The 50,860-nt window shown below is 59.4% G+C and carries 33 protein-coding genes; all 33 read right to left on the bottom strand.

Annotated features, from left to right (window positions below):
* Positions 1–1,071: adenylate/guanylate cyclase domain-containing protein (locus tag RMO15_RS30975; RefSeq protein ID WP_309722385.1), on the bottom strand; the 1,071-nt coding region annotated here is incomplete at its 3' end.
* Positions 1,072–1,965: a dienelactone hydrolase family protein gene (locus tag RMO15_RS30970; RefSeq protein WP_309722382.1), complete on the bottom strand. Its 894-nt coding sequence runs from the start codon at positions 1,963–1,965 to the stop codon at positions 1,072–1,074.
* A 39-nt stretch (positions 1,966–2,004) separates the two neighbouring features.
* On the bottom strand, positions 2,005–3,306 hold the full coding sequence (locus RMO15_RS30965; protein ID WP_309722379.1) for a sulfatase-like hydrolase/transferase: 1,302 nt from the start codon (positions 3,304–3,306) through the stop codon (positions 2,005–2,007).
* Positions 3,306–4,673 (bottom strand): sulfatase, encoded by a 1,368-nt coding sequence (locus RMO15_RS30960; protein WP_309722376.1) that lies wholly within the window; start codon positions 4,671–4,673, stop codon positions 3,306–3,308. The genes RMO15_RS30965 and RMO15_RS30960 overlap by 1 nt, the downstream gene beginning before the upstream one ends.
* Before the next feature lie 4 nt (positions 4,674–4,677).
* Positions 4,678–6,087: a DUF1552 domain-containing protein gene (locus RMO15_RS30955; protein WP_309722375.1), complete on the bottom strand. Its 1,410-nt coding sequence runs from the start codon at positions 6,085–6,087 to the stop codon at positions 4,678–4,680.
* Positions 6,088–6,110: 23 nt separating this feature from the next.
* Positions 6,111–8,561, bottom strand: a complete 2,451-nt coding sequence (locus RMO15_RS30950) for a DUF1588 domain-containing protein (protein WP_309722373.1) — start codon at positions 8,559–8,561, stop codon at positions 6,111–6,113.
* The gene (locus tag RMO15_RS30945) at positions 8,558–9,790 is read right to left on the bottom strand and encodes a sialate O-acetylesterase (protein ID WP_309722371.1); all 1,233 of its coding nucleotides are present in this window, start codon (positions 9,788–9,790) and stop codon (positions 8,558–8,560) included. Before RMO15_RS30945 ends, RMO15_RS30950 begins: the two co-directional genes overlap by 4 nt.
* Positions 9,787–11,355 (bottom strand): DUF4038 domain-containing protein, encoded by a 1,569-nt coding sequence (locus tag RMO15_RS30940; protein WP_309722368.1) that lies wholly within the window; start codon positions 11,353–11,355, stop codon positions 9,787–9,789. Before RMO15_RS30940 ends, RMO15_RS30945 begins: the two co-directional genes overlap by 4 nt.
* A 5-nt stretch (positions 11,356–11,360) precedes the next feature.
* The gene (locus tag RMO15_RS30935) at positions 11,361–12,404 is read right to left on the bottom strand and encodes a sialate O-acetylesterase (protein ID WP_309722366.1); all 1,044 of its coding nucleotides are present in this window, start codon (positions 12,402–12,404) and stop codon (positions 11,361–11,363) included.
* A complete protein-coding gene (locus RMO15_RS30930; RefSeq protein ID WP_309722364.1) occupies positions 12,401–14,506 on the bottom strand; it encodes a hypothetical protein in 2,106 nt (701 codons plus the stop codon). Before RMO15_RS30930 ends, RMO15_RS30935 begins: the two co-directional genes overlap by 4 nt.
* On the bottom strand, positions 14,503–16,050 hold the full coding sequence (locus RMO15_RS30925) for an arylsulfatase (protein WP_309722362.1): 1,548 nt from the start codon (positions 16,048–16,050) through the stop codon (positions 14,503–14,505). The genes RMO15_RS30930 and RMO15_RS30925 overlap by 4 nt, the downstream gene beginning before the upstream one ends.
* Entirely contained in the window at positions 16,051–17,421 is a 1,371-nt protein-coding gene (locus RMO15_RS30920; RefSeq protein WP_309722360.1) for a sulfatase-like hydrolase/transferase, read from the bottom strand.
* Complete coding sequence (locus RMO15_RS30915; RefSeq protein WP_309722358.1) at positions 17,411–18,799, bottom strand: sulfatase; 1,389 nt, start codon at positions 18,797–18,799, stop codon at positions 17,411–17,413. Before RMO15_RS30915 ends, RMO15_RS30920 begins: the two co-directional genes overlap by 11 nt.
* On the bottom strand, positions 18,796–20,343 hold the full coding sequence (locus tag RMO15_RS30910) for an arylsulfatase (protein ID WP_309722355.1): 1,548 nt from the start codon (positions 20,341–20,343) through the stop codon (positions 18,796–18,798). The genes RMO15_RS30915 and RMO15_RS30910 overlap by 4 nt, the downstream gene beginning before the upstream one ends.
* Positions 20,344–20,361: 18 nt before the next feature.
* Positions 20,362–21,948: an arylsulfatase gene (locus tag RMO15_RS30905; RefSeq protein WP_309722354.1), complete on the bottom strand. Its 1,587-nt coding sequence runs from the start codon at positions 21,946–21,948 to the stop codon at positions 20,362–20,364.
* A gap of 56 nt (positions 21,949–22,004) precedes the next feature.
* A complete protein-coding gene (locus tag RMO15_RS30900) occupies positions 22,005–22,364 on the bottom strand; it encodes a hypothetical protein (RefSeq protein ID WP_309722352.1) in 360 nt (119 codons plus the stop codon).
* A 15-nt stretch (positions 22,365–22,379) separates the two neighbouring features.
* Complete coding sequence (locus RMO15_RS30895; RefSeq protein WP_309722350.1) at positions 22,380–24,149, bottom strand: sialate O-acetylesterase; 1,770 nt, start codon at positions 24,147–24,149, stop codon at positions 22,380–22,382.
* Between the two features lie 165 nt (positions 24,150–24,314).
* Positions 24,315–25,613 (bottom strand): sulfatase-like hydrolase/transferase, encoded by a 1,299-nt coding sequence (locus RMO15_RS30890; RefSeq protein WP_309722348.1) that lies wholly within the window; start codon positions 25,611–25,613, stop codon positions 24,315–24,317.
* A 56-nt stretch (positions 25,614–25,669) separates the two neighbouring features.
* Positions 25,670–27,148, bottom strand: coding sequence for a sulfatase (locus tag RMO15_RS30885; RefSeq protein ID WP_309722346.1), 1,479 nt, complete (start codon positions 27,146–27,148; stop codon positions 25,670–25,672).
* Between the two features lie 76 nt (positions 27,149–27,224).
* Positions 27,225–28,532 (bottom strand): sulfatase-like hydrolase/transferase, encoded by a 1,308-nt coding sequence (locus RMO15_RS30880; protein ID WP_309722344.1) that lies wholly within the window; start codon positions 28,530–28,532, stop codon positions 27,225–27,227.
* Positions 28,529–29,767 (bottom strand): right-handed parallel beta-helix repeat-containing protein, encoded by a 1,239-nt coding sequence (locus tag RMO15_RS30875; protein WP_309722341.1) that lies wholly within the window; start codon positions 29,765–29,767, stop codon positions 28,529–28,531. The genes RMO15_RS30880 and RMO15_RS30875 overlap by 4 nt, the downstream gene beginning before the upstream one ends.
* Positions 29,764–31,368 carry an FAD-dependent oxidoreductase gene (locus RMO15_RS30870; RefSeq protein ID WP_309722338.1) on the bottom strand — a complete coding sequence of 535 codons (1,605 nt, stop codon included), beginning with the start codon at positions 31,366–31,368 and terminating at the stop codon, positions 29,764–29,766. Before RMO15_RS30870 ends, RMO15_RS30875 begins: the two co-directional genes overlap by 4 nt.
* A complete protein-coding gene (locus RMO15_RS30865) occupies positions 31,365–32,915 on the bottom strand; it encodes an FAD-dependent oxidoreductase (RefSeq protein WP_309722336.1) in 1,551 nt (516 codons plus the stop codon). The genes RMO15_RS30870 and RMO15_RS30865 overlap by 4 nt, the downstream gene beginning before the upstream one ends.
* A 3-nt stretch (positions 32,916–32,918) precedes the next feature.
* Positions 32,919–35,324, bottom strand: a complete 2,406-nt coding sequence (locus RMO15_RS30860; protein ID WP_309722333.1) for a heparinase II/III family protein — start codon at positions 35,322–35,324, stop codon at positions 32,919–32,921.
* A gap of 131 nt (positions 35,325–35,455) precedes the next feature.
* Complete coding sequence (locus RMO15_RS30855) at positions 35,456–37,045, bottom strand: M66 family metalloprotease (protein WP_309722388.1); 1,590 nt, start codon at positions 37,043–37,045, stop codon at positions 35,456–35,458.
* Between the two features lie 48 nt (positions 37,046–37,093).
* A complete protein-coding gene (locus RMO15_RS30850; protein ID WP_309722329.1) occupies positions 37,094–40,288 on the bottom strand; it encodes a glycosyl hydrolase in 3,195 nt (1,064 codons plus the stop codon).
* Positions 40,285–42,423 carry a sulfatase-like hydrolase/transferase gene (locus tag RMO15_RS30845; protein ID WP_309722326.1) on the bottom strand — a complete coding sequence of 713 codons (2,139 nt, stop codon included), beginning with the start codon at positions 42,421–42,423 and terminating at the stop codon, positions 40,285–40,287. Before RMO15_RS30845 ends, RMO15_RS30850 begins: the two co-directional genes overlap by 4 nt.
* Positions 42,423–43,733 carry a sulfatase gene (locus tag RMO15_RS30840; protein WP_309722323.1) on the bottom strand — a complete coding sequence of 437 codons (1,311 nt, stop codon included), beginning with the start codon at positions 43,731–43,733 and terminating at the stop codon, positions 42,423–42,425. Before RMO15_RS30840 ends, RMO15_RS30845 begins: the two co-directional genes overlap by 1 nt.
* Positions 43,730–44,542, bottom strand: a complete 813-nt coding sequence (locus RMO15_RS30835) for a hypothetical protein (RefSeq protein ID WP_309722320.1) — start codon at positions 44,540–44,542, stop codon at positions 43,730–43,732. The genes RMO15_RS30840 and RMO15_RS30835 overlap by 4 nt, the downstream gene beginning before the upstream one ends.
* Complete coding sequence (locus RMO15_RS30830) at positions 44,539–44,694, bottom strand: hypothetical protein (RefSeq protein WP_309722318.1); 156 nt, start codon at positions 44,692–44,694, stop codon at positions 44,539–44,541. Before RMO15_RS30830 ends, RMO15_RS30835 begins: the two co-directional genes overlap by 4 nt.
* A gap of 11 nt (positions 44,695–44,705) precedes the next feature.
* Positions 44,706–48,131, bottom strand: coding sequence for a glycosyl hydrolase (locus RMO15_RS30825; protein ID WP_309722315.1), 3,426 nt, complete (start codon positions 48,129–48,131; stop codon positions 44,706–44,708).
* A gap of 10 nt (positions 48,132–48,141) precedes the next feature.
* Positions 48,142–49,152, bottom strand: coding sequence for a ThuA domain-containing protein (locus RMO15_RS30820; protein WP_309722312.1), 1,011 nt, complete (start codon positions 49,150–49,152; stop codon positions 48,142–48,144).
* Positions 49,153–49,187: 35 nt separating this feature from the next.
* Complete coding sequence (locus RMO15_RS30815) at positions 49,188–50,756, bottom strand: hypothetical protein (RefSeq protein WP_309722309.1); 1,569 nt, start codon at positions 50,754–50,756, stop codon at positions 49,188–49,190.
* Between the last annotated feature and the right edge of the window lie 104 nt (positions 50,757–50,860).

Below are 50,860 nucleotides of genomic sequence, written 5' to 3'. Positions count from 1 at the left end.
CAGACTCGCCGCCGTCTGGGTTTGCCTGGGATCGGGCAGGGAAAGCGAAGGAACGCGATAGGTGGACTCCCCGGCGATGCCCAGTCCTTCACGGCTTGTCGCCAGAATTTTCACGTCAGGACAAGAACGAATCAGCGCATCAGCGAGTTTCGCGCTGGCATCCAGAACGTGTTCGCAGTTGTCCAGAAGCAAGAGAAGCGTCTTCGTCTTGAGAGCTTCGGTGAGCGTGGCCAGGATCGGCTTTCCCACTTCTTCCTTGACGCCCAGAACGCTTGCCACCGTGGACACGACAAGATTCGGGTCGGCGAGCGGGGCCAGCTCGACCAAAAAGACGCCATCGGGGAAGCGCTCCAGCAGATCGGCGGCGGCTTGCAAACTCAAGCGACTCTTTCCACTTCCGCCTGCCCCCGTGAGCGTGAGCAGACGCGTTTGTGCGAGCCGCTCCTGAACCTCCACCAGCTCTTTCTCGCGTCCGATGAAGCTGGTGACTTGCTGAGGTAGGTTGTTAGGGTGTGTCGAGAGCGACTTGAGCGCAGGAAAACTCTCCGGGAGGCGGGGATACTGGAGCTGGTAGACCTGCTCCGGGCGTGCGAGGTCTTTGAGCTGGTGCACGCCCAGCTCCCGAAGTGTGGCGGTCGGCGGAAGACTATCGCGCACCAGCTCCTGGGCTGCCTGCGTGAGTAGTGTCTGCCCGCCGTGCCCGGTGGCGAGCAAGCGTGCGACTCGGTTGAGGGGCGGGCCGAAGTAGTCGCCCTCGCGGCTCTCGACCGCGCCCGTGTGGAGCGCCATCCGAACCTTGATCGGCACTTGCTCCGGCCACGGCTCCGCGGCTAAAGCAAGCTGAGCGGCAAGAGCTGCTGCGAGGCCGTTGGGGGCGGTGGCAAAGGCGGCACAGAACGCATCACCGATCGTCTTAAAGACAGTGCCCTCGGCTGCCGCAATTGCCTCGTGCAGCAAGGCATCGTGGCGAGCGAGGGCAAGGCGCATCGCTTCAGGATGTGCCTCCCAGAGCTTGGTACTCCCCTCGATATCCGTAAAAAGAAGTGTGACGGTGCCTTCGGGACGGTTCATCTAGCTCCGCGTGTACTTATTGAAGAACTCCAGAGTCCGCTTCCACGCCAGCTTAGCATTGGCGTCGTCGTAGCGTGGCGTCGTGTCATTGTGGAAGCCGTGGTTGGCGTTCTCGTAGACATGGGCGGTGAAGGGAACGTTACTAGCCTTAAGGATTGCTTCAAAAGCCGGAGCGCCATCAAGGATGCGCTTGTCGAGGCCGCCGTTCTGGATCAGTAAGGGCGACTTGATCTTCGCCGCATCCTCAGCAGAGGGCTGCGAGCCATAGAACGGCACGCCCGCCGCGAGCTCGGTGCCAAGCTTCACCGCCAGCATGTTGACGATGCCACCACCGAAGCAAAATCCCACGGCGCCGAGCTTGCCATTGCTCTCGGGACGTGCCTTCAGCCAGCGTGCCGCTGCGATAAAGTCCTCGCCCATCTTGGCCCGGTCTACGGTACGAAAGAGAGCCCCGCCTTTTTCATCGTCGCCGGGGTAGCCTCCCACCGAAGTCAGGCCATCCGGGGCGAAGGCGATAAAGTTCTCGGTCGCCAGCCGCCGCGCGACGTCCTCGATGTAGGGATTGAGCCCCCGGTTCTCGTGGATCACTAAGATCGCGGGCAGCTTGCCTTTTGCCTTGGCGGGCATGGCCAGATAGCCCTTAATGTTCGTATTGCCCTTGGGAGAGGGCACCGTGGCCGTCTCGGTCTTGATGCGCTTATCGTCCTTGGGGACTTGTTGTGCCCAGGCGTAGTTAGGCCGCAAGCTCTCCCAGAGCATGGTCGCCGTTACCGCTCCCGTGGCGAACTTCTGTGCTCCTTCGAGAAATGTCCGACGGTCAATGCCCCCATGCACATACCGGTCAAAGAGCTCCAGTAGCTCCTGCGGAAAGTCCGATGCTTTTTTGCGTTCCATAATGATAGACAGCTCCGTTCTTCAGTCAGTATACCAATTTCAGGGGAGCGTTTTGTTCCAGGCGAGAAGCTTCTCCGTGAGCTGGCGCACCCGCTCGGGCTGGTCTTGGGCGAGGTTTTTTGCCTCACCAGGATCGCTCTTGAGGTTGTAGAGCTGCGGCGCGGTGCCGTCGGTCATGCACAGGAGCTTCCAGTCGCCCTCACGCACCGCCAGATCGGGGAAGCGCTCGCTGGCACTGGGGCCGGGGCGATCCGGGGGGCGCTTCCAGAAGATCGGGCGGCGCCGGAGCGGCTGCTTCTTGCCTAGCAAGGCGGCGCTCAGGTCTTCCCCATCGTGTGCCTGGGACTTGCCTGCCAGCTTCAGGAGCGAGGGGAACATGTCCACGGATGTCACGACGGTTTTGTCATTGACCACGCCGGGTGTGACCAGCCCTGGCCCCCAGACAATCAGCGGCTCCCGAATCCCACCCTCGTAGAGATTGCCCTTGTGTCCACGAAACGCTCCCGCCGAGCCTGCACCAGGCTCCGGCCCATTGTCGCTGGCGACAATCACGAGGGTGTTGGGAACGGTGCGAAGGTACTCAAAAAGCGGCCCGAGCTGGGAGTCCATCTCCTGCACCACGGCGTTGTAGAGGATCTTCTTCGCCCCATCGCCGCGCACGGCTTTGGGAGGAAAGAACGGCGAGTGCACATCGTCGAGCCAGAGGTTGACAAAGAACGGCTTGTTCTTGGCCCGTGCCTCCGTCATAAACGCCTGTGCCCGGCTGGCAAACGCGCCCGTCACTTTTGCCCGCTCCATCCACGTGATGTTCCCTCGACCAAGGTTGTCACTACCCAGGGCGTGCTTCTTGGGCGCAGTGCCGTCGTAGGCATCGAGCAGCGGCAGAATCCGATCGCCCAGGCCCTCGAACTGGGTGAGCGAGGTATCAAAACCGTACTCCGTGATCAGAGGCGCATCGCCGACATCACGCTGGCCGCCCAGGTGCCACTTGCCGAAGTGCCCGGTCGCATAGCCTGCGCGTTGCAGCTCCCGCGCAACACTAGGTGCTTTCACGTCCAGCCACTGCACCATCCCCCGTTTTGTATTTGCGGCGCGTGTCTCCAGAAACGAGTTCATGCGCCAGCGCTGGGGATACTGCCCCGTGAGGAGGCCCGTGCGCGATGGCGAACAGATCGGGGCGCTGACATAGAACTGGGTAAAGCGAACGCCCTCACGAGCCAGCCGGTCAATGTTGGGGGTCTTAGCGAGCGTGTTGCCGTAGCACGAAAGATCCGCATAGCCCATGTCATCCACCAGCACGAAGACGATATTGGGTGGCGGGGCAGCCGTAGCGAGTGGCATCAGAGAGCGACCTCTTTCAGCGCAGGGTCTTTGGTCTCACGTACCCAGCTCTTCAGCAGGCTCATGAGGCGCTTGCGGTTATCCTGCTGCGCAGGTTCCTCGGCGAGATTGGTCAGCTCATCGGGGTCGGTTTTCGTGTCGTAGAGCTCGCACGTGGGGAGCGTGATGCCGAAGCTCTGCGGGTCCATCTCCTGGAGAACGCGAAACGCAACGGGGAACTGCTCTTTCACCCGAACCGTCTCGTTGTAGCTTCGGTTGCCCCAGGGCTTGGGGTCTTTCGAGTCCGCGTTCACCTGTCGCCAGGCTTTTGGGGGGCCTTCGCGGTAGATCAGCCGGTAGCGCCCATCAAAGACGCAGCGCTCCTGCATGCCATTATTGGGCAGCACCCCCAGGTGCGAGATCTCCGCAAAGACGGCTTTGGCTCCCTGCGCACTTCGCTTGCCTTCGAGAAGGGAACGCAGGCTCTTGCCATGCAAGCCCGGCGGCCCAGTCACGCCCACATAGTCCAAGATCGTCGGGAGCAAGTCTACTGTACTAACCAGGGCACCGGTGCGAGTGGACTTTCTGCTTCCGGGTGCGCGGATGAGCAGCGGCGTGCGCAAGCCCAGATCATAAAGGCTCATCTTACCGTGCTGAAAACTGGGGCCATGATCGCCCAGAAAGATCACGAGCGTGTTGTTCTCTGTGCCCGTCTCTTTAAGCGCCGCGAGTGCTCCCCCGACACGGGCGTCGGCTTCTTCAATACCTGCCAGGTACTCCGCCCAGTCTTTTCGGATCTCTGGCGTGTCGGGCAAGTAGCTCGGGAGCTTCACGTCGGCGGGCTTGACACGGATCGGCTTTTTATCGCTATCCGGGTAGGGCCGGTGGGAGTTGGGGATGTTGTAGAGCAGAAACCAGGGCTTCTGCTTCTCCTGCGCTCGCTTGATAAACTCAGTCGCCGCGCGCTGGCTAGGGTCGAGCAGGAACTCGTCGTAGGGGAATTTTTCTGCCGGAGCCACATGGAGCTTGTGGGTCACCCCTTGCCAGTAGCCTGCTGCGCTGAGAATCTCAGTGAGCGTCATCACCTCGGGCTTGATGCGATTGCGCTTGTAAAGCGGGACGTTTTTCTCGGCCTCGGTGAGCCGCGCGAGTGGCTTGTGGTAGTTGAGGGTGTTGTTGAGAATCCCGTTGGCGTGGTTGTACATCCCCGTGTAGAGCGCGGCTTTCGACGCCGAGCAGACGGGATAGACCACAAATGCCCGCTCAAAGACTACGGATGTTTTCGCCAGTGCGTCCATGTGTGGCGTCTGCACGCCCGGCGTTCCGAGATACCCGGCCTGTGTGCCCTGATCCTCGGTCAAGATAAGTAAGATATTAGGTTGCTTCATCGATTTAGCCTATGAACCGCTTGATCGGCCCGGTCTGATCCGCGATCAATTTGTTCAAGCCCAGATCCAGATCGCCGAAGTGTTTGATCGGGTTACCGTAGGCATTGAGGATGGTGGTGAACCAGTTGCCGATGGTCTTGTGTCCTTCGGTGCCCCAGTAAGGCAGGCGAATGTAGCGACCAGCGATGTTGAGTTTGGCATTCCTGCCCGACATAATGAGGTAAGGCCATTCGATGCCGGTGCTGTGATGGGTCTCACCATTGTCCGGGAAATAACAGAGCATGGTGTTGTCGAACATGGTCCCCTTCCCCTCAGGAACGCTCTTGAGCCGCCTGACAATAGTATCAATCAGTGTCATGTGGGAATGACAGAGCTGCTCCCTCACTTCAGGTGCAGTCAGTTTTCCGACGGACTTGCCATGCCCCACGTCGTGCAGATTGATCTTCTCCGTTTCGAGGCCGGGAACTCCCGTATAGGGCGTGCCTAGTTCATCAACCGTAAAAGTAACCACATTGGTCATGCCAGAAATCAGTGCGGACAGGAGAATCTCCGTGTGACCGAGCTGCCGGTCAATGGTGGAAATATTGTCCGCAAAGTACTTCTTATCCAACTTCGGAATGTTCTTGCCAATGATGTCACCCATCGCATCCAATTTCCTGTTTCGCGTGCGTATGTCTTCCATGGCATCGGCATAGTTTTTGACTTTCGCCAGTTCCAGACCGATGAGATCCTGGCTGAGCCCGGATTGATTGCCGGACGTGAACTCCAATAACTTGCGCTCAAGTTCGTACCGGACACGGCCACTTTCGTTATTAGAAACAGACTTGAACAACTCATCAATGGCCACTTTAGGTGATCCAAAGGCATAGTTAGGCTGCTGGGGACCCCGTGCGGAGAAACCCTTTTCAATGCCATTGATATTTCCACGCGCATTTCCGCCCCCATCCGGGAAACAGGCCAGCTCAATGTGCTCCAAGGGTGAGGGAAAGAGTCGGGCCAGCTCAAAATCGACTGTCGCCCACTTGATGGAAGCCAGCCGCTCCGTGGCCGCGTAAACACCGAGACACGACTGCCACGAGTGGTGCCCGTTGGTGCACATCCTGCCAGACAACCCCTGGAGAATCGTCATATCCTTTTTGTGGGCGTTGAGCACACTCATCCATTTGGGCAGTTCGTGCTTGTCGAGGTCCACTTCGAACGCCTCTTTTTTGTTTTCCTTCTCCATATCCTGCGCACTCAAGCTAGGCGGCACCATCACGCTGGGAAAAAGGCCATTGCCTTTATGCATGAAGATAAAGCGCATCGGCGGCTGACGAGCAACGGGTGCCTCGAACAGTTGCGACAGGGAAGAAGGAAGCATCAATGCCCCTGTGCCCAATGCGGATGATTTCAGGAAGTCTCTTCTGGTGTTCATAATGGTGGTTCTCGTTGGTTGTCTTACTTGCGATACAGGAATGAGTCGGACGTTAGGAGGGAAACAATCACAGCTTTGAAACTTCCGCCGCTTTCGCGATACGCTTTGTCGGCGGCGATGAGCGTCTGCGAATCGGACAGCATTTCATTTCTTCCCATATAGAAACGGAACGCATGGCGGATGATGGACTGGCGCACTCGATCGGATTTGCTGAGCCTTTGGATTAGGTCGAAGGAATCTTTTACGGGGCCATCCAGCTTGGAATTGCCTGTTCCACGGAGGTTACCAACGGTACTCACCGGCTTGGCTTTGTAGGAATCGGCGTCGTTTTCACGCTTGGCTTTTTTGATCAGGTTTTCCGGGTTCTCTAGAGGTTCCTCTGCGCGAAAGCGTCCAAAATCATCGAACTTCTCAAAAGGATAGCCGAGCGGATTCATCTGCTGATGGCATTTCCAGCACGCCGCCTGAGCGGGACCGGTTACGGACTCGACGCGCTCCCGGAGGGTCATGTGGGGATCTTCGGGGATCTTGGCATCCACGGTGATTGGCACATCGGGCACGCGGCCTGCCAGCAGCTTTTCCTGAATCCAGCGCCCACGTCGGATGGGGTCGGTGTGGAAGTTGGACGAATGGGCGATCAACCAGGCAGGGTGGGTCAGCAAGCCCATATGATTTGCCAGCTTGAAGGGCTGAACCACCGGATAATTCAAATTATGGTTCTCGTCATATCTCTCTTCGCCTCGAAAAGGCGACCCTGGTGTTCCCCCGATGCTATAGCTTTCCGAATATTTGAAGTTAGAACCGTGTGCCCAGGGAAACGTGGTGAAGGGCGTGTTGCCTTTACCAAACGTGAAGGAGAAATACTCCATAACGCGTCGCAGATCGTTGGAATGGGTGAGTTTCCCAAGATCAACATTGTGCTTCTTGCACAGCTCCTGATGCTCAGCGAAGACTTTCTCCGGATTCTTTCGCCAGTCCGTGTCCTTGAGCGTCTCGTAAAGTTCGCGCCAACCGGCGATTATCTTCAAGCCTTTCTCGTTGTCCACATTATGATACATGAAAAACTGGTCCGTAGTGAGCAGGTTCTCGAACACATTCCGATCCTGTTTGAGACATAGGTCCACGATTTTATCGGCTTCCACGATCAGGCGTCCGGGTGTCCCACTGCTGTCGCGCCCCGGATTTTGGTAATAGCCGCCGCTACGCTTATTGTCTTTGAATACCTTCACCGCATTGGGATAACCGAAGAACTCGCGAAAGAAGCGGATGATCTTTGGATGGGAGGTGTCGTCCGAATTGTTCATAGTCGGGTCAATCACGCCCTTGTAGTAGTTCTCGTCGGCAAGAAGTCGCAGCACTTCCCGCTTGTAATCCTCTTTGTTTTTCAGTTGCCCTTCTGCGGCAGCCCTGACCAATGCGGGATCCGGCCCCCAGTCCCCCAAGGCATAGGCAATGGCATAACTCGCCTCCCGGGGCGAGAGCATCTTCCTGCCGTCTGCGTCCGCTGCCCCCTCGCCAAATTCGAGGCGATAAAGAAACTCCGACTCCAACAGAACGGCGACGAGCATCTGGCGCAGTCCCTCGGTGTTGCCGGCCAGATCAATGGCGGAGCGGGTCATCGCCAGATACTTCGCCTGCTCCCTGTCGCTGGCTGGGCGCTTGAGTACGATTCCAAACTGGGCTTGGATGGCGGCGATGATCGCATCATCCGAGGGCTTGGCGGTGTTGAGGATGACCGCTTCGAAGGCCGATGGAGTTGGCGGGGAAAACCGGTCAGACGGGTTTTCAAAATAGTCGGCCTTGAAGTCCCCTTTCTTGACCCGTGCGGCCCGGATCTGCTTCTGGGAAATCCAATCTGCGTTGGTAAGCATCACTAACAAGTGGCCCCCATCGAGTGGAGTGAGAGCGTAATCGCGAATCCCCGAGCGATCCGGCAACACAAAAGGAGCGGTGATGCCGTAAAAGCTCTTGTATTTTGAGTAAGCCTCTCCCTTAAGCCTAAAGATATCAATGATCCGCCCCTTAAAAATCTGCGGACTCACCAGCCAGCGCCGGGCGGGAGTGAAGGGCTTGTCTTTAATCGCGCCACTGAAGAGCTTGTCGTGATCGACATTATTGCCGTAATCGGGGTAACCAAGTTTGTCCTCAATTAACGGCGCGTTCGACTTGAGCAGCTCGCCCCGTACCCAATCCGCGAGCAGCTTGCGTTCCGCAGCATTCGGCTGCTTCTCATCCTGGGGTGGCATCCCGGTGAAGTGAATCTGTTCCTGAAGCTTATTCATCAGATCCAGCCGCACTTTCGCATCCAACGACGAGATCGTATCCAGGCGCACCTCACCCTTGCTCGTCTTTTCGCTATGGCAGCCATAGCAATAGGTTCGCAGAACTCTCTGCACAGGTTGAGGAACGTCATCGTTCGCGACATGGTTAGCAGCCGCAAAAAGCACAACGAGGGGCGTGAAGATGTATTTCATAATTTTGCTTGTTGCAACTGTTTGAGTTCCGCCATCATTTCGGCCAGGCCTTTGCCGATTCCGCCGAGAATTTTTGCAGAGCCGAGATAGTGGAACTCGAAGTTGGAGATTCCTTTTTCCAGTATCAGCCGCTCACGTTCGGTGAGGCCTTCCAAGCGCATTTTTCCCAGCGTGGCTTTCTCATCCGCGGGATTCAGTTTGTTTTCCTTGGCGAGCTTCTTAGCCTTATCTTTGATACCCGTATCCTTCTTCTGGGCAGCACTTAGCTCAAGGTCCCAATATTTTTCCGTTCGCATGGCCGCGACGTTTCCTTTGAACTCGGGCATTTGCGCCGGAGCCGCCATCGCGGCGCGAAAGTTGTCTTGAGTGCTTTTGTTGCGTTGCTGCTCAGGGCCAAACTCTGCGGTCGGCCCACCAACTCCGAGCACTCCGATGACGAAGGGCAGTTTCGGTGCGTTCAGATCCTTGCGCACATCGCGGATGAAATGTGCCATCGCTGTGCTGTAGGCATCGTAGCCGCCGGGCTTGTCGCGGTTTGGATAGGTGCCGGTGTCCACCAGGTCGTTCCAGCCTTGGAACCAGACAAAGCCCGCCAGCTCGTAACCCTGCGCGGCATCAAAATCCGGCACCACGCGTTTGATATCACCAAGCACCTTCTTCACATGCTCGACCATGAGGCGGTAATTCACGCCCGTTTCCTTTTCCTTCGCGGCTTTAATGGCCACGAGATCCTTACCCTTCTTTTGTAAATTAGTGAGCTGGGTTTCGTTGAACACATAAGGCCCAGCGCTTGGCGGGCGAAAATCCGTGTTCAGGCTTTTGCCGCCCCATGCGGTCTTGATGAGTAGGATAGGCGCATCCGTGGACTTTTCCATGTAAATGCCGAACGTGAACTCCAGTCCGATCTTCGGTCCGTTCCGCCCCGCACCAAAGCCGGAGGTCAGCTTGCCCGTCTGCTCGGTCATATCAGAGACGCCATTGCCGACACATCCAATCGAGGAGATCCAAACGCGCTCGCAGACTTTTGGCTTTCCATCCGGGCCGAGCATTTCCGCGAGCATCGGCATGGTGGCCGGGTCCATGCCAATGTGCTCGAAGGTAGTGACCTTGGCATGACCTTGCATGTTGGACTGCCCAGCGAGGATATAGACTTGGAGTGGTTTCGTCGTAGCAGCCACTGCGGACACGGCGATTAGTGATGTGATGAGGAGTGCGAGGATGCGTTTCATAGTGTTTTGGCTTTTGGTTTGGAGTTCTCGATGACTAACACCCAGTCCTGGGGGGAGGGCAGTCGCGGCGCGGCATATTCGCCCGAGGGGGCGTTGACGATGCCTTGATCGAAGCGCCTTCCTGTGGCGGGATCGAAGTAGTAAGCAGTGTAACGGATGTTGGGTTCGAGCTCTTTTACAACCGTTCCTTTCCAGTTGTAGATACCACGCTTGGGCTGGTAGATGAGCCTGATCTTGCCCGGAATGCCCGCTGCGAAACAATCCTTTTCGGCCCACTCTGGATGCACCTCGAAGCGTGACCAGGGATACTGCTCCAGCAACCTCTTGCCGATCCCGAGCTGAGTTGATCCGGGGTAGTTCATCCCCTCTTTCCAAGTCGTCCAGTCGTAGATAGGATCAATGCCCGGGTCGCCGTCCACGCTAGCCTGCCAGATGCCCGCTGCGCCGTAGGTGTGGCCGGCCGCGCCGCTCAGCATAAAGTTCCAGAACAGGTGACGCTGTAGATCCTGGAAATTAGTTTGCATGTGTCCTTCATAGCAGGCCTCGCCGCAAAGCACCGGCTTGGTGGGCTGCTGTGACTGACAGGACTTCATCAGTGCAAGAGTTTGCGCCGCCGTTGCAAAGCCTTCGTGCCCGATCGCGACCATATCGAAGTCAAAGACCGCATTCGCTTTAATTTCCTGACGCGGGTGTCCCGGAGCGTGGTAAGTAAGCGGACGGTGGTACGGATCCGTTTCTTTTACATACTGCGCCAGCTCCGACCACGGGCCATAAGCATCCTTGGCTTCACCGCCGACGATCCAAACTGTGGGATAGGCACCGTAGCGGGCAATCAAGTTCCGCCAATGCCGCTTGAAGCCGTCGAGCCCCACTTGTGCCAGCGTGCTCCGTCCTCCGCCCTGCGGACGCCCCCAACCGCCGACGATCACCGGCACGATTCCCGCGTCGACAAGGTGCTTGATGCGACGGTCGGCGAACTCGAAGTACTTGGGATTCACCACGCTGAAATCAATCTTCTCGTAAGGCTTGCCGCCTTCATTCTCCCAGCGTGCCTCCATCATGTTCTCATCAGGGTAGGGTCCACAAACGATCTGCACCGCATTGAAGCCCTTTGCCTTGCGGTCGGCAGTCAGCTCCTGAAAGCCCTCCCAGGTCATCCGCTTGCACAGATTCTTCCACCACGTGTCGCCCAACCATAGAAATGGCCTACCATCTTCATGCTCAAAGTACCGGTGATCGGCCGCCACCCGGAGGGGGCCATGACGATAGAGGGAATTCTGCTGCCGGTAGGGCTTGATTTCCAAATTGCCCCTGACCCCGTGCAACCCGGCATCTTCAGGATCACTACACTGGCTACGGTAGTGATGAACTCCTACGATCGGGGAAGCGTAGCGGACTTTCCACTGCGCGCCACCAGCCCAAAAGGCAGGGACTGTCTTCTGCGCGCCCTTGGGATCGGTGAAGACGACATCCAGCACCGTATTCTTGAACGAATCAGGGTGCGTTTTCTTTGCCAGGAACGAAATCTCCAGCAGGACATTGGTGGAAGTGACGATCGATCCCATACGAGTTACTCGCTTTTTTGCTTTAGGAGTTTCGCCATTGCTAGACCGAGTGCGTTGCCTACTTCTAGGTAGGTCTCAGCGTTGCGGAAGTAGTGGTAGTCTTGTTTTGGATTTGGGGAGGTTTCCTTGCTTTTCCAGAAATCTCGAGACTCGACGCAGAGCACGTTGCCCGCAAACTCGGGGTGCTTCTTGGCATCGTTCATCGCAAGCTGCGCCTCGGCGATCTGCAGTCCGAAGCTTGCACGTCCGGGATTCCCACAGCCCACGGCCAGCACGAACGGGGCTTTTGGGGCGTTGAAGTCTTTGCGGAGGTTCTTGATCAAGCTGACCAGGTTTTGCTCATAGCGGCTAGCATGCGCCGCGTTCTGGTCTTTGTGCCCCTGCCACCAGACAAAGCCCGCGATCTCGTATTTTTGTGCCCCTGGGTAGTACTTGTCCAGCTCACTCAAGACTTTTTTAGCATTGGCCGTGTCGTCGTCGTACTGTTTTCCGGCGTACCAGGCCACGGGCTTCTTTTCCTCGCCCTCCACCCACGAAAGCGTGTCGTCTTTGTAGCCCGCGTAGGTCTTGCCCTCGAAGGTGAAGCGCTCACTCCCCGGAGGGAGTAGATCCCAGCCCAGACTCCGGTTCCCGATGCAGGTCTTGAGGATCAGCACTTGCTCCTCCAGTGTCTGGCCCATAATCTGACCAAACGTGAGCTCCGGCCCGATGGTCTTGCCGCGTACCGAGAGCCAGTCGTTTTGCACGGTCTGCATGTTGCCCCGGTTCTGCATCACAAACGTGTAGCGGACATCGTTGCGAACCGCCCACTGTCCCTTCTCGTCCAGTAGGTGCGGATATTTCTTTGCCGTCTTGGTGAGATACTCCAGCGTTCCCTGGGTTGTCTCAGGGCCGACCTCGCCCATGCCTACCATGTTGGACTGTCCCAGCAAAATAAATACCTTGACGGGCTTCTTGCTCTCGGCACTGTCTTGCTTCGCCGCCGAAACGCCGTAGCCAGTCAGTACAAGTGCTGCCATCAGGCAGAGTGCCATCGTGAATCTCTTCATTTTTTGAATCCTGTCTCCGTGCCAGAGCGCTTTAGCTTGCTTTCATCAATCGTACCCGGCTTCCAGTCACGGGCTATTGTGATATCTTCCGCCACTTTCTCGATGAGCTTGGGAATATCCACCCACCCCACACGGTTGTAGAGAACGGGCTGGACATACTGGCGCGTGTAGGTGGCGGCGTAGCGTGTCCAGTAACCAAGCGCGGCTTCCAGATGCTGGACGGCGCTGGTCTGCTGGGCAGGCTCGCCAGATTTATCGAAGAGAGCGAGGGCACAGGCTCCCTGAATCTTCGCCGCGTAGTACAGCCCGAGCTGCGACATGGCCTCAATGTCACCGAGCGTCGCCGTGTACTCCGTCGCGTTCTGGGGATTCTTTCGCTGAAGCGCAGGGAGAGCCTGAAGCGCACGTGTCGCGTTGCTCTGAAGCGCCTGTGCGAGCTCCAGAGGCGTGATACCGCCGGGCTTTTTATTGCGCCAGTCTAGGATATTCTGGACGCCCGCACCGGGCATCGTGCCGCCCTCCATAAAGTGTCGCACAGTGTAAAAGCCTTTGAATCGTGGGTGGCTGAGACAGGCTTCGGGGAACCACTTGAGATCAATATCACCCCAGAAAAAGCGGGTGATCAGCGGAAACGTTTTAGAGGCGTCTGCCCAGGCCGCGAGGAGCTTAGGGGTCTCGACTCCCGGAAAGTGCGCCGCGGTGAGGCGCTCGAAGGTCACGGCGGGCAGGTCGGGCTCGTAGGCAAGGCGGCCCCAGAGTGCAAACGAATGCCACTGTTTCTGCATCACCGTTGGGCGGGTGCCGCTGGGCTTCTTGGTGAGAAAGTCGCGCCCCCAGAAGAAACCATCACAGCCCATGTAGAAACCCGCGATCTTGTCGGGGCCAGGAATGGCCTTAATAAACGCTTGGGCAAAGTCATAGTCGGCCCAGCGGAAGCTGTAGATGTCGTCGTTGCGCACCGTCAGCCAGGAGCGAAGCGCCGGGCTGAGCAGTGGGAGAACCGGCTTGATCATGTTGGGGTCGGGCACGGAGTACATGTGGGCGACAGCGTACTTAAAGCTCAGCTCAAGCGTACAGGGAAGCTCGGCAAACTCTGTCTTGATCTCGGTCAGGCCCGTCTGATGAAAGCGATGGATCAGCCGAAACGGGCGCGTGGGCGCATCTTTGAGGGCATCGCGGATTCCCTCGCCGTAGGTTCTCCAGAGCCAGTTTTCCTTGCTCAGTCCCCCGAGGTTGCCTTCCATGTTCTCCCCGGCGGTGATCCCAATGCCCGCTAGAAGAGGGTAGGTCTTGATTGTCTCCCGGACACTGGCGCGAAAATAGGCAACCGTGCGGGGCGAGCCCATGTCGCCGGTGAGGCCATCTTTCCCCTCAGCTCCGTGCAGAAAAGCATTCCAGGTAAACCAGTAGAAGTCTATGCCCCGGTCTTTTGCGTGCTGCATCACGGTGCGCCAGAACGCAATTTTCTCCTCAATCGTCAGCCGCTTCACCACTTCATGCTGCGCCAGCATCGCGGGCCGCACATAGTCCTGGCCGCCAAAGCCGAAGCTATCGTCTAGCTTTGCGCTCGTGCGCCAGACATCCTCCAGCGCGACACCGGGAAACTCGGGGACTTTGACGATACTGGGAAACGGATGGAGGTTCCAGAGGGAGAGCACGTTGTAACGGTGCCGCGCCATGTCGTCCAAGAGCTCCTGCCAGAACGCCAGGCTCCACATCTCGGGGATATTCTGCTGCGCCGCGTCCGACGGATCGGTGTAGCTGGGGGTGCGCAGATCTAGGGGCACATTGAGCTTCAGGCCACGCTGCGCAAGATGCGGCGTGTGCCGTGTCTCTTTTTTGCTGGGCGATCCCAGCGCATTCGTGCGAATCGCCTCTGCAATGTCGAGCCCGCCATACATCACCCCCGCCGCATCGCCGCCCCGCACGAGAATCTCAGCCGCACTCGCAGAGAGGGCATAGGACTGTGCGCCAAGCGCCGCATCCACCACAAGCCGAACGGTTTGTTTGGACACAGACTTGAGGGCGATTTTACTCGCCTTTGTGATCTCCTCGGCGGCAAACACGGCCTGAGGGACAGTGCGGTCATAGATAATTTTCATGGTTCGCTCTTTTTTGGGGAGGTCTTTTGGGCCAGCTCCGTAAAGCTGTCGGTTTGCTTCTGCCAGACGCGCTCTAGCTCCTTCACTTTACCCGGCAGCTTTGTCGCGAGGTTGATCTGCTCGGCGCGGTCGGTGCGCATATCATAAAGTTCCCAGGGATCGCCTTTGGCTGCGACCAGCTTCCAGTCGCCGACGCGTACAGCGCGGTTGCCCTCGTGGAGCCACCAGAGGCTCTCGCGGGGTATTTGCTTGTCTTTGGCAAAGGCTGCCACTAGGCTCCGACCCGGTGCCTCGGGGATCGGCTCACCTTTCCAGTCCTTGGGTTTCGAAATACCGGCGAGCTCCAGCACGGTCGGCACGATATCAATGACATACCCCGGCGTGTGACGAAGCTCCCCTCGGGCGCGGATGCCCACGGGCCAGTGTGCGATCAGCGGTGTGGTGATCCCGCCCTCGTGAACCCAGGTCTTGTGTCGGCGAAAAGGGGTATTGCAGGCACTGGAAAATCCGGGGCCGAGACACAAATAGCTCTTCGCGCTGCCCGGCGGCGCGGCGGGATCGTGGCCCCCGTCGCGCACCATCATCTCGGCGCTGGCACCATTGTCGGACGCGAAGAAAATAACCGTGTTCTCGTAGGCCCCCATTGCCTTGAGCTGTGCGAGAATACGCCCGATCTCCTGATCCATCCGATCTACCATCGCGGCGTGGATCGCCATCTTGGTCGCCTGGAAACGGCGCTGCTCGGGCGTGAGCCCGCTCCAGGGCAGCGGGCGATCCACCTCACCAGGCCCGAGCTTTTTGATGTCGTCGGGAAAGGCGTAGGGCGGGCCAATCTCGCGCTCCAGCGCGGAGAGAGTCGTCTTGGTAACACCCATTTTCTTTTGCCGACCAAAGCGTGCCGTGCGCAGTGCGTCCCAGCCCAGGAGGTACTTATCGCGGTACTTGGCGATGTCTTGGGGCAGCGCATGGAGCGGAAAGTGGGGCGCGTGGAAGGCGACATACTGGAAGAACGGGCGGTCTGGGTAGCTGATCGCATGATCCTTCAGACACTCGACCGCGTGATCCGCCGTGGCGACCGTGAGGTAGTAGCCACTCTCGTCGGTGGGGGGCCGCACGGGCTTATCGTCGAGAGAGCTGCCCCTCGCCGTGAAGAAGTTACCCGGACTGCTCACGTTCAGCGAGCGGTCAAAGCCGCCGTCGAGCACCTTGCCATCAATATGCCACTTGCCGCTGTGGTAGCAACGGTAGTTCGCGGGCTTGAGAAAGTCCGGGAGCAGCCGCGCCCAAGTCTGCCGCACACCGGGAACGCCTCCCGGCACCGTTGGCAAGGCATCGCGATGGACTTGTTGGGCGTAGTAGCCCGTGAGCAGTCCCGCCCGGCTCGGCCAGCAGCGTGCGGTGTTGTAGAACTGGGTGAAGCGCAGACCGTTTTTGGCCAAGCCATCCAGGTTTGGGGTCTTGATCTCGCTCCCGTAGCACCCCAGATCCGAGTACCCCATGTCGTCGGCGAGGATAAAGATGATATTTGGCTTTGTAGGAACCATTTACTTTACAGACTTCCCTTCTTTTTGGCGCGGCACGGCGTCATTATCTTTGGCCACGTGCGCTTCCAGTTGTCTGCGTAGCTGCTGAACCCGCTCGGGATTCTGCGCCGCGAGATTCTGCTTCTCTCCAATATCTTCAGTGAGGTTGTAGAGTTCAATCACTTTATCGCGCACCACAAGCTTCCAGCTATCCTCGCAAATCGAAGACGCTTGATAGGGGCCTTTGGTGTAGAGAATACGAGAGGTTGGAGCCGTACTCCCCAACAGAGTGGGCAAGATATTCAGGCCGTCCCACTTCAGATCACGCTTTGGCTCCGAGCGAACCAGCGCACTTAGAGTTGGCATCCAGTCCGTAATACTCAGAGGAGCCTCGCAGACCCCAGGCGTGAGCTTCCCTGGCCAGGTGATAAAAGCAGGCGTACGTATCCCGCCTTCGTAGATCATGCCCTTGCTACCACGAAACGGTGTGTTCTCTCCCGGCAGAGGTACCTTCGGATAGTTTTCCAGATCTTGCTTCACCTGCATTCGGTTGGGCTGCCCGGGCGCACCATTATCGCTCAAAAAGATGATCAGGGTGTTGTCACGCTGTCCGCGGCGCTCCACCTCGGCCACTACCTTGCCGACGGCAGCATCTAAGTGAGAGATCGCGGCCCAGTAGAGCTGGTGGGAGAGATCAATCTCGGGGCTTTTGTAGAGGTTCATCCAGGTCTCTGATTCGCTCAGCGGCACATGCGGTGATGTGAAAGCTAGGTAGAGAAAGAAAGGTCGCTTCGAGCTTTTGCCGATCCAGTCCACGGCCTCGCGGGCCAGAAGGTCGGTGATGTGGCCGGGCTCCTCGACGACCGTTTTATTTCGCCACAGCGCCGACTTGCCTTCCCCCAGCCACTGGTGGCTTAGCGGTGTCATCCCCCCCACGCGGAGCCCGTAGAAATGGTCGAAGCCGAACTTCTCTGGCCCGGCCTCAAGTGGAGCACCCAGATGCCACTTCCCAACCAGCGCCGTTCGGTAGCCCGCAGACTTGAGCGAGGCACTGAGGGTCACGGTGCCCGGTGGCATGGCGACAGCGGGGGAGTCGAACTCACTGGGCAAGGCACCATTGCAGCCAAACCGGCTCCAGTAGCGCCCGGTCATCAGCGCAACTCGTGTGGGGGAGCAGACCGGGGCGACATAGTGGCGGTTTAGCTTGATACCCGCACTTGCCAAGCGGTCGAGATGAGGAGTCTTGACTCTAGGGTTCTGCCATCCCACATGCCCTGTCCCGAGGTCATCCACCAAGATGACGATAATATTTGGCTTGGACGCATTCGCAGGCTTTTCACCTATGCTGAAGAACACGGCAAAAAGGCAGAGTAGCGTGAGGTTATTTAGCAATGTCTTTTTTCACGGGCATTCGGGCACCGGTCTCGCGGAGCCAGGTGTCGAGCTTGCCGACAAGGCGCTTGGCGATGTCCGGGGATTGACTCGCCAGGTTTGTTTTTTCACCGATGTCGGTTTTCAGGTCGTAAAGCTCCAGCGAACCATCGTCATCGTTGCGGATGAGCTTGTACTTGCCTTCCCGAATCGCGCTCCCGAGGCGGTTCTGTTTATGAAAGGCATAGTTGGGATAGTGGAAGTAGAGGGCATCGCGGGTGAAGCCCGGAGATTGCGTGAGGAGCGGCAGTAGGCTCTTGCCATCCAGAACCTGGTTTGGTGTCGGGGTGAGGCCAGCGGCTTCAAGAAGCGTCGGGTAGCAGTCCGTACTGATGATGGGCGTGGCGTTGGTGGTGCTGGGCTTGACTTTTCCCGGCCAGCGGACGATCCAGGGCACCCGAATGCCGCCTTCGTAGAGCATTCCCTTGAGCCCACGAAGTGGGCGGTTGTCGCCATTGTATCCCCCATTGTCCGACTTGAAGACGACCAGCGTTTTCTCACGCAGACCGGCCTCATCGAGCGCCTTGAGGAAACGTCCAATCGCGGTGTCCATGTCCTCGATCATCGCGGCATAGATAGGGTCTTTGAGGCCACCACGTTGGCGGTACTTGGCGATCACCGCCTCGCGTGCCTGCAGGGGGTAGTGCACGGAGTAAGGCCACCAGTTCAGGAAGAAGGGGCCGCTCTTATGCTCACGGATGAAGGCAATGGCCTCATCGGCGAGCCGATCCGGCAGGTATTCCCCCTCTTTCCCATCGGCAAGGGTCGGGATGCGATAGGGCGCGAAGTAGCTGGGAGGACCGCCGCCGGAATAGCCGCCGATATTGAGGGAAAAACCTTGCTTGTCCGGGCGGAGATCCTTCTCTGTCACTCCTCCCAGCTTGTTAGGCCCGATGTGGGAGAGGTGCCACTTGCCGACATGTGCCGTGGCGTAGCCGGCTGCAGAGAGCCGTTCGGCTATGGTCACGGCAGCGAGAGGCAAGTGGCGCCTGTTTTCAGCCTCCTGTAAGTCGGAGCCCTTCAGCGAAAACCCATCCGGGTTTCCCGGCGCGTGGTTGGTGATCCACAAGCGCGCGGGAGACTGCCCGGTCATCATCGCGGCACGTGTTGGGGTGCAAACCGGGGCGGCGGCATACCCGTTCGTAAAGCGCATCCCTTCCGTTGCCAACTGATCCAGCGCAGGCGTGTCCAGCTTCGGATTGCCATAGCAGTGAAGATCCTTCCAACCGAGGTCGTCCACCATAATGACGACGATATTGGGCTTTGGCGAATCGGCATCGTGGAGTGCCGCCTGCGGTGCCAGCAAGGCAAAGAGGAGGGGAAGGACGTGTTTTATCATGGCCGTACTCGCTTCGAGGCACTGCGCCCCTCAGCCTTGCTGCTCTCCAACAGTGCCTTCAGCTCTTTGACTATCTCCGGGTGCTTGAAGTACAGATTGGTTGTCTCACCCGGATCGGTCTCCAGGTTGTAGAGCTGGCCGGGAGCCTCGGGAGCGGTGTCGGGCAGAGCGAAGCGCTTTAGCTCCGGGTTGTCGTAGTTATTGCCGCCGGAGCCTTTGTGATCCAGATACTTCCAGGGACCTTTGCGGATCGCCAGCGCGAGGCTGATGGTCTGGTGCAGGGTGTAGGGGCGCACTTGCCCCGCGTCTTTTTTGCCGAGTAGCACGGGCAGGAGATCGAAGCTATCCTGGGCGGAGTTATCGGGCAGCGCGGTGCCCGTGATTGCGGCGCAAGTGGCCATCACATCGGTGAGGCAGACGGTCTGGTCGCTTTTACTGCTAGGCGCGATCTTCCCCGGCCAGCGGACGAGAAACGGCACACGGTGGCCGCCCTCCCACTGATCCCGCTTCACCCCACGCCAGGGTCGCGCACCATCGTGGCCGTAGTCCGTGCGCATGTGAACAATACTGGCGGTCTCGGGGCCGTTGTCGCTGGAGAACATCACCACGGTGTTTTTGTCCACTCCCAGCCGCTTCAGGGTCTTCATCAGCTCCCCGACGATCTCATCGAGTTCGTGGATAAAGTCCCCGTGTGGCCCGGCTTTTGTGCTGCTCTGAAATTGCTTCGCGGCAAACGACGGCAGGTGCACAGCGTTCATGGAGTGGAAGAGAAAGAACGGCTTCTTCGGGTTGGTTTTCTTGTGTTGCTCCAGAAACACCTGGCTCTTCTTAAGAAAGACCATGTCCACGTCCTCAAGGTCGTAGCCCGGTGCAGTCATTCCCGCGCGGTTGTCGTTGGCATACGGGTGTTTGGGCAGCTTGGACTTGTCGAGTATCTGCGTGGGTGGCACCGGAATACGGTCTCCCTCGATAAACGCATAGAGATAGTCCGTACCAGGGCAGCACGCCGTCCCAAAGAAGCTATCGAACCCGCGGTGGATCGGGGAATCTGGGATAGCGCGGGAGTAGTCAATCTGCCGGACACCCTCGATCCCGCCTTTGGTGATACGCTGACCGTCTTTGTCAAAAAAGCTCAGGCCGACATGCCACTTGCCAACCATCGCCGTGGTGTAGCCCTGGTTGCGGAGTAGCTGCGGCAGGGTGAGCTGGTCCTCTTTGATCAGACAGGGCCCACCGACACCCTCAAAGACGCTTCTGTAGGGAATCCGAAAGGCCATCCGGCCCGTGAGCAAGCTATAGCGGCTGGGCGTACAGACTGTCGAGGGGGAGTGCGCATCGGTGAAGCGCATCCCCTCCCGTGCCAGCCGATCCAGGTTTGGTGTGGCGACCTTGGCTTCTGCGTTGTAGCACCCCACATCGCCGTAGCCAAGATCATCGGCGAGGATGAAGACAATGTTAGGCTTTGCTGCTGGCTGGGCGGCGACGGGTACCGCGGCAAGCAGAGCCAGTAGCAGGGCAGTGATGAGCTTTGAGAGATACTTCATAGTGAGTATTGAACCATTTTACTTTGCTAGTGTTGGACGTGGATAACGCACGACCTTGACATCATTCTTTTGTGCTGTGCCGGGTGTGCTACGGCCACTGGTGATGAGTTTCTCCAGCAGAGCCTTCAGCTCGGCGACTTTTTCCGGCAACGCGGCGGCAAGATTTTTCGTCTCACCGAGGTCGTTGGCAAGATTGTACAGCTGAACGGGCTGCGATTGATCCCCGCCCGTACCCCAGCCGCCTGAACCGGGGGCGGGGATGTATTTCCAGGAACCGCTCCGTAGCGCCGGGATGCCTTGGATGGAGGCACTCACGGCACTCTCGCGGATAGGCTTGTCACCGCCTTTGAGCAGGGGCATGAGGCTGAAGCTATCCTCCCCAGCGTTGTCGGGAAGCGTCACGCCAAACACGTCGGCAACCGTGCGGAGGAAATCGGCTTGAGACACGAGCTGGTGGCAAACACTGCCTGCCTTCACCTCACGAGGCCAGCGGACGAGAAAGGGCACACGATGGCCACCTTCCCAGGCGTCCGCCTTATAGCCACGCAGTGGGCCACTGGGGAAGTGTCCCTTTTTTTCCAGGCCCTTCACATCAATATAGGGAGCACAGCCGTTGTCCGACGTAAAGAGAACGAGGGTGTTGTCAGCAACCCCGCTTTTCTCTAGTGCATCCAGCACGCGGCCCACGAGGGCATCGGTCTCCATCACAAAATCGGCGTAGAGATTGAGGTGGCTCTTGTCCTTCCACTGCGGGTTCACCGCGAGCGGCGTATGGGGTGCGGTGAGCGGCAAATAGAGGAGAAAGGGGGTCTTTTTCTCCGCAGAGTCCGTGATGAACTGGGTCGCCCGATCCCCCAGCGCAGGCAAGATGCCTTCAAATTTCCAGTTTTTGAGCGCCGGGCCTTGCTTGCTCGCCTGGTTATTGAGCAGGTACTCGCCCGATAGCAACTCCGTGGGAATACCGAGCGTGTGATCATTCTCGATAAAGCAAAAAGGCGGCCAGTTCGGAACGTCCGTGCCGAAGTAGAGATCAAAGCCACGCGTGCTCGGACCACCCGCGATAGGCTTGGAGAAAATTTCACGCCAGGCGGCGAGCTGATGTGGGCTAGGGACGGCACCAATGGAAGTGAGTTGCTTGGAAGGCGAGAGCAACGGACGCTGCTCCTTCGTGATTGGCCAGTCCCAGCCGAGATGCCACTTGCCGATGCACGCGGTGCGGTAGCCTTGCTTCTGGGCAAGCGTGCCAATGGTCATGCGATCCGGCGCGATCAATGGCGCACCAAACATGTCGACGATCCCACTTTGCAGCTTTGTACGCCAGTGATAGCGTCCCGTGAGCAGGGTATAGCGCGACGGAGAGCACACTCCCGACGACGAATGCCCATCGGTGAAGCGCATCCCTTGCGATGCGAGCTTATCAATCTGGGGCGTGGGAATCTTACCGCGCTCCGGGTTGTAGCAATGCAGATCTCCGTAGCCAAGGTCATCGGCGAGGATGACGAGGATGTTGGGCTTTGACAGTGGCTGCGCGGCGACGGCATGACAGGCGCAACACGCGATGAGGGAAAACAGCAATGCGAAGTGGAGGCGATGGAGTGGTTTCATAGGATGCATGGGCAATAAGGATTCAGACAGTTCACGAGATGTTCGGGTTGCGGCGGTCAGTTTGTGGTTGGGTTGCTGGTTGATCGGAATGCACGGGGCGCTTGAAGGGGCGGAATCCACTCCCGATGCGGCGCCTTGTGCTGCACGGCGAAGAAGAACGGCTTCGTCTTGTCGCGTTTCTCCAGCCACGCGAGCGACAGGTCCGTGATGACATCAGTCGCGTAGCCGGGGATCGTTTCCTTTCCCGCGGCGGTGACAAATTTCGGATCCTCGTAAGAACCCTGCCCCGGAACCACGCGCCAGGTGTCGTATTCGATATTCGGTTTTCGGGCGGGCTCGGCGGCGTGGACGCAAGCGCCGAATGAGGTCAACAGAAAGACGACGATTCGGAGAAGAGGTGTTTGGACATGATTCATTACTCTTGTCCCTGTTTATTTCTGAAAAGGCAGTAAGGCCTCTGCGAATGCCTTGCCCATCTGCGCGAAGATCTTTGCACTGCCCAAATAGTGGTAACCGCCATTGGAAGAGCCTTTGAGGGACTCTCTGTCTTTGGGCGAAAGGACTTCCTCCAAAGCGAGATCGAGCTTCTCCTGGTTTGCTTTGGTGATACCCTCAATCCGCACATCCATCGCTGCATAATGTTCTGGGGAGTTAGTCTCATATTGGTCATTGGCATAGACCGCTAAGACGTTCTTCCCCTTCTTCAAAAATTTGACCTGTTCTTTTCCGAGGACGATGGAACCGTATTGCGGCTTGTCCTGCCACCAGATGTAGGTGTGAATTTTTTGTCCGTTCAAATAAACGTGGAATCCTTGACTTTCCAAAATTGCGATGCGATACGAATCGTAGTTGAGGTCTTCGACTTTAAAAGTTGTGCGCATCAGCAGGAATTCGCCCTTACCCCAAGTTGAGGGAAATTTGTCCAAGGTGATTCCGCTGTGTTTCCAGACGCCTTTTCCGATGGGGCCCTTGCCTTCCGTCCATTTGTTGTCATCGAAGTCAGGCATGTGCCAATTCTCCATCCCGGCTGGCAGCGTGATGTCACGGAATCGCCTGCCGTCATATTTCTCCATCTTGTCCTTCTTCTCAGTGGGATCAATCGTAGCGAAGCGCCAGATCCGTTCCTCTGGCAGAGGCTTGCCAACCGGCTTCCAGTAATTCTCCCATTTCCAATCCCTGTCGAAAGTGCCATCTTTTTTCAATGTGTGAGCGGTGCCAACGATATTGTTATACTCACCCTGCTTGGGCTGTGCGGCAGCAATGGCATCATCCCAGAAGGGAGCAGTCTCAACCGCAACCACATTGCCCTTGAACTCGGGCATGTCGGCCGGTGCGGCCATGGCCTTGCGGAAATTCACATTTTTGCTCTCACCGTCGACTCCCAGCACACCGATCACGAATGGCATCTTCGGGGCCGACAGGTCTTTGCGAACATCGCGAATGAACTTGGCCAGCAGGTCTGAATAAACATCGTATTTTCCAGGTTTGTCGGGGCCGGGATAAGTAGTCCCGTCGACCAGGTCGTTAAAACCCTGAAGCCAGACAAAACCGGCCAATTCGTATCCCTCCTTGGGATCGTAGGCGGGGCAGACCCGCTTGGGATCTGCCAGCACCTTTTTAACATGTTCGATCATCATTCGGTAAAACACACCCGAGGCGGCATCCTTTTCATCCTGCCACTTTTTCCGGTCCTCGGCTTTGGGAATCCCGTGGGCGCCCTGGGGATGCTTATCCCAAAGTTCCTGGATTTCCTTGGGCAGCTTGTATTGCCCGGCACTGGGCGGCCGGAATTCGGTATTGAGTGACCTGCCGCCCCAGGCGGTCTTTATAATCAGGATTGGCTCGTTCAACCGTTTTTCCATATAGATCCCGAAGGTGAACTCGGGACCGATCTTGCCGCCATCCTTGGTAGGTTGATCTCCACGTGCGCCAAAGCCAGCGGTCAATTTCCCCAGGCCTTCGCCATTTGCACTGCCATCATAAGGGCCGGTCAAATAGGACATCCAGACCTTGTCACATACCCGTGGCGTTCCATCAGGATTGCGCATCTCCTTGAGAATGGGTGCCGTCAGCGGATCCTTGCCGATATAGTCAAAAGTACGTACCTCCGCATGCCCCTCCATGTTCGACTGGCCTGCCAGGATGTAGACTTTGAGGGGTTTCGCTTCCACGCCGGTGGCGCCAGTGGCGAACACGGCCATGATCCCTGCTATTACGCTCGCTAAAATTTTCCTCATCATTAAATCCTATTCACGTTGTTCAACATTTTTTAAGTCTTGCCAGGTTTGGAACTTGGCCCGCGGGAAATATACGCAATCCGCACCTCCGGCAGATTCGCATGAACCTTTTCCACAAACGCCTTGAAATCAACGAGATTCCTGGATCGCTTGCAGACGCTTCACTTCATCGGCGCGGGTCGGCGCCAGATCATACTTCTCCAGCGGATCGTTTTTTAGGTCGAACAGTTCGATCCCCTTCGGACTTGAGGCGAAAGCTTTGTCCGGTCTGATGGTGCCGGGAATAATCAGCTTCGACCAGCCGTTGATCACCACTTGTGCGACGAGGCTCTTCGTCGGTTTGCCGAGTTCAATGATGTCGTGCGTGTAGGCTTCAACGAAGACAGACTTCCGCGCTGTCATGGCCGGGCGGTCGAGCAGATTCAGGCCGGGCAAATCCGTCGGCACTTTCAATCCGCAGGCAGTCAGAACGGTGGGCACGAAATCAATCACGGAGGCCAGCGTTTCATCATCGCGCAACGGCTTCACCTTCGCGGGCCACCGGACAAACATGGGCGTTCGGATGCCCATTTCGTAAGGCGAGAGCTTGGCCCGGCCGCCTTGCTCTGCATCCCAGCCGTTGTCGGCCAGATAAATGATCACCGTGTTGTCGGCGAGATTGTTTTTCACCAGGTAGCTGTCGAGTTCGCCGCAGGTCTTATCAAACCACTCGATCATGGCGTAATATTTCACCGCTTTGTCGCTCAGTCCCTTGCCTTGGAAATGCGCAATATATTCCGCAGGCGGATCATGGGGCAAATGCGGCATCATCGGCGCGTGCAAGATGAAGAAGGGCTTCTTCGCCGCCTGCGCCTTTTCAATGAAATCGAAAATGGGCTTCATGGTTTTCCGTCCGATCGCCAGACCCTCGCCACCATGCCGGCCCTCGACCTGGGTCATGCCTTCGGAAAAGCCGGCTTCCTGCGCGGTGACATTCCACAGCTTGCCGGTTTGAAAGGTCAGGTAGCCCGCAGCAGTGAGCACCTTGGGCAGGATGACGGTGTTTCCAAGCAGTTGGTTTGCGAGCGGCGTGCGCCCCGCCTTTCCTGCGTTGTTCGCTTGTACGTTGGCGCCCTTGCTCAAGTCATTTCCCGTGATGCCGTGCTGGTGCGGCAGTTTGCCGGTCAACAGGCACGCCAGCGATGGCGAGCAGACGGGCATCACATAGCCACGCGTATAGAGCAGGCTCTGCGACGCCATCCGGTCAAGGTTCGGCGTCTGCACATTCTTGTGTCCCATGAATCCGTAATCGGTGAACCCGTGGTCGTCGGACAGGATGAGGATGACATTGGGTTTTGACAGTGGCTGCGCGGCAGCGTGCAGTGCGACTAGCGGCACCAACAGCAGGGCGGCGAGAAAATGTCGGAAGAGGCATTGTGCTTTGATCATATTTTTCCTTGCGGGGTTAATTCTGGCGCACATAGACGAAATAGGCGTCGGCGAGTTCAGCGCCGGATAGCCGCCTTTTTCACACGCTGGACATCGCCCAGATCATTTTGTTGTACTTCTCTTAACCTGGCTTCGAGCCGTTTCTTAAAGTCAGTTACGACGTCCTTGTATTCGGCCTTGCCAGCCAGGTTCGTGTATTGCTTGGGATCCTTCGTCATGTCGTAGAGCTGCAGCCCCAGTTCCCCCTTTGCGCCGTGCTGGATGAAGGCCCATTTGTCAGTGCGCAGCAGATAGCTGTTGTTGTTGACGCAAAACGCCGCATCGCGCACCGAGAGAGAGGGATCGTCCACTGTTCTCGCGAGGCTTTTGCCCTGCAAGCGCGCCGGCACTTCAAGGCCGCACAACTCTGAAGCTGTCGGGTAGAGGTCAATCAACTCCACAAACGAATTGCACACCGCCGGCTTCTTGCCGGGCACTTTGATGATCAGCGGCACGCGTGACGATTCCTCCATCAGTCCGACCTTCATCCAGAAATCGTGTTCGCACAGGTGGAAGCCGTGGTCGGAGGTAAAGATGACGATGGTGTTCTTCTCCATACCTTCCTCACGAAGAGTATCGAGCACCTTGCCGACCTGCGCATCCAGGAAAGCGACCGAGGCGTAGTAGGCCGCGACAGCTTTCTTCTCCTGCTCAGTGTTCAGGTTCAGGTTCCTGCTGGTCTTGTAGTTGATGCCAGCCTTGGGGATGTCGTCCCAATCGCCCGACACCTTCTCCGGCAGAACGGTGTGGGAAACGTCATAGGGTTCGTAGTAGGCCTTGGGCGCAACAAAAGGAACGTGCGGACGCACAAAGCCAATCGCCAGAAAGAACGGCTTGCCGCCCTTGTATTTACGCAGCAATGCGCAGGCCTCCTGCGCCGTCTTGCCGTCGGAATGAACAAGGTCGTCACCATCCGCCTTCACATATTCCAGCGTGTTGCCGCCCTTAACCGGTTTGGTTTCGTCGGGGTTGTTCTCCAGCAATTCGCTCTTACCCGTCGCTTTCCATTCGGGCCCTTTGCTGTTGAACCGTTCATTCCACGAGGGTGCGTCATCCGCGCCGTTTGATCCCTGCTCGATGTCACCCGGAACGCCCATGTGGAAAATATTGCTGACCCGCGCGGCGTGATAGCCGTTGTTGATGAAATGCTGGCTCCACGTGGCACGGTTTCCGATGTTCTCCCTGCCGCTGGTGTAACCCATGGTCCCCGTGGCGTGCGGATAATAGCCCGACATGAACGATGCGCGCGAAGGCCCGCAGACCGGGAACTGGCAGTAAGCGCGAGTGTAACGTGTGCCTGCCGCTGCCAGCCGGTCTATGTTTGGTGTCTTGCACGCCTTGTTCTCGTAGCAGGAAACCGCCGTAGCCGTCAGATCATCTGAAATGATGAACAGTACGTTGGGCTTGTCGGCACGGGCTTTCATCGCAACCCGCGAGCCAACAGGGAGGGCCGTTACGGCAAGGCAGAGGGCAGGCATGATGATTTTAGTTAGCATGTTCCCGTGCTTTACAAGCATAGTCGTTCTTTCTGTGATTCGAGTTTATGAATCGTGCAAACAGCTCGATCGGGTCTCATTTCCCCAAGACATCAAATACCTTTTGTAGTGATTTTCGTACAGTGGCTTCCTTATCTGAGTCTTTATTTTCAATAGGTTTAGCAGGCTCCTGCCACAGTTCGACAACCGGGCGCAGCTCACCTTTGTTGTTCAGCATGTACTCGCCGTTTCTAACTTGCCGCTTGCCTTCATGTTGGATATGGATCCATTCCCGAGGCGTACCGGTCTTGCCAAGAAGCTGGGGTGCGAAGCTCTGCCCCTGAATTTTCGCCTCCGGCATCGGTGCACCTGTCAGCTCACAGAGCGTCGGAAAGAAGTCGGAGAAGTCAATGAGGTCGTTGCAGGTTGTCCCCGTCTTGATATGACCGGGCCAGCGCACCACGAGCGGAACATGGGTTCCTCGGTCGGTCAGGGTTCCCTTGCCGCCACGGATGCTCTTAGTGTTTCCCCACTGAACAGTGAGCCCCTGATCCGTGCCATTGTCTGCCAGGAACATCACGATGGTGTTGTCGGCGATATTGAGCTCCTCCAGTGTTTGGAGGATCTTGCCCACCTGTTTGTCGAAGTAGGCCACCATGTCAGGGAAGTACTTAGGATCTCCTTTATGTCCCGAGTAAGGCTGTCGGTAGCTCTTGTCGACGCTATCGGGGGTGGGCTCCCAGGGAAAGTGTGGGAGGCAGGTGGAGTAGTAGGCAAGGAATGGCTGCTGCTTCGCGGCACTTGATTTGATGAAGTCGAGATAGAGCTCAAGGTCTACATCGGGGCCATAGCGCTCTTTAATTTGATCCTTGATCACAGTGCCGTTCCGGATGAGATAAGGAGTCCAGTAGCGGGTGGTTTTCTCGCCTTTCTCGTCAAAGATTCGCCAGGTCTGGTACTGATCGAACCCAAATTCGTTGATCGTGTTGTGCTTATGTTCAAGAGCCACGTGCCACTTACCAACGAGCTGGGTCGCATATCCGGTCTGCTTGAGCTGCCGTGCGAAGCTGGGCTGGTCCGGGCGCAGATAAATCTCTTCCTTATCCAGAGTGTCTAGAACCGTCGTGAGCCCATTTTGGAAGGGATAGCGCCCGGTCAGAAGGCTCGCTCGCGAGGGAGAGCAGTAGGGATTGGAGAAACAGCGAAGAAACCGCATGCTCTGAGCGGCCAGTTTATCGAGATTCGGGGTTTTGAGCGATGTCCCTCCGTAGGCAGACAAGCACTCAATCCCCATATCGTCGGCGAGGATGAGGACAATATTGGGCTTTGTCATCGCCTGTGCGGTAGCGGGGAGTGCAGCCAGTACGGCCAGCATTAGGGTTACAAAGATAAAGATGTATTTCACCGTGCCATCGCTCCACTCAGAGGTTTTGTGCGAGGTCGGCCTGTGAAGTCGGTGGGAACCAGCATCCTGGGGTCTGCACTCTCCAAGGGAGCCCCAGGAACCGGTCGGACATCGTGTTTTTCGCCATCCCACGTGGCATTCACAAAGTCTGCTAAGCCGCGCCCCGGTACCGTTCCCTTTTTGGAACCATCGCCCACAATAACATTGCCGGTGATCACGACGCCGTCGCTGCCGTTGGCGAAGTGCACCGCGTTCTTATCGCGCGAGTAGAGGATGTTGTTGGCGAGAACCATCCCTTCGCGGCCGTTCCAGGAGCCTCCACTGAAGGCGTTGCCCGTGTTGATAATGGTGTTGTGGATGACTTGTAAGTTCCGCGTCTTACCCTGGTGATCCGTGCTCGCCAGCCCGGAGCCTTTGGCGCTCATGAGGACGTTGTTGCGGACGATGGCCTCGCCCTGTACTTGGATGTTGTGATCGCCGCTCCGACGGCAGAGATTGCGCTCGATGATGTTCACGGGCTTCCCGGCGGTGCCATACACGGTGATGCAGGGATACTGTGTGTCGTGGATGTCGTTCTCGGCGATCAGATTGCCCCACGAGCCTTGTTTCACCTCGATACCATCGCCCTGAGAGCCTTTACAGTCGTGGACATGATTTAGTGCGATCACGCTCTCGCTCATGACAAACTCGCCGTTATTCGCGCCCAGATACATCCCTTCGCCGTGGCCGCCGCCATGATGAAGATGATTGCTTGTCAGAAAAAGGCGGCGTGTGTTGGCGCTGTTGGCACTCAGGCAGACCTCACCGGTGTGGTGGATATGGCACTGATCAATCCAGACCTCGCGACACTGCCCAAGCCGTAGCCCATGACTGCCGCCCGTGAGCTCTATACCGCGCAGGCAAAGATGGTGCACCGGGCCGCCCTGGCCGATATTGAGCACGTTCTGTTTCGCATCGGGTCGCGTGAAGATCACCGTCGCGCCTTCTTCGGCCTCGATCCAGATCGGGGCTGCCGCCGTACCGCTGACTCGGATGTCCCACATCCGCTCCACAACGTACGTCCCCGCAGCAAGAACGAGCTTGTCGCCCGGCTGCAAGGCAGCAACTGCCTTGGCGAGCGCGTCGTTTTTCGTGTCCGCGTGTCGGAGGATGCGCTTTGGAGCAACCGTAGCCCAGTCGGGCTCGTATTTGCGGGAGCCTTTCAGAGGCGAGGATGCTTGTGGAAGTATAATCATGGTTTGCTGGGCACTTTGGGTACGGTCGTTTTGGGTGGTGGGGGCGGCAGCGGGAGCACCTGGCCTTGAGCAAGGAGGCGCTCTCTCAGCACGGGATACGGCAGGTTCTGCACGGCGACGTTTCGTTTCGCCGACAGCGCCGCCGCGACGCCCGCGCCCTGACCTATGGCCATCCACGCACCCTCGATTCGTAGCGATGACATGGCGACATGGGTGCTGGAAAGCGCGATGGGCACGAGGAGGTTGGTGCACTGAGTGGCCTGCGGCAGCACGGAGCGGTAGGGCACATGATACGCATAGCCAAGCCCCGTGCCTGGGACACGCACGGGGAGGATCGTGCCCTCATTGATGACACCGCCATCTATCAACGCGATGCGCTGGCAGTCATGAGAGTCAATCGGGAACGAGGAGACGGCAATGGGGTCGTCTTTCTGTGGCGAGTCGAGAATATCTCTTTGGGAGAGCATGTACATCCCCCTCATGCGCCGCGACTCCCGCACATAGAGCGCGGGGGAGAAGTGGTCGGTCGCTGCAAACTCGTCTTTGCAGAGTCCCAGACTGGAAAGATCGTCGCGAACTTTCTTCGGGACGGCAAGGTCGGTGCGGAGAAAGTGAAGGAGCTCAAGCGTGTACTGCTTGTGTGCCTCCCAAATCTTCGCGCGGCCTGCCTCATCGGCGCTGTGCCAGGTGTTGCAGCCACCAACGAGACCGAGCGAGATCTGACCACGGATCGAGTTGTTGCCATCAAGCTTGCCGCCGGGCAGTGGATAAAGATCCAGCCCAATGCCACGAACATCGGTCTTGAAAGCACGGCGCGCGAGCTCGAAGCGTGCAGGGTCGTAGTTTTTCGGCGCAGGTAAGAGCACCCTATTGGCCGGGTTCCTGGTGAGACAGAGCCGAAAGCTATACGTCATCACATTCTTATCGCCTGCATCGTCGGGGCCAGCGTCGGCGGTGGTGACAAGTGGGAGCAGTTTACCCGCATCGTCGAGGCCGCTGATATTCATTTTTGTCTTGGGATACTGCTTGCCCGCGTAGGACTCGCCTTTCTCCGCGCGACCCTCGCGCCCAATGGTCCAGTCCACGCCCGCTGCCGCCATGAGGTCGCCTTCGTAGGAGCCATCCACGAAGACCTTGGCGGAGAAAGTGCCGTTCTTGGTGACAAGCAACGTGATGCGGGCGCGGTCTTTTTTCACCGCCGTCAGATAGCGCCCGGTCAGCACGTGGACACCCGCTTCTTTGAGCATCGCCATCGTCACGCGCATCGCCACGTGCGGCTCGAACGTCCATTTCGCGCCGTCTTTGAGCGTGGCATTGTAGGGGGCGGGCAGTCCACGGTCCGTGTAGTCTTTCACCACGCGCCGGTGCCACTCATCGAAGAGCCCCATCAAGGTCTCGCGCCGCATCTGATTGGAGTCGCAGTGGCTCAGCCCGCCCGTACTCAGCCCGCCGACATGCGGCGTCGGCTCCAGCAAGATAACCGACGCGCCTTCCCGCGCCGCAGCGATGGCGGCGCAGAATCCACCGGGAGTGGAGCCATAGACAACGACATCCGCTTTCTCAACCCGTAGTGGGGTGATTAGAGTAAGGCTGTGTTTCATTTCGTTTTAGGCACCTGTGCGAGCTCCACGATTTGTTTGACGGTATCGAGCCGCTTCCGTAGCTCAGGATAAGCCACCTCTTGGACGCGTTTTTTGGTGTCTATTGCCAGCCCGGCGGCTAGCGCGGCGCTCTGGGAGAGTGTCATAAAGACCGGCTCCATGCGGATCGAGCCGTGCGCGACATGCGACGCGGAGACGCAGATCGGGGCGAAGAGGTTCTCGCACTCGCCCTTGCGCGGGACAATCGAGCGATACGAGATGCCGTAGGGCCTCGGCGGGACGTGCCAGATAACACCGTCGCTGATGACAAACCCACGCTCCGTGACGAAGTGCTGCACCACGTGGGAGTCCATGCCAAACGAGCCCAGCCCGACTGGATCGGGGACGGTGCGCTTGCCCTCACAGTCGTTCTGGGTCATGACGTAGTCGGTCACCATGCGCCGCGCCTCACGGATATAGATCATGTAGGGCCAGCCGCCATTGCCGGGGAACTCGTCCTTGGACAGCCCGTAGGCCATGGCTCGCTTTTGGATCGCCTCCGGCACCCGTGGGTTGTTGGAGAGAGTCCACAGGAAGCCTCGGATGTAGGTTTCGTGCTCCTTTTCAATCTCCTGGCGGCGCTCGTAGCTGGCCTCGGGGTAGTCCCAGTTCGCACCGGGCAGGTCGGAGCCCACGGCGTGCATGTTGTTCCAGTCCACCTTCGAGCCCGTCCCAGAGAGCTTCTCCACCAGAGCCGGGAGGCGCAGATCCCCCGCATCGAAGTTTCGGAGCAGGAGCTCGTGGTCGCGGGCATGGTAGCCTGCGGGCTTCTCAATCGGAATGTGGAGCTTGGGATCGGTGGTCAGGCAGACCCGGTAGTTGTAGCCCTGGATTTTCTTATCGCCCTGGCCGTTGGTGAGACCTTTGATGTCAAAAACATAGGGCAGGAGCCCACTGCTCGGGTCGCCGGGCTTGACATAGGGATCAACATCTTTCACAAAATGGTCTTTGTCGCCCTGGAGGTAGTGGACACGTGGCTTGGTGTCGCCGCGCCGCACGCCCGCCATGTTCTCACCGTACTGGCTCTCTGGCTCCCGACCCACGGTGTAGCGCACACCTGCCGCGGCCATCAAGTCCCCAACATAGGTGGCATCAATAAACATCTTGCCCTGGTAGGTCTTACCACTAAGCGTCGTGATAGCCTCGATGCGCTGCCCCTTCTTCTTCACGCCTTTGCCGGGCCGACGGTCTAGCTTCTCGTTGTAGACCACCGGGACGCCTGCCTCCGCGATGAGCTTCTCAAAGACCTGCTGCCCGACGTGAGGCTCGAAGCTGCGGACGTAGCTCTCTCCGTAGGCGGCGGCCACCCGGTCGTAGAACTCCGAGGCGATCCCCCCAAACGTGGCACGCTGCCCGAGAAAGTCGGTCGCTCCCAGGCCGCTGGCGCTCATTCCGCCCAGAAAGCCTGTCGGGTTCACCAAGATCACCGAGCGCCCATCGCGCTTGGCCGCAACCGCCGCCGTGACTGCCCCGCAGGAGTCACCATAAACAACCACATCGTAGGTCATACGCTAGCTCTTTCTCTCACCGGGCATGGTCAGCCGGGTTCTCTGATAGCGCAGCAAGGCTCCCGCCCCCAAGTAGAGCGTCGGCGAGCTATTCTCAACCAAAGTGACAATACCAAACAGCCCACTCAGCTCCAGTTCTTGTTTTGCGAGCTTGCAGGAGCGCACGAGAAGATGCTGGGTCAGCTTTTTTCCCGCAAGCTCACTGACCACGGTCAGCCCCGCCAGCCCTTTTTCGTCGGTGAGCGGTGTGACGGAGACAATGCTCCCCTTGCTCTCCCCACGCTCCAGCGGCTCAAAGACCGCCGCGAAGGGCTGCTCCCAGGCGGGGCCGCGCTGACGGACGACCAGCACAGGGGTTGGGGACTTCTCGTAGGGCTCAGGAGCCTCTTTGGTGGCGGGGGCAAGCGCACGGGCGTACTCGCGACCAGGCACGCCGGGTAAAAAGAGCCGCATTCCGGGGAGCGACTTGGCATGGAAATGCGCCTGGACACTGCCCGCAAAAGCCCCCGATGCCTGCGTTTTTTGAAAGACATGCCAGCCCGGCCAGAGGTATTTCCCGTTCTGCTTCCAGACAGCACCCGCGATCGGGCGGAACCGCTCAGGCGCATCGGATAGCGCCAAACCAGGTTGCTCCGCCGTCAGCTCCACCCCCTCCCCGAGGTTGTGGTAGATATAGTCGTGGAACTGCTCCGGGGTGTCCGGCAGGGCGCGGGAGCGGAAAATATCAACGTAGTAGCCCGTGGTCGGCGAGGTTCGGATCAGTGCGACCAGCCGCTCATGCGTCGCCTTTGCACCAGGGCTCTTGTCGTCGGCGAAGCGGGTGAGCGAGAACGAGCACGCCCCTGAGAGGGGCTTCGCACCAGGCTTGGGCTCCAGCGCGATGGTCTGAACGGTCTGCGTTCCCAGCCCCACCCAGCCGCCGGAGCTCTGTGTGGCCCCATTAACGATCACCGTGTTGTAGGCGGCAAAGAGACGCCTGTAGTTCTCGTGCTCGTCGGTGGTGTACTCCCCCTTACCCGCGTTGGTGCCCAGTACCTGCCCCTTCCCGTAGAGCTCCAGCGCCATCCCCGACGCGTGCCCGTGGACATGAGAGCCGCCACTCACCACCGCCATCAAGGCATCTTTGGCACTCTTTGTGGGCGAGAGGCTGCGCTGTAGCACCGCCCCGACGAAGGGCAGTGTGTCGGTAGTCTTCGAGGGGCGCGGTGTCGCTTCGCCCTTGACCTCGGGAGAGAACCAGAGGAGAGGGAGCGGGGCAAAGTAGGAGTTGGGGCCGCCGCTGTGTCCCTCCGGCTTCGACCGATCGTACTCCTTGCTCTCGATCCCTGCCTTAATCAGCCCTCCAAAAATCGCTTGAAGCCGGGTATCTCCCAGGCGCTGCCCCAGAGCATGGGCGATCTCGAACTGACGGTAGTGCGGGTTGCTCTTGCGGGGGCCATCCCCGAAGCGGATGTATTCGCCGTTGGGAAAGCGCAGCTCCTCAAGCCGTGCCAGCGAGAGCGGGATATTGGCGTAGCTTGCCGTCAGGGCATCTGCCTGCCCTTGGCGCTCCATCAGGGCCACAAGGTAGGTAGACAGCGCCGAAACCCCGCCCGAGTACTGGAACGACTCCGGCCAGATCTCACCGGGATTTTTGAAGTGTCCCACCACCTTCTTAAGAGAGTCCTGGCGCGGTGTGTTCTCCGATGTCACAAAGGCCAGCAAGCGGGCTCGCTCCGCCGGATCGTCGAGGGCGAGGACATTGTGCGCCAGCGAGGGCATCTCCAGCACAGACCAGTTGTTATTGACCAGCCCATGGTCTATGGCGAGCCGTGCGTAGCGCCGGAACACAGTCTGAGCGTTTTCAAAATTTAAACTCTGGGGCTTTCGTGCTGCGAGGTCGTAGACCAGGGCTCCTGCCTGAAGATAGCGAGCCACGAAATCATAGATCAGCGGGATCTGGGAGCCGAGAATGCGTGCCTCCAGTAAATGGTCATTGGGGTAGAGATAGCCCCCGTTGCCCGTGCCTTCCGAGGGTTTGAGCTGCACCATGGCCTCGGTAAATACCGCAAGGATATCCGCGGCACAGGCGGCGTAGGACTTGTCCTCAGTCAAGAAATACAGCACGCCGCAGTCAATGCCTACTTGCGAAAAGTGCATGAGCTTCTGCCGCGCTGCCATGTTGGTACGTGCCCCGTTGGCTCCCTGGTAAGCAAAAGTCGGGTGAGCCTGCGCTCCAGCAGGGCTAGGCACCAGCGGAAAGCCACGCAGATAGGCATCCCGATCACGCTGGTGCTGCGCCACATCGACTTTAACCCGCTCCTGGATGGCCGCGAGGTGCGCTCTTGCCCAGGGCTGCGTCGCGAGCTTCGCCAGGATCGGGGCACGGTCGGTGGGCGTCACCCAGATCAACGGTCGTGTTGCTACCAACCTCTCCTCCCCAGCCCTCCTCTCCCGGACGCTCGTTCCTCGCTGGGAAAGGAGGGAGCCAGAGGGTGGATTTGAGCCCCTTTCCCAAGGAGGAACGACTGCCCGGGAGAGGGGTTGGGGAGAGGTACGTTTCATTTCTTCCCCCACTGCGCCAGCAACTTCGGGCTCTCGGGAAGCCCCATGCGGTCCGCACTGGGCGTGTGAAGCAACTCAATTGCGGTGACGGGGCCATCGGTGGCACGCAGATTCACGGCTACCGTCGCGAGGCTGAGTGGCTTGCCCCCTTCATCACCGCTGACCGGCAACAAGTAAAGGCTCTCCTTGCTCCCTTGCGTCACCTTGAACGAGAAATCACAGCCGCCCTTGGGGGAGAACGCCACGCGAGCCGTGTCTCTGTCACCAGCAACTCGGGGGTCGAAGGTGCGGATGCGGTTGCCTTTGTAGGGGCCGATGGGGGGATAAAGCAAGTTCACATCGGGGGTGGCCAGTGAGATTGAGGCCATCACACTGATAACAGGCACTTCCACTTCGGTGGGGTAGCGCACGCCATCGGTCTGTACTTTCTGCGTGTAGTCCCCCGTGGCATCATCCCACTTGTAGAACTGCCCTCCCCGAGAGACCGCCACTTTCCGCTCCAGATACGTCTGCATCCTGCGAACATTGTAGTCGGAGAAGTGGCGCAGGAGAAACGGCTTCTCTTGGTCGCCGCTCCCGCCGCCTTGCATCGGGTCGGCTTTGTAGGTTCCCGCCACCCAGCGCCCGCTGGACTGCTGAACCGTGGGCGGCAGGAAGGTCTTCGAGGACAGGTCAAAGCCCCAAGTCGGCCCGACATGGACTTCGTTGAAGATTTTAGGAGGAGGTATGCCGTGCATCGCACCACGGTAGGGGTAGTCCTTCTGCTCACCGATGTGCGGGAGGCTGAAGGCATGCCCCAGCTCGTGGTTCATGATCCCCACGCTCGGACTCCCCACACCGTTGTAGCCACCGGCTTGCCCCCCTGCAGGTACGCCCTGGATCGTGACGTACGACATCGCCACATCCTGGTTGCCTCCCGCCCGTGAGAGCGCCCCAACCCACTGGAGTGCCGCTGCTTGCTCGCCATCGAATTTCTTCCCGGTCTTGGTGAGGTACTCCTGCGGAGAAGCAACTTTGACGGGAGCCACTCCTGCGGCGGGCCGTCCGGGGATCACCAGCTCGGGGAAGTTAATGTTGCGCACCCGCTCCAGCTCGAAGCCTGCCACAGGCCACTTAGCCGAGAGCTCCTTAAAGAAACCCTCGGGGTAGTCCTTCCCTGGCTTTCCGAAGTAGTGGATGTCGAACATCTTCATCTTCACCACGGTTGGTGCCCCGACGGCCAGCTCATGTCGAACGCTCTGGGAGCCCGCACGCACCTCGACACTTAGACCTGGGCGCACCAGGCGTGCGGGAATCAGCGCCGTGAAGCTGTCTTCTAATTTGTGCTGCACCACGCCGGGTTCGGAGGAGAACGCTTTGGGCAGAGTTGCTGGGCCTTGGAGAGTGAGCATCGCCGTCTCCCCCTTGCTACGAACCAGTGCCTGCACGGGCGGAACCGCCGCGCTGCTCTCCGAGACGAGGTGCACTTTGAGAAGAGCATCCCGGTTGCCTGTCAGGCGAAAGTAGGGCTGATCGGGCTTCATCACATGGGTCTGCGCCAGATAGACCGCCTCAATGCGAATATCGTCGGGCCGAGTTCTCTTCATCACATCTCTCCTAGGCAAGTAGTATAACCGTTCTTTTCGCGTGGCGTTTCAGTCCAGTGTTGCCTCTTGTAAAAAGACAAGCCGCACCGGGCCGAGCAGGCCGGAGTCTAGCAGAGGAGAGTTCGCGCTGTAGTGCTGCCAGGTGGCGAAGCTCTTTCGCAGGGTTGCCGGACGCGGTGATCCCTTCAAGAGCCACTCGGGGATCGCGGCAATACCGCGTCCTCGTCCGGACGTGGTTCCACCGGTAAATCGCTCGTCTTCCGGGAGGGCCGCGTCGCCGATCAAGCGGTTGACCCACTGGTTGGTCACGCGTACTTCTAGCGTGTTCACACCGGGGCGGAGCGCTTTTGTCACCTCGACCTGAAACGGCGCATTCCAGAGCGTTCCCAGCGCCGTGCCATTGAGCCAGACCTGCGCCAGTACCTCAACGCGCCCTAGCTCTAGGCGGGCCTCGGAGAACGTAGCCTCAGGAAGCATGAAGCTGGTACGGTAGGTGGCAGTTCCCGAAAAGTGCTTCACATCCGGGTGCTCGTGCCGTGTCCAGGAGCTCAGGCGCTCCAGCGAGATCTGCTCAGGAGCGCCCCAACCGGTGGGGAATCTCACCTGCCAGGGCCCCGTAATCTCTAGCGGCGCTGGCACCGCCTTCACGACAGCCTGCCAGCGCTTACCCGAGGCAGACGTCAGCCGCATCGCACTGGGAGCGCTCGCTCGCAGACGTGGCAAGCCGTTCGCATCCACCGTCAGTGCATAGTCTGGCAGAGTCGCAACAGCGCCCACTGCCCCAAGCTCCAGGCGTTTCTTCTCGCTGCGTGTCTCGGTTCTCTCTGTCCCATTCAGGCGATAAGTCACCGTGAGCTGCTTGACTTTCTTGAACGCTGGATCGCCAAAGAGGCTATTGCCGACCTCAAGGCTCAGTGCTCCGTTCTTCACGAGCTTTTGGAGCTGCTCGGTGACGTCCTTGCCCTCCGAGCCATCCACAGCCTCGTAGCGAGCGTGGCGAATCTCCAGCGCCGTCGGTTGTACAGACGCGCTCCCATTTAGAGGCGCGATGGCAACCAAGTGATCCGCGCTACCTGCGGCCTCACGGAAGACCACAAACACGGAGCCCGATGGCTCCAGCGTGAGTGCAACCGTCGTGCTGCCCTCTTTCTCGTGCCAGATGGGCGCTTTACGGATCTCACCAGTCTCGGGATTCCATAGCTCGGGGCACTTACCACGGATGCGAAACGTGGCGTCCACCACGGACGGCTGAGCACTCTGATTCGAAACAAAATAAAGATCCGTGTCTGCCGTTCTGCGGTGGAGATACTCTATCTGAGGTGCGGAGAAGCGGGCATCGGGCATAAGGCGGAGCTGTGCCAGCGCCTGCTCCAGCGACCACTCAGGGATTGCCTTTCCGAGCCGCCGGACTTCCTCGTCGCATCTAGGGTAGCCTGCCAGGCTCGGGGACTGTGTGGGGCGGGGGCCGACCACGAGGGCTCCGGCCTGGATCAGGGCGGCGAGCTTGCGTGCCAGGGCGGGGCGCATCCCCCGGCTGGGCATCAGCACCAAGGCACGGTAGCGCATGCCGCCTGGCAGCACCAGCTCGCCGTTCTTTACGGATAACTTCATCACCGTGGCGACATCCACCACGCCGTAGTCGTAGCCAGGGGGCGGGGCGGGACGGAGCGCGTCACGAACCTCCAGGCTATTAGCACTGGCGGTGTCCTCACCGAGCACGTAGCAGAGATCCATCACGGCGTGGCCCTCTTGCAGGAGATACTGGCACCGCGCGATGTAGGTCATCCAGGCCGCGCTCTGCTCAAACCAGGTGTTGTTCCGGTTGCCCTGCATCCCGTGCGGTCCCATGGTCATGCCCGGCAGAACCGAGCTCGGCCAAGGCTGATGGACAAACGTGTGAAAAATGAAGCGGTTGATCCCCTGCGTGAAAAAGTAGTCGCCCTCGGCCTTGAGCGACGCGGGGCTATTGATCCAGGCGTTCGGTGGGGACGCCGTAAATGCCTCCGCTCCTACAAACTTTCGGCTGCTGGCATGCGCCGCCGATGCGGCCAGCTTGCCCGTCCAGGTGTAGCGCCCCGGTGACCTCACCCAGAACTCGCCCATGGGAATATCAGCACGGGCGGCGACTTCGGCGTGGCTGAAGTTGCCGTTGCCGTAGGGCTCAATGGAGAGCGTCAAGCCCTGCTTGTGGCAGAGCTGCTCAAAGGTGCCGATGTACTCACTCAGAAACAGATCCGCAATCGTGCGGCGAAAGTCCCACAGAAAGCGCTCGGACTGCTCCAGGCTTCCCACCACGCGCCCGGTGATGCAGGGCAGATAGGCCAGTAGGTCGTAGCCGTGCGTCTTGCGAAATGCTGTCGCGAGCTGCGGTGTCCAGTTCTGGTAGCCCACCTCGTAGCTATCAATCAGGATGTTATTGAGCGCCTTGCCCCTCAGGGACGGCCCGATGTCCGCGATGACCTTGGCCATCGAGCTGTGCCAGTGCAGTAGCGCCGCCGCACGGCTGAGCTTGTCGCACTCCAGCCCCACACCCTCCGGGGGAGCGGGGCGGTTGGTGGAGCCCGTTGGGGTGTGGCCAAAGCGCACAAGGGTCCACTCACCCGCAGGCACCTGCCAGCTCTTACGTCCCGTGAGATTAACAATCTCTTTCAGAGCGATACAATCGCCCGGCTCGACCGTGCGCGTGTCAGGAGCGGGCCGATCCTTGGCACCAAACCCGGCCTTGGCCTCAATATCCGCGATCCGAAAGCCACTGCCGCCGCGCAGCTCGCCCTTAGGTGTGGGAAAGGCGAGAATCGCAATATCGCGGTAGTAGCCCGCCGTGGCTTTGGGTTGCTCCAGCTCGCCCGAGAAAACCATTGGCCCCGTGACGCGCTTCTCGGAGAACACCAGCTTCTGCATCGCGTGCTCCGGGGTGATCCAGGGGCCACCCGAGCTCGACCAGCCCGCACAGTTGTGCAGGCAGACCTCCAGCCCCAGGCGCTCGGCTTCCGTGAGGGCGTGCTTCATCATCGCGCGCCAAGTATCGCTCATATAACCAACCGGCCCAGCGGGAATGCCATCCGTCACATGAAATGCCTGACACCCCCCGATTCCCACACGCTGCATCGCCTCTAGATCTGCCGTGATGCCCTGCTTGCTCACATTACCGTTCATCCAGTGCCACCAGGTGTGGGGTTTGGCCGAGGCAGGCGGACGAACGAAGCCCGCTTCAAGCTCCGTCTTTTTCTGGTGACTTGTCATGGTTTATCCAAGTTCTTGATCCGTAGGCTTCGCCAGCGGATTTCTTCGCCGGGCGCTTTCTTGCCTGCCCCGATGCCATGCACTTGCAGCGCGATCACGCCGCGCAGGGTTAGGCTGTCTTTGAGCTCGGCGGCTTTGACCCCGTTGATCCAGGTCTGGAGTTGATCGCCCCGACACTCGATACGCGCTCGGTTCCACTCGCCTTTTTTAAACGCTTTCTGAGCCGTGGGGTTCTGCTTCAGATCCACCAGCCAGCCGCGCCGTCCTTCATCGTAGATACCGCCGGTGTAGGCACGTGCGGAGGGATCAATCTCGTACTGGTAGCCATGAACACGATCCGCGGGGAGTTTCTTGGGCATTCCCGCGACCATGAGCTCGGTGGACTTGTCAAAAAACTGGCTACGAAACTGAACCCCGGAGTTCATCGTGTCCGCCACTTTAAACTCAAACTCCAGAATAAAGTCGCCGTAGGTCTGCTTGGTGCAGAGAAAGGTGTTGGGGCTTCCCAGCACAGTCTTGCCGACAATCGCGCCGTCCTCCACCCGGTACTCCGCCGTGCCACTGTGGCGCTCCCAGCCGTCTAGGTTCTCGCCATTGAAGAGGCTGACCCAGCCCTCCGCGTCCGCAACGAGCTTGGGCTTCGGGTTCTGGTTGTAGGCAGGGTTCTTCAGCGGAATCACCGCCTCGGTGTCTTTAAGAAGCGCGTCCAGACGCGACGCAAGCTGCGTCACGCGCTCTGGCTGCGTGGCAGCGAGATCACGCCGCTCACCAGGGTCGGCCTTGAGGTTGTAGAGCTCGTGGCGGTTGGCCTGCTCGGGACCGTCGCAGTAGAACCGAATCAGCTTCCAGTCGCCGACGCGCACGGAGCTGGCGGGAGTGCTGGGGGTGGGCGCGGGCATCGCCTCGTAGACATTGCTGCCCTGGCCGTGCGGGAAGTGGCAGAAGATCTCCTGGCGAACGGCTTTATTTTTCTCCAGCGCCTGCCGCTGGCTCATGCCGTCGAAGCGTTGCGCACTTGAAGGAAGCTTCCAGCCGAGCATGTCCACAAACGTGGGGAAGAAGTCCGTACTCTGGATCAGCGCCGCGCTCTGCGACGCGGGCTTGACTTTTCCCGGCCAGACCACCACCAGCGGCACACGCGTTCCCGCCTCGTAGATATTGCCCTTGCCCGCCCGGAGCGGCAGCGCACTCGTCACGGGGACGCTGTGAAACTCCTCGGGCATGTGCTCTTTGTTAGGAACAATATAGGGGCCATTGTCCGACGTAAAGACGATAATAGTGTTGTCCAGCACGCCCGCCTTGTCCAGCGCGGCCACCAAGCGCCCCACCACTTCGTCCAGTGTCTCGATCATCCCCGCATAGACCGGGTTGCGCTGAAGTGACTTGGGGTCGGCCTTGGCGCGGTATTTTGTGATCTGCGTCTCTTTCGCCTGCCACGGAGAGTGCGCCTCAAACGACCAGTAGTTCAGGAAAAACGGCTTGTCTTTATTTTTTGCGATAAACCCCACGGCCTCGTCTGCGACTAAGTCCTCTAAGTTATCGCCGGGCTTGCCGTGGCCCTTCCAGACGGGAAACGGGTAGAAAAAGCCCTTTCCCAGCGGACTGGGAGCCGACGTGTGGGGGACATCGAAGTCAAAACCTTGCTGGAGCGGGGAGTAGGGCTCGGGGCCGAGGTGCCATTTCCCAAAGTGCGCCGTGGTGTAGCCGTCGGCCTTGAAGGCTTCTGCCAGCGTGTAGTACTCGGTCTTAAAGCGCGTGACGCTCTCGGCGGTCAGCACTTTCTGCGTTGGAGCCGCCTTGCCGACTAAGTTCTTCGCAAAGACCTCCTTGGGCAGGTGGCAGTCGGGAGCTGTGATGCCGGTGCGAGCGGGAAAGAGGCCACTCAGAATACTGGAGCGCGTGGGCGAGCACAGCGGGCTCGCCGAGTACGCCTGGGTGAACGCCATACCGCGCCGGGCCAGCGCGTCTATGTTTGGGGTCTCGTGAAATTTACTGCCGTAGAGCGAGAGATCGTTCACGCCCAAGTCATCGGCGAGAATAAAGACCACATTGGGTTTTGGCTTTGGCTTCGGCGGTGCCGCGAGAGCCGTACTTGCAAGTGTGCCGAGCAAGAGCAGGGCGAGGGGTTTCATCATTATCTTAATGTCTTTCGGTAGTCGTCGCACCGAGCACGAAGCTGGCTCAGCGTTTTTGTATACGCAGCGTTTCCCGCCAGATCACGCTCTTCCTGCGGGTCGGTGTTCAGGTCAAAGAGTTGTTCTAAAGGCTGCTGCGGTTCTGTGTAGCGGATGTACTTCCAGCGCTCGGTACGGACGCCCTCGCTCTTGGGAATCGGCTTGCGCGGCGGGTCGGTGTTGTAGGTGTGCTCGTAGTACCAGTCGGCGCGGCCCTTGGCTTTGGCATTGCGCAAGATCGGCTGGAGATCGCGGCCTTGCATGCCCTGGGGAATCGGAACACCCGCCATCGCGAGAATCGTGGGCGCGAGGTCAATATTGAGCGCCAGCTGCGAGCGCCGTCCGCGCGTGGACTTTGGCAGGCGCGGGTCGCGGATGATCAGTGGCACGTGGATAGACTCCTCGTACATCAGCCACTTGCCGTCGAGTCCATGTGCGCCGTCCATCGAGCCATTATCTGATAGATGGATTACCACGGTGTTCTGATCAAGCCCCTGCTCTTTGAGTGCCCGACAGATCTCTCCCACGGCAGCATCGGCGCGACTCGTGTAGGCATAGGTCTTACGAAGTGCGGATTGGAATGTCGCGGGCTTCTCAAACCACTCGGGAGTGGCTCCCAGACTGCCCCGGACATTCTCGGGGAGCGCCTCAAACGACTCCCGACTCAGATTCTTCGGCGGCGGAATGGTCGCGTTGGTGTAGGGGTCTTTATACTCTGGGTCGAAGTAGTCCAGCGGCCCATGCGGCTCTTTCAGTGCGATAATTAAGCAGAACGGCTGCTCAGGCTTTGCCTCCTTCAGAAACGCGACGGCTTTCTCGGTCATCACGGTGGTTAGGTAGCGCGGCTTGCCATCTATCATCTGTTTAAACGCGATGTTCTGTGGAAAGCCGTACCAGAGATCGAACTGATCGGCAGGCAGAGCGAGCGCTTTATTGGGCTGAGGTGCACCGATGGCAAACTTGCCGAGAAAGCCCGTACGGTAGCCTGCCTTGCGTAAAAGTGCGGGAAAGGTCTGCTGCCACTGCGCCGCCGAGAGCGGCGTCTTGAAGTCCGCAACTCCATGGCGACGCATGTGCTGGCCCGTGTAGAGACTCGCACGGCTACAACAGCAGATCGCGGTGGTGACAAAAGCTTTCTCAAAGAGCACGCCCTCTGCGGCAAGCTCATCCCAGTGCGGCGTCTTCAGCACGGGATTGCCGGTGCAACTCAGGCCGTTGTACGGCTGGTCATCCGTCAGAAAAAAGACAAAGTTCGGTTTTGTTTTCATCATTTCCTTACTGCTAGCACTGCGCTTAGCCACGCTCGTAGTGCCACTCGGGCAGCCGTGTCGCGGAGTACCCAAGCATCGTTGTGATTCCGGAACGGCACACTCTGGAAGGTAAAGGGAGCTTGGACACCCGTTGAGGCGATATACGAGCGTGTTGCCTCTGTACTTCCGTCGCAGACAAACGAGGGGCGCCCCTTTAGCCGTTTTAGGCGCGCCACGGCAGAAGCAACATCGGAGCTGGGGTAGGGCCACGTTTTCACACCGTCGTAGTGGCTATACGCAATAAAGGCCCGCCAGAGACTGGCGATTTCGTCGTCGTGTAGTCCCAGATAACCGCAGGCGATGGCGCCCCGGGAGAACCCTGCGAGGATCACGGCAGAGGAGTCCCCGCCGTACTGGTCACAGACCAAGCGGACGGCTGTCTTACAGTACTCCAGAGTGGCGTTGACATCGCCCCACCACTGGGTGCAGATACGGGTACGTCCCACATCAATATACGGCAGACAGAGCCAGAGAAAGCCCTGGCCTGCGGAGAGTCCGTAGCCCAGCTTACTCCCCTCCGGGACACCGTGAGAAACATCCCCGAAGCGGTTGGAGTACCCACCGTTACCGGCATACTCGACTATCACTGGGTATTTCTTTCCCTCTTTCCAGTCCGTAGGGAGATACAGCACATGATAGACCTGCGTACCCGCGTATTCCGAAAGGAAGTGCCTCACGCGCCTCCCTGCCTTAGGCATCCCTTCGCTGAGTGCGGGCAGAGTCAGGTCGGCAGGAACACTGCTGAGATCGGGGAGCTCTTCGCCATTCATAGCGGTTTCAGAGGCAGCAGGGCAGCTTTAGGACCTTCGGTGAGCGTGAGCAGCGCCTCTCGTGCAGGTTGGAGCCCAGAGTTCTCCTGGCTCAGCCGTGCTTTCGTCTTCGCCAGTGCCCCGGCGGGTGCCCCGAAAAAATTAGGGGTCATTACCTTGTTTTTCATAGTTTGATGAGCTCGCCCTGGCGTATCACGACCGGCCCAAGAAGGCCCGCGAGCTGGAGGGGGGCATTTTTTTTCGGGGCGTTGATCGCCCAGGTTTTTCGCTGGCTCTCGGGGAGCGCGGCATCGTAGGCAAGACGGTTGTGCCAGGTATTGGTCACGGTGACGGAGATAGAGTTGCGCCCTGGGCGTACCAACCCCGTAATCTCCACGCGAAACGGCGCGGCCCAGAGGGTCGCTACTGCCTTGCCATTGACCGTCACTTCGGCGATCACCGCCACTCGTCCCAGATCCAGCATCAGCCTTGCAGACGCGGCAGAGACGTCGAGGTTCACTTCCGTGGTGTAGGTTGCCGAGCCTGAAAACGCGCGGGTCGCCTGGTCGGCGAGCTCCGACCAGGGCTGGAGCGTGGGCAACGCAAGTCGCTCAGGCGCGTCCCAGCCCGGCGGAAACGACAGGTACCACGGCCCAATCAGGGGGATCGTCTTGGCCTGTTTGGCGACAGCATGCGCAAGCGCTTTATCGCTACGGGTGAGGGTGTAGTCGCCGTTTTCCCAGCAAAGCAGCTGCTTGCCTTCACCGAGAAGCTCGTACTCAAATATCGGCGGAGGCGTCTCGACCCAGGGCTGGACTTCCTCACCGGATTTTAGACCCTGAGTGGCCTGTGGCACGCCGCGATCCGTGCCCTCGGTGAGCGAGACGCCGTTGTGCGTTATCCGAGTGAGCGTGCTCATTTTTTTTGTGGGGACGGTGCGGGGAAAGATCACAAAGACCGAGCCCGCAGCGGGCAGCTCCAGAAAGACGCGAGTGTGCTTGCCCGGACGCTCCAGAGGCTCAACGATGCTTGCAGGCTTACTCGTGCCGGTGAGCGGGTCCCACAGCTCCGGCTGGCCCTGGCTACGAAAGCTCAGTGCGGCACGGAGCGGCGCTTTGCGGTCCGCTGCCACAAAGTAGATATCGTGGGTTTCCGTGCGGCGGTGGCACCAGAGCGCAGAGCGAGCTCCGCTCACGTCCGGCTCGATCCCTAGCTGAGCGAGAGTTGCCCTCACCTCGCCGCCCCAGAGCAGCCGTCCCGCACCAAGACGGCGCTCCCCGCGCAGGCTTGGCGCAGTGCCCCAGAGCTCCTCCAGTAGTTTTTGGAAGCGCCGCTGCTCCTGATCCCCGCCGCTGAGCGTGGGATTTTGAGACGAGGGCAGGCCAATCACGGTCGCGCCTTTGCGCACCAGCTCGCTCAAGCGGGCGAGCGTCGCCGCAGTCAGGCGAGGGCGATTGGGCAGCAGCAGCACCCTCCAGGTCACTCCCTCCGGTGTTTTCAGGAGCCCCTTGTCTACACTCAGGCGATTCAGAAGCGCATCGGCGTTCAGATAGTCGTACTTAAAGCCTTCGGGAAAGAGCTCCCCTTGATCCTGGCGTGGTTTATGATCCAGATCATCGCCTAGGTACCAGAGAACATCCGAAACAGGCTGGCCTTGCTCCAGCAAAAAGCTAGTACGTGCGAGGTACTCCGTGAAGTGCGGCAGGTGCTTCCACCAGGTCTGACCGCGCAGAAAGGGCGTGCCGATGCCACGCCCAAATGAGGTGCCAGGAACCAACTCAAGGCTGGGATTGTGGGTGTAGGTATGAAAAACCAGATGGTTGAGTCCCTGTGCGAAGTGACGGTCGGCCAGGTGCTTGAGCATAAACGGGTGCTCGTCCCAGCGTAGCCCGATATTGGTGAACGCCTCGGCGGCGATGCGCGGCTTTCCGTAAATATGCGCGGCGGAGACGGCGGGCAGCATTGGTTTCGCCTCCAGCCCTCCTCCGTGTGGGTCGTTGGGGTGCCAGAACTCGCACATAGGAATATCGGCCTGCCCGTAGTACTGCAAGATGTCTCCCGTAGGAACGTCCCCCGGCCCCGACTCAAACGAGAGCGTCATGCCCCGCGCTCGGCCCAGCGCCGCAAGGCGGCTGTAGTAGTTCCTGACCAGCAGGTCGCTGAGCGTCGCACGCCAGTCGCGCAGAAAACGCTCGCTGGTGCCTGGATCACCCACCACCCAGCCTGCCAGCGCGGGCAGCCAGGAGCGCAGCGCGTAGCCCCGGAGCGCGGCGAACTCTTTCTCCAGCGCGGGTGTCCAGGTCTGCGTGCGGCACTCCCAGCTATCAATTACCATGCCCTTTAGCCGCCCCGCATCCGCCGCCCCGCCCGGCGCGGAGAGCCGCCCAATGTAGCCCGCAAAGTGCGCCTCGGCACCACGTGGAGAGAGCTTGTCACACTCAAAGCCCGTGGCCTCAGGAGGGGCAGGGCCGTTTTTCTTGCCCGTATTGACATGGCCAAAGCGCAGGATCGTCCATTTTCCCGCAGGCGGGCTCCAGTGCAGCGTGCCGCTCTCGTCTAGGTAGCGGCTCAGGTCTAAGACACTCTCAGGCGCGATCCAGGCCGCACGGTCTTGAGGCAGCAGCACGCTCCGATCCAGGCTCCGCAGGACAAGCCCGGACTGTCCGTGCCAGTCGTGGAGGCGGGCCGCTGAGGAGAGCGTGAACACAGAGAACTCAAGCGGCGTCTTGTTCTCAAACGTGAACCTGAAACCCCGTGCCACGGTCTTGGGCACGGCGAGAACGAGGGGCTGATCGTCCTGCCAGTTGCTGCGTGGGATCTCGCGACGGGCGACCTCCACCAGGCCGCTCTCACCGAGTGCCTGCACATGGATCGTGGCCCCCGGATCAAAGTTTCGTCGTAGCGCAAGCTTCTCCACGGGGGGCAGCTCCAGCGAGCGAAGCGTCACCGGCTGGGCAAACGTCACCTCAACCCAGCTTGGTTTTTCGGCGGCAGAAGCGGCGGCGACGCGAACCGTTGCGCCTTTATTTCCCGCAAGAACCGCCGCCCAGTCCTGCTCATTCTGGCTGCTACGCACGGCAGTGGGAACAAGTATAGGCTCCGCATCGCCGTCGGGGGTGGGAAAAGCGAGCACGGCGATATCGCGAAAGTCACGCCAGGGCTCCTGGCTTGGCTGTGGTCTTGCCAGAGCTAGCGAGAGTGCACTGCCGCTCTGCCCTTGCTCGACTCTCGTCTGGCTCCAGATCAGATGGCGCATCGCATTTCCGGGCGTGATCCACGGCCCCCCGGACATCGCCCAGCCCGGACAGTTCTGCATCGTAAAGCGCAGCCCAAGCCGCTGACACTCGCTGGCCGTGTGGCGGATCATGTTGTCCCAAGACGGGCTCAGACACTCGATCTGCGGGGGAGCACTCTTCCACGCCTGCCCGGTGGCATTGCCATGAAAGAGCTGGATGCCCTCCAGGCCCGCTTTCTGAATCGCCTCCAGATCTGCCGTCAGCCCTGGTTTGGAGACATTGCCCCCAATAAGATGAAACCAGGTCTCGGGGTGCGAGGAGCGCGGCGGAGTACGAAAGCCTGTCCTCAGTGAGTCTTTGGGCGCTAGGGGCATGGTAGAGAGCTCAGTTCTTAATTGTCGGTTTTATGGGGTGCAGGGTTGCTTTGGGGCCCTCGGTAAGTATGCCGGGCGCAGGAGCAGGCTGGGTCACGCGCCCGGTGGCGGCCCACTCGACACCGCGTGCAAAGGTGATCTGGAACCCCAGCCCGTTGAGCGCTTCCACAAAGTGCCCCAGCGTCGTGTGAAAGACGCGGCCCTTGCCGAAATCGCGCACCATCAGCATCGGCTCGTACTCTTTGGTCTGGTTCGAGAGCGCCGCTCCGAGCACGGTCATTTCTTTCGCGGGGCCACGGAGCGCGTGGTAGAGCTCGTCTTGCGCGTGCATCCACTTGGCGGGAAGGCCCTTCAGGATCGGGTGCTCGGGTGAGTAGGTCTCGACCAGAAACTCGCGCTGAGGGCCGTGCCCGCCACTGGGGCCATCTACTTGCTCGGGAGTCCAGGCGTTATTGCGCAGCCGCAAGTACGGGCCAGACTTGGGGGTGCGCCCGCCCCAACCGCCAACTCCGATCAGCTCGTTGTACTCGGGCCAGTTGCCAAAGGCATTGTTGGCGGCGTGGTAGCTCACAAAGCCGCCGCCGTTTTTGACAAACGCCACAAACGCCGTGCGGACTTCCTCGGGCCAGTCCTCGCCGTTGTAGTTGGAGACGACCACCTGGTAGTCCGAGAAGCGCGGTCGCCACTTCGCCCAGAGCGCGGCAGAGCTTGCTTGACGCGTTGTTTCTGCGGCCTCAAATGCTTTGAGCGCCGCACTGTGCGCCGCGCTCTGCTCGGGCGTGGGACTCTTGGGGAGCCGTGGGGGGCGCGCGGAGCCAGCGGGCGCGGTGGAGACCTCGACAGTGAAGACTCCCGTCTCCTCTAAGATTGCCTTGAGTAGCGGCGTGGTCGTGGCCCACTGGTGGTTGTTCTGCCCATCCACAATCAGCACTTTGATCTTAGGATCAGCCGCATGGACTTGGGAAGCAATCATCCCAAAATAGACGAGCGCCCAGACCAGAGCAATAGAGATAGTTTTCATAGCTAGCCTTCGGACGACATTTGCGGGTTGGTGGTTCATCGCGGAGCCTTCGGCTCACTGAAACGGCGGCGCAGAGAGTCGGTCAGAGAGCCTGCAAGCTGCTCCGGGGTCGCAATCGCGCGGAGGGCGCTCTTGCCGAGGCGATCCTCCAGCTGGCTCAGGTAGAGACTACGCGGACGGACGGGCTTTCCCCAGGACTCCCAGCTGCCCGGAGCCCGGTCTTTGAGGAACTCTTTGCCCTTCACGCCCGAGCAGCCCACGGCCCAGTTGTGCGCGGTCGGCGGCGTCTGGCAGATCACGGTGCCGGTGCAGTTCCAGAGCATGTGGTTGGCTCCTGCCCAGCCCTGACCGCTTCCCATGAAGCCGCGATCCTGGACGTAGAGCTGGCCGCAGACGATATTATCGTAGAGCACTCCGGTAGACCAGCCATTGTGCGGCCCGGAGTCGGAGTGGGTGTTCTCTGCGAGGCAGTCCACAAAGGCGTTGGGGCCAGGAGTTTGGTAGCCGGTCATGAAGTCGTGGCGACCCTCGCGGGCATAGCAGCGCTGGACGAGAACTTGCTGGCCGCGCACCCCGAACGAGTAGCGCCTGGAGGGGACGATCTGAGAGACGGGATCGAGGCTCGCGCAGTCTTCAATCGTGACGCGCCGCGTCTGGGCGTTGGTGGAGGCACAGCCCTGCTGAAAGTGGAGCGCGGTGACCTGTCGCACCCAGCAGTCCAGCGCGAGGCCCAGATCTATCGCATTACTGGCATGGGCTTCGTCTTTGGTCTCCTCACCTTTTTTATACTCGCTTCGCAGGCGCAAATTCTCTATGCCCGCCTGCTCCACTCTCGGCGCGGATCGGTAGCGGCAGACCGAGCCGCCGCCAAAAGCCGTCTCCATCGCCATCACCACGGGGGCATCAATCGTGATGCTCTCGCTGTCCACCGCGACCACGACGCGCTCATAGCTCATGTCATACTTCCCCGGAGTCCACTGCTTGGTGAGTGCGGGGTCGCCCGGACGAGGGACGATTCGATCCATACCGATGGCAGCGATCCAGGCAGCTGTTGAGGGGCGCTCGACGAGAATCTTATCCCCCACACGAAACGCATCGGGCTTGGCGATGCGCAGTCGGCGCGCTCCCACGGCGACGTGGGTATCGAGAAGTGGCTGCCGGGACGCCTCTTCTCTGGCCTGAATATGCTTTCCTTCACCCCCGAGCTTGAGGAGGGCACGTACTTTGGTGCCTGTCGCTAGAATCGTGGTGCTTGCTGGGCTGCGATCCTGCCCTTCCCCTCGCAGAACTACGCCCGAGGGGATGCTCAGCGCGTCTGCAACCCGAAAAATGCCGCGCATCAGCAGAACGGCACCGCGCACGCCCGTGGCATCGGCAGGCAGGCGCCCGACTTGCTCCAGAGCCGCCTGAATGCGTTCTCCATCATCGCTGCTCTCGCTCTCGCTGCTTTTCAGGGTCACGCGCACGGGGGCGAGAGGGATCGCCACACCGCCGCCCTGGTAGCCGCACCACGAGAAATCGGGAACCGTATCGCCTTTGCTATCGGCACGGTAGAGCAAGCGCCCTTTCGGGCCGGGGTAGACGAGAGTACTCTCTGTTTTCATGACCAGACAAACTTCTCCAAAGTGTTGAGCTCCGGCGACCCGCCGCGCTTGCCACTGCCTGCGGCGATATAGAGCGTGTCGCCCACAAACCCAAGCCCTGAGCC

Origin of the sequence: Armatimonas sp. (assembly GCF_031410135.1) — a bacterium.
Taxonomy (GTDB): Bacteria; Armatimonadota; Armatimonadia; order Armatimonadales; family Armatimonadaceae; genus Armatimonas.
Note: the sequence above shows the minus strand (reverse complement) of the source record. Positions and strands in the feature narration are given on the sequence as shown.

What these genes read in the sequence shown, in the direction of transcription:
- RMO15_RS30845 (WP_309722326.1), bottom strand. Translation starts at nt 42,423, where the DNA reads ATGATGAAACCCCTCGCCCTGCTCTTGCTCGGCACACTTGCAAGTACG.
- RMO15_RS30900 (WP_309722352.1), bottom strand. Translation starts at nt 22,364, where the DNA reads ATGAATCATGTCCAAACACCTCTTCTCCGAATCGTCGTCTTTCTGTTG.
- RMO15_RS30905 (WP_309722354.1), bottom strand. Translation starts at nt 21,948, where the DNA reads ATGAAACCACTCCATCGCCTCCACTTCGCATTGCTGTTTTCCCTCATC.
- RMO15_RS30865 (WP_309722336.1), bottom strand. Translation starts at nt 32,915, where the DNA reads ATGACCTACGATGTGGTTGTTTATGGTGACTCCTGCGGGGCAGTCACG.
- RMO15_RS30935 (WP_309722366.1), bottom strand. Translation starts at nt 12,404, where the DNA reads ATGAAGAGATTCACGATGGCACTCTGCCTGATGGCAGCACTTGTACTG.
- RMO15_RS30850 (WP_309722329.1), bottom strand. Translation starts at nt 40,288, where the DNA reads ATGACAAGTCACCAGAAAAAGACGGAGCTTGAAGCGGGCTTCGTTCGT.
- RMO15_RS30885 (WP_309722346.1), bottom strand. Translation starts at nt 27,148, where the DNA reads ATGCTAACTAAAATCATCATGCCTGCCCTCTGCCTTGCCGTAACGGCC.
- RMO15_RS30940 (WP_309722368.1), bottom strand. Translation starts at nt 11,355, where the DNA reads ATGGGATCGATCGTCACTTCCACCAATGTCCTGCTGGAGATTTCGTTC.
- RMO15_RS30950 (WP_309722373.1), bottom strand. Translation starts at nt 8,561, where the DNA reads ATGAAATACATCTTCACGCCCCTCGTTGTGCTTTTTGCGGCTGCTAAC.
- RMO15_RS30930 (WP_309722364.1), bottom strand. Translation starts at nt 14,506, where the DNA reads ATGAAAATTATCTATGACCGCACTGTCCCTCAGGCCGTGTTTGCCGCC.
- RMO15_RS30960 (WP_309722376.1), bottom strand. Translation starts at nt 4,673, where the DNA reads ATGAAGCAACCTAATATCTTACTTATCTTGACCGAGGATCAGGGCACA.
- RMO15_RS30925 (WP_309722362.1), bottom strand. Translation starts at nt 16,050, where the DNA reads ATGGTTCCTACAAAGCCAAATATCATCTTTATCCTCGCCGACGACATG.
- RMO15_RS30955 (WP_309722375.1), bottom strand. Translation starts at nt 6,087, where the DNA reads ATGAACACCAGAAGAGACTTCCTGAAATCATCCGCATTGGGCACAGGG.
- RMO15_RS30855 (WP_309722388.1), bottom strand. Translation starts at nt 37,045, where the DNA reads ATGAAGAGAACTCGGCCCGACGATATTCGCATTGAGGCGGTCTATCTG.
- RMO15_RS30970 (WP_309722382.1), bottom strand. Translation starts at nt 1,965, where the DNA reads ATGGAACGCAAAAAAGCATCGGACTTTCCGCAGGAGCTACTGGAGCTC.
- RMO15_RS30890 (WP_309722348.1), bottom strand. Translation starts at nt 25,613, where the DNA reads ATGATCAAAGCACAATGCCTCTTCCGACATTTTCTCGCCGCCCTGCTG.
- RMO15_RS30895 (WP_309722350.1), bottom strand. Translation starts at nt 24,149, where the DNA reads ATGGCCGTGTTCGCCACTGGCGCCACCGGCGTGGAAGCGAAACCCCTC.
- RMO15_RS30830 (WP_309722318.1), bottom strand. Translation starts at nt 44,694, where the DNA reads ATGACCCCTAATTTTTTCGGGGCACCCGCCGGGGCACTGGCGAAGACG.
- RMO15_RS30945 (WP_309722371.1), bottom strand. Translation starts at nt 9,790, where the DNA reads ATGAAACGCATCCTCGCACTCCTCATCACATCACTAATCGCCGTGTCC.
- RMO15_RS30915 (WP_309722358.1), bottom strand. Translation starts at nt 18,799, where the DNA reads ATGATAAAACACGTCCTTCCCCTCCTCTTTGCCTTGCTGGCACCGCAG.
- RMO15_RS30820 (WP_309722312.1), bottom strand. Translation starts at nt 49,152, where the DNA reads ATGAAAACTATCTCTATTGCTCTGGTCTGGGCGCTCGTCTATTTTGGG.
- RMO15_RS30825 (WP_309722315.1), bottom strand. Translation starts at nt 48,131, where the DNA reads ATGCCCCTAGCGCCCAAAGACTCACTGAGGACAGGCTTTCGTACTCCG.
- RMO15_RS30840 (WP_309722323.1), bottom strand. Translation starts at nt 43,733, where the DNA reads ATGATGAAAACAAAACCGAACTTTGTCTTTTTTCTGACGGATGACCAG.
- RMO15_RS30835 (WP_309722320.1), bottom strand. Translation starts at nt 44,542, where the DNA reads ATGAATGGCGAAGAGCTCCCCGATCTCAGCAGTGTTCCTGCCGACCTG.
- RMO15_RS30910 (WP_309722355.1), bottom strand. Translation starts at nt 20,343, where the DNA reads ATGAAGTATCTCTCAAAGCTCATCACTGCCCTGCTACTGGCTCTGCTT.
- RMO15_RS30875 (WP_309722341.1), bottom strand. Translation starts at nt 29,767, where the DNA reads ATGATTATACTTCCACAAGCATCCTCGCCTCTGAAAGGCTCCCGCAAA.
- RMO15_RS30965 (WP_309722379.1), bottom strand. Translation starts at nt 3,306, where the DNA reads ATGCCACTCGCTACGGCTGCCCCGCCACCCAATATCGTCTTCGTGCTG.
- RMO15_RS30870 (WP_309722338.1), bottom strand. Translation starts at nt 31,368, where the DNA reads ATGAAACACAGCCTTACTCTAATCACCCCACTACGGGTTGAGAAAGCG.
- RMO15_RS30815 (WP_309722309.1), bottom strand. Translation starts at nt 50,756, where the DNA reads ATGAAAACAGAGAGTACTCTCGTCTACCCCGGCCCGAAAGGGCGCTTG.